The sequence below is a fragment of the bacterium genome, from assembly GCA_026708055.1.
In the GTDB taxonomy this organism is placed as follows: domain Bacteria; phylum Actinomycetota; class Acidimicrobiia; order Acidimicrobiales; family CATQHL01; genus VXNF01.
Genome location: JAPOVS010000067.1, coordinates 1 through 57,671 on the forward strand (window position 1 = coordinate 1; position 57,671 = coordinate 57,671).

The 57,671-nt window shown below is 71.8% G+C and carries 52 protein-coding genes (1 of these 52 running past the window's edge); 42 read left to right on the forward strand and 10 right to left on the reverse strand.

All coding sequences use genetic code 11. From position 1 onward, the window contains the following. The first annotated feature begins 157 nt into the window (after positions 1-157). The 9 genes from OXG55_14330 to OXG55_14370 all read left to right on the forward strand — a co-directional run bounded on the left by OXG55_14330 (position 158) and on the right by OXG55_14370 (position 12,559). On the forward strand, positions 158-2,404 hold the full coding sequence (locus tag OXG55_14330; GenBank protein MCY4104416.1) for a PASTA domain-containing protein: 2,247 nt from the start codon (positions 158-160) through the stop codon (positions 2,402-2,404). 219 nt (positions 2,405-2,623) lie between these two features. Next, positions 2,624-6,004: an FAD-dependent monooxygenase gene (locus OXG55_14335; protein ID MCY4104417.1), complete on the forward strand. Its 3,381-nt coding sequence runs from the start codon at positions 2,624-2,626 to the stop codon at positions 6,002-6,004. Between the two features lie 25 nt (positions 6,005-6,029). Then, positions 6,030-7,184, forward strand: coding sequence for a tRNA epoxyqueuosine(34) reductase QueG (gene queG / locus OXG55_14340; GenBank protein MCY4104418.1), 1,155 nt, complete (start codon positions 6,030-6,032; stop codon positions 7,182-7,184). Then, positions 7,181-8,335: a glycosyltransferase family 4 protein gene (locus OXG55_14345; protein ID MCY4104419.1), complete on the forward strand. Its 1,155-nt coding sequence runs from the start codon at positions 7,181-7,183 to the stop codon at positions 8,333-8,335. The genes queG and OXG55_14345 overlap by 4 nt, the downstream gene beginning before the upstream one ends. Further along, positions 8,317-8,805 (forward strand): hypothetical protein, encoded by a 489-nt coding sequence (locus tag OXG55_14350; GenBank protein MCY4104420.1) that lies wholly within the window; start codon positions 8,317-8,319, stop codon positions 8,803-8,805. The genes OXG55_14345 and OXG55_14350 overlap by 19 nt, the downstream gene beginning before the upstream one ends. Further along, on the forward strand, positions 8,798-9,271 hold the full coding sequence (locus tag OXG55_14355) for an SRPBCC family protein (GenBank protein MCY4104421.1): 474 nt from the start codon (positions 8,798-8,800) through the stop codon (positions 9,269-9,271). Before OXG55_14350 ends, OXG55_14355 begins: the two co-directional genes overlap by 8 nt. A gap of 73 nt (positions 9,272-9,344) precedes the next feature. Continuing rightward, the gene (locus OXG55_14360; GenBank protein ID MCY4104422.1) at positions 9,345-10,334 is read left to right on the forward strand and encodes an ROK family protein; all 990 of its coding nucleotides are present in this window, start codon (positions 9,345-9,347) and stop codon (positions 10,332-10,334) included. Between the two features lie 11 nt (positions 10,335-10,345). Then, the gene (locus OXG55_14365; GenBank protein ID MCY4104423.1) at positions 10,346-11,521 is read left to right on the forward strand and encodes an aminotransferase class I/II-fold pyridoxal phosphate-dependent enzyme; all 1,176 of its coding nucleotides are present in this window, start codon (positions 10,346-10,348) and stop codon (positions 11,519-11,521) included. Positions 11,522-11,527: 6 nt separating this feature from the next. Next, positions 11,528-12,559 (forward strand): ATP-dependent 6-phosphofructokinase, encoded by a 1,032-nt coding sequence (locus OXG55_14370; GenBank protein ID MCY4104424.1) that lies wholly within the window; start codon positions 11,528-11,530, stop codon positions 12,557-12,559. On the opposite strand, the gene OXG55_14375 is transcribed toward OXG55_14370, so the two are convergent. The 4 genes from OXG55_14375 to OXG55_14390 all read right to left on the reverse strand — a co-directional run bounded on the left by OXG55_14375 (position 12,556) and on the right by OXG55_14390 (position 15,711). Beyond that, positions 12,556-13,212: a GerMN domain-containing protein gene (locus tag OXG55_14375; GenBank protein ID MCY4104425.1), complete on the reverse strand. Its 657-nt coding sequence runs from the start codon at positions 13,210-13,212 to the stop codon at positions 12,556-12,558. The genes OXG55_14370 and OXG55_14375 overlap by 4 nt on opposite strands. Further along, positions 13,209-14,588: a HAMP domain-containing sensor histidine kinase gene (locus tag OXG55_14380; GenBank protein ID MCY4104426.1), complete on the reverse strand. Its 1,380-nt coding sequence runs from the start codon at positions 14,586-14,588 to the stop codon at positions 13,209-13,211. Before OXG55_14380 ends, OXG55_14375 begins: the two co-directional genes overlap by 4 nt. Before the next feature lie 5 nt (positions 14,589-14,593). Continuing rightward, positions 14,594-15,274 (reverse strand): response regulator transcription factor, encoded by a 681-nt coding sequence (locus OXG55_14385; protein ID MCY4104427.1) that lies wholly within the window; start codon positions 15,272-15,274, stop codon positions 14,594-14,596. A gap of 116 nt (positions 15,275-15,390) precedes the next feature. Next, entirely contained in the window at positions 15,391-15,711 is a 321-nt protein-coding gene (locus OXG55_14390) for a hypothetical protein (GenBank protein MCY4104428.1), read from the reverse strand. A 55-nt stretch (positions 15,712-15,766) separates the two neighbouring features. On the opposite strand from OXG55_14390, the gene dinB reads away from it, so the two are divergent. Further along, positions 15,767-16,996: a DNA polymerase IV gene (gene dinB, locus OXG55_14395; protein ID MCY4104429.1), complete on the forward strand. Its 1,230-nt coding sequence runs from the start codon at positions 15,767-15,769 to the stop codon at positions 16,994-16,996. A 106-nt stretch (positions 16,997-17,102) separates the two neighbouring features. Beyond that, positions 17,103-17,486: a DUF3040 domain-containing protein gene (locus OXG55_14400; protein MCY4104430.1), complete on the forward strand. Its 384-nt coding sequence runs from the start codon at positions 17,103-17,105 to the stop codon at positions 17,484-17,486. A gap of 47 nt (positions 17,487-17,533) precedes the next feature. Here OXG55_14400 and OXG55_14405 read toward each other — a convergent pair whose 3' ends face one another. The 3 genes from OXG55_14405 to OXG55_14415 are packed head-to-tail and all read right to left on the reverse strand — an operon-like array spanning position 17,534 to position 21,972. After that, positions 17,534-19,837, reverse strand: a complete 2,304-nt coding sequence (locus tag OXG55_14405) for a transglutaminaseTgpA domain-containing protein (GenBank protein MCY4104431.1) — start codon at positions 19,835-19,837, stop codon at positions 17,534-17,536. Continuing rightward, positions 19,834-20,970: a DUF58 domain-containing protein gene (locus tag OXG55_14410; protein ID MCY4104432.1), complete on the reverse strand. Its 1,137-nt coding sequence runs from the start codon at positions 20,968-20,970 to the stop codon at positions 19,834-19,836. The genes OXG55_14405 and OXG55_14410 overlap by 4 nt, the downstream gene beginning before the upstream one ends. A 12-nt stretch (positions 20,971-20,982) precedes the next feature. Further along, a complete protein-coding gene (locus tag OXG55_14415; protein MCY4104433.1) occupies positions 20,983-21,972 on the reverse strand; it encodes a MoxR family ATPase in 990 nt (329 codons plus the stop codon). Positions 21,973-22,065: 93 nt separating this feature from the next. Between OXG55_14415 and OXG55_14420 the strand changes: the two genes are divergently transcribed. The 21 genes from OXG55_14420 (at position 22,066) to OXG55_14520 (ending at position 40,965) form a co-directional block, all read left to right on the forward strand. Then, on the forward strand, positions 22,066-22,326 hold the full coding sequence (locus OXG55_14420; protein MCY4104434.1) for a hypothetical protein: 261 nt from the start codon (positions 22,066-22,068) through the stop codon (positions 22,324-22,326). A 34-nt stretch (positions 22,327-22,360) separates the two neighbouring features. Continuing rightward, positions 22,361-22,870: an HNH endonuclease gene (locus tag OXG55_14425; protein MCY4104435.1), complete on the forward strand. Its 510-nt coding sequence runs from the start codon at positions 22,361-22,363 to the stop codon at positions 22,868-22,870. After that, complete coding sequence (locus tag OXG55_14430; GenBank protein ID MCY4104436.1) at positions 22,867-23,583, forward strand: hypothetical protein; 717 nt, start codon at positions 22,867-22,869, stop codon at positions 23,581-23,583. The genes OXG55_14425 and OXG55_14430 overlap by 4 nt, the downstream gene beginning before the upstream one ends. Positions 23,584-23,792: 209 nt before the next feature. Next, positions 23,793-24,263, forward strand: a complete 471-nt coding sequence (locus tag OXG55_14435; GenBank protein ID MCY4104437.1) for a hypothetical protein — start codon at positions 23,793-23,795, stop codon at positions 24,261-24,263. A gap of 165 nt (positions 24,264-24,428) precedes the next feature. Beyond that, positions 24,429-25,376 (forward strand): 16S rRNA (cytosine(1402)-N(4))-methyltransferase RsmH, encoded by a 948-nt coding sequence (rsmH, locus tag OXG55_14440; GenBank protein ID MCY4104438.1) that lies wholly within the window; start codon positions 24,429-24,431, stop codon positions 25,374-25,376. After that, positions 25,373-25,744 carry a hypothetical protein gene (locus OXG55_14445; protein MCY4104439.1) on the forward strand — a complete coding sequence of 124 codons (372 nt, stop codon included), beginning with the start codon at positions 25,373-25,375 and terminating at the stop codon, positions 25,742-25,744. The genes rsmH and OXG55_14445 overlap by 4 nt, the downstream gene beginning before the upstream one ends. Then, positions 25,741-27,531: a penicillin-binding protein 2 gene (locus OXG55_14450; GenBank protein MCY4104440.1), complete on the forward strand. Its 1,791-nt coding sequence runs from the start codon at positions 25,741-25,743 to the stop codon at positions 27,529-27,531. Before OXG55_14445 ends, OXG55_14450 begins: the two co-directional genes overlap by 4 nt. Continuing rightward, positions 27,528-28,964 (forward strand): UDP-N-acetylmuramoyl-L-alanyl-D-glutamate--2,6-diaminopimelate ligase, encoded by a 1,437-nt coding sequence (locus OXG55_14455; GenBank protein MCY4104441.1) that lies wholly within the window; start codon positions 27,528-27,530, stop codon positions 28,962-28,964. The genes OXG55_14450 and OXG55_14455 overlap by 4 nt, the downstream gene beginning before the upstream one ends. Continuing rightward, positions 28,961-30,019, forward strand: a complete 1,059-nt coding sequence (gene mraY, locus OXG55_14460; protein ID MCY4104442.1) for a phospho-N-acetylmuramoyl-pentapeptide-transferase — start codon at positions 28,961-28,963, stop codon at positions 30,017-30,019. Before OXG55_14455 ends, mraY begins: the two co-directional genes overlap by 4 nt. Beyond that, the gene (murD, locus tag OXG55_14465) at positions 30,016-31,347 is read left to right on the forward strand and encodes a UDP-N-acetylmuramoyl-L-alanine--D-glutamate ligase (protein MCY4104443.1); all 1,332 of its coding nucleotides are present in this window, start codon (positions 30,016-30,018) and stop codon (positions 31,345-31,347) included. Before mraY ends, murD begins: the two co-directional genes overlap by 4 nt. Next, positions 31,344-32,537, forward strand: a complete 1,194-nt coding sequence (locus OXG55_14470; GenBank protein ID MCY4104444.1) for a putative peptidoglycan glycosyltransferase FtsW — start codon at positions 31,344-31,346, stop codon at positions 32,535-32,537. The genes murD and OXG55_14470 overlap by 4 nt, the downstream gene beginning before the upstream one ends. Next, complete coding sequence (locus tag OXG55_14475; protein MCY4104445.1) at positions 32,534-33,697, forward strand: UDP-N-acetylglucosamine--N-acetylmuramyl-(pentapeptide) pyrophosphoryl-undecaprenol N-acetylglucosamine transferase; 1,164 nt, start codon at positions 32,534-32,536, stop codon at positions 33,695-33,697. The genes OXG55_14470 and OXG55_14475 overlap by 4 nt, the downstream gene beginning before the upstream one ends. After that, positions 33,694-35,106, forward strand: a complete 1,413-nt coding sequence (murC, locus tag OXG55_14480; protein MCY4104446.1) for a UDP-N-acetylmuramate--L-alanine ligase — start codon at positions 33,694-33,696, stop codon at positions 35,104-35,106. The genes OXG55_14475 and murC overlap by 4 nt, the downstream gene beginning before the upstream one ends. Continuing rightward, positions 35,103-36,065 carry a UDP-N-acetylmuramate dehydrogenase gene (gene murB, locus OXG55_14485; GenBank protein ID MCY4104447.1) on the forward strand — a complete coding sequence of 321 codons (963 nt, stop codon included), beginning with the start codon at positions 35,103-35,105 and terminating at the stop codon, positions 36,063-36,065. The genes murC and murB overlap by 4 nt, the downstream gene beginning before the upstream one ends. A gap of 53 nt (positions 36,066-36,118) precedes the next feature. Continuing rightward, positions 36,119-36,853, forward strand: coding sequence for an FtsQ-type POTRA domain-containing protein (locus OXG55_14490; GenBank protein ID MCY4104448.1), 735 nt, complete (start codon positions 36,119-36,121; stop codon positions 36,851-36,853). Positions 36,854-37,007: 154 nt separating this feature from the next. Continuing rightward, the gene (ftsZ, locus tag OXG55_14495; GenBank protein MCY4104449.1) at positions 37,008-38,090 is read left to right on the forward strand and encodes a cell division protein FtsZ; all 1,083 of its coding nucleotides are present in this window, start codon (positions 37,008-37,010) and stop codon (positions 38,088-38,090) included. 13 nt (positions 38,091-38,103) lie between these two features. Next, the gene (locus OXG55_14500; GenBank protein MCY4104450.1) at positions 38,104-38,775 is read left to right on the forward strand and encodes a laccase domain-containing protein; all 672 of its coding nucleotides are present in this window, start codon (positions 38,104-38,106) and stop codon (positions 38,773-38,775) included. After that, entirely contained in the window at positions 38,772-39,428 is a 657-nt protein-coding gene (locus tag OXG55_14505; GenBank protein ID MCY4104451.1) for an alanine racemase, read from the forward strand. The genes OXG55_14500 and OXG55_14505 overlap by 4 nt, the downstream gene beginning before the upstream one ends. 189 nt (positions 39,429-39,617) lie before the next feature. Further along, positions 39,618-40,145: a cell division protein SepF gene (locus tag OXG55_14510; protein MCY4104452.1), complete on the forward strand. Its 528-nt coding sequence runs from the start codon at positions 39,618-39,620 to the stop codon at positions 40,143-40,145. Between the two features lie 18 nt (positions 40,146-40,163). Continuing rightward, positions 40,164-40,415, forward strand: coding sequence for a YggT family protein (locus OXG55_14515; protein ID MCY4104453.1), 252 nt, complete (start codon positions 40,164-40,166; stop codon positions 40,413-40,415). Between the two features lie 37 nt (positions 40,416-40,452). Then, the gene (locus tag OXG55_14520; GenBank protein ID MCY4104454.1) at positions 40,453-40,965 is read left to right on the forward strand and encodes a DivIVA domain-containing protein; all 513 of its coding nucleotides are present in this window, start codon (positions 40,453-40,455) and stop codon (positions 40,963-40,965) included. Here the strand turns inward: OXG55_14520 and ileS are convergent. After that, a complete protein-coding gene (gene ileS, locus OXG55_14525) occupies positions 40,962-44,144 on the reverse strand; it encodes an isoleucine--tRNA ligase (protein ID MCY4104455.1) in 3,183 nt (1,060 codons plus the stop codon). The two genes, OXG55_14520 and ileS, sit on opposite strands and share 4 nt — an antisense overlap. A 184-nt stretch (positions 44,145-44,328) precedes the next feature. Here ileS and OXG55_14530 point away from each other — a divergent pair, with 184 nt between their 5' ends. From OXG55_14530 to OXG55_14540, 3 genes are read left to right on the forward strand one after another with little or no spacing between them, the layout of a single operon-like run. Next, positions 44,329-44,757 carry a hypothetical protein gene (locus tag OXG55_14530; GenBank protein MCY4104456.1) on the forward strand — a complete coding sequence of 143 codons (429 nt, stop codon included), beginning with the start codon at positions 44,329-44,331 and terminating at the stop codon, positions 44,755-44,757. Continuing rightward, a complete protein-coding gene (lspA, locus tag OXG55_14535) occupies positions 44,738-45,259 on the forward strand; it encodes a signal peptidase II (GenBank protein MCY4104457.1) in 522 nt (173 codons plus the stop codon). The genes OXG55_14530 and lspA overlap by 20 nt, the downstream gene beginning before the upstream one ends. Then, the gene (locus OXG55_14540) at positions 45,256-46,200 is read left to right on the forward strand and encodes an RluA family pseudouridine synthase (GenBank protein ID MCY4104458.1); all 945 of its coding nucleotides are present in this window, start codon (positions 45,256-45,258) and stop codon (positions 46,198-46,200) included. The genes lspA and OXG55_14540 overlap by 4 nt, the downstream gene beginning before the upstream one ends. On the opposite strand, the gene OXG55_14545 is transcribed toward OXG55_14540, so the two are convergent. Next, a complete protein-coding gene (locus OXG55_14545) occupies positions 46,197-46,664 on the reverse strand; it encodes an Rrf2 family transcriptional regulator (GenBank protein MCY4104459.1) in 468 nt (155 codons plus the stop codon). The two genes, OXG55_14540 and OXG55_14545, sit on opposite strands and share 4 nt — an antisense overlap. A gap of 131 nt (positions 46,665-46,795) precedes the next feature. Between OXG55_14545 and OXG55_14550 the strand changes: the two genes are divergently transcribed. The 6 genes from OXG55_14550 to OXG55_14575 all read left to right on the forward strand — a co-directional run bounded on the left by OXG55_14550 (position 46,796) and on the right by OXG55_14575 (position 54,348). Then, positions 46,796-47,293 carry a DUF2587 domain-containing protein gene (locus tag OXG55_14550; protein MCY4104460.1) on the forward strand — a complete coding sequence of 166 codons (498 nt, stop codon included), beginning with the start codon at positions 46,796-46,798 and terminating at the stop codon, positions 47,291-47,293. A 403-nt stretch (positions 47,294-47,696) separates the two neighbouring features. Next, positions 47,697-51,224 carry a DNA polymerase III subunit alpha gene (gene dnaE, locus OXG55_14555; GenBank protein MCY4104461.1) on the forward strand — a complete coding sequence of 1,176 codons (3,528 nt, stop codon included), beginning with the start codon at positions 47,697-47,699 and terminating at the stop codon, positions 51,222-51,224. A 100-nt stretch (positions 51,225-51,324) separates the two neighbouring features. Further along, positions 51,325-51,996, forward strand: a complete 672-nt coding sequence (locus OXG55_14560; GenBank protein ID MCY4104462.1) for a hypothetical protein — start codon at positions 51,325-51,327, stop codon at positions 51,994-51,996. 43 nt (positions 51,997-52,039) lie between these two features. After that, positions 52,040-52,663 carry a nitroreductase family protein gene (locus OXG55_14565; protein MCY4104463.1) on the forward strand — a complete coding sequence of 208 codons (624 nt, stop codon included), beginning with the start codon at positions 52,040-52,042 and terminating at the stop codon, positions 52,661-52,663. Between the two features lie 35 nt (positions 52,664-52,698). Beyond that, positions 52,699-53,103, forward strand: a complete 405-nt coding sequence (locus OXG55_14570; protein MCY4104464.1) for an OB-fold domain-containing protein — start codon at positions 52,699-52,701, stop codon at positions 53,101-53,103. 39 nt (positions 53,104-53,142) lie between these two features. After that, on the forward strand, positions 53,143-54,348 hold the full coding sequence (locus tag OXG55_14575; protein ID MCY4104465.1) for a thiolase family protein: 1,206 nt from the start codon (positions 53,143-53,145) through the stop codon (positions 54,346-54,348). A 223-nt stretch (positions 54,349-54,571) separates the two neighbouring features. Here OXG55_14575 and OXG55_14580 read toward each other — a convergent pair whose 3' ends face one another. Further along, positions 54,572-56,590, reverse strand: a complete 2,019-nt coding sequence (locus OXG55_14580) for a thioredoxin domain-containing protein (protein MCY4104466.1) — start codon at positions 56,588-56,590, stop codon at positions 54,572-54,574. Positions 56,591-56,887: 297 nt separating this feature from the next. Between OXG55_14580 and OXG55_14585 the strand changes: the two genes are divergently transcribed. After that, a protein-coding gene (locus OXG55_14585) for a 1,4-dihydroxy-2-naphthoate polyprenyltransferase (GenBank protein ID MCY4104467.1) crosses the window boundary here: on the forward strand, positions 56,888-57,671 show its 5' portion. It continues 116 nt past the right edge of the window; 784 of the gene's 900 nt are visible here — the first part of the coding sequence; its start codon is at positions 56,888-56,890; its stop codon lies off the right edge, out of view.

Below are 57,671 nucleotides of genomic sequence, written 5' to 3' on the forward strand. Positions count from 1 at the left end.
AGGCCGACCGCGACGGCGAGGTGTGGACCTGGGTGGTGCGGAACCGTGCCGCCGTCACCTCGAGTTCGCAGTCCATCGAGACGGCCCGCGAGCGTCGAGCCGAGCAGCGGGAGGCCGCCGAACGCCAGGGGACCCTGTTCGACCGGAGGTTGGGGGCATGAGCAGTGCGCCGCCGACTCCGTGGTGGGAGACCGTCCAGCTACGCGACGAGATCGTCGACGGGAGGGGCCGTATCGACGATGTGCAGGCGTCGCTGCACGATGCGGTGTTCGGACGGGCCGACGGCGCGACCGGCCTCTACGGTGACGCCGACCTCTACGGGCAGATCACCCACCCGACCGGCTCTCTGGTGGCGTTAATGGCGCAGGTGGCGGTGCGGCTCGGCTCGGGCGGGGCGGCGTCCACGAGGGCGCGTGCCGTTTGGCGGCTCGATCAGGCGATGGGGGGCGGGAAGTCCCACGGCCTCATCGGGCTATGGCATCTCGCCGCCCACACCGACCGGCTGGCGGCGACAGATCTGGGCACAGAGGTGTTCCGCGAGGTCGGGCAGTTTGTCGGGCCGGGCATCGTGGCCGGTGACCTGGGCGGCCCGCGCTGCGTTGTCCTGGACTGCGACAACCCCGAGCCCCGCGAGAAGGTCGACGGCCCGGCGGCGACGCTGGGGGAGCGGTTCCTGTGGCGGCTCTTCGAGGGCGCCTACAAGAAGTGGGAGACCTACAAGGACCACGTCGCCAACAAGGAGTCCCTCGCCGAGGCCCTGCACGATGCGGGCCGCCCGGTGCTGATCCTCATCGACGAGATCATGGACTACATCCGCTGGGCGTCCAACAAGGACGAGCAGCTGGCGCTGGCCGACATGGCGTTCCTGCGGGCGCTGCTGGATGTGGTCAACGACGTCGACAACTGCGTCCTTGTCGTGGTGATGATCGCCTCGGACCGGGACCGGATCGCCCTCAACGAGACCGGCCAGCGCTGCCGGGGCGAGCTGGAGGACCTGCTGGTGCGCAACGGCGAGGCCACGACCGTCTCCGGCGGCGGCGACTTCGCTGAGATCATCCGCCGCCGCCTCTTCGCCGGCCGCCCGCCCGCCGAGGTCGTCGCGGCCACCGCAGGGTGGTTCGCGGCGCACATGGGCGGGCGTTGGGGCGCCGACGTGTTCGCCCAACTCGGCCCCGACGGCGAGCGGGTGGCCGAGCGGGTGGCGCGCTGCTACCCGTTCCACCCGTCGCTGATCCGCCTGGCCGAGGAGGAGTGGTCCCAGCACGCCGGGTTCCAGCGGGTGCGCTCCACGATCCAGGTGTTCGCCGCGACCGTCTACGAGTTGGCCGAGCGCGGCGGCCGCGGGGACTGGGGGCCGCAGCTGATCGGGCCCGGTGACCTGCCGCTGTCGGCCCGGTCGGTGCGGGACTCCTTGTTGGACTCGGGGCTCGTCACCGATCACCGCACCGGGGCGAGCCTGCGCGAGATCGCCGCCGCGGAGATCGCCGACCCCGACCATCCCGAAAGGGGCACAGCCCGCCGCCTCGACCTGCACCGCGAACCCGTCGGCTGGAACAGCAACAACCCGAGAGCCGCAGAGCGCGCCGCCACCGCGCTGTTCGTCTACTCGGTCTGCCCACGCCCCGGCGGCCGCCGCGGTGCCACGCTGAGCGAACTGGCCGCCGCTGCTTTCGTTCCGTCCACGGCGTTCGGGCCGGGGGACGCCGAGGTGGTGTGGACCGAACTGTCCGACCCCAACGCCGGGCTCACCGCCATCGACATGATCCCCGGCCGCGGCGGTCGCCCCGCCCGCTGGACCTTCGAGACGCGCCAGCTGCTCCCCGCCGGCGAGCGGGATCTCCGCCGCGCCCTGTTCGCGGCCATCACCGCCGGCGACATCGAGATCGTCGACAGCGCCGGGGGGACCCGCACCGTCACGACCGCTGCCGACATCAACCTCAGCTCCAACGAACTACGCATCCAGCGACCGGCAAAGGGCCAGGTCGAAGTCCCCGACGTGACCGGCCAGAGCGCGGCAGACGCCCGTGCCGCCCTCCAGCAGGCCGGCCTGACAGTCGCCGCCGCAGGCGCCGGAGCCGCCGGGGTCGTCACCGAACAAGGCACAGCTCCCGGCGCCCGAGTCGAGCCGGGCAGCACGATCACCCTCACGCTCCGCCCCAAGACCGACGACCCGAGGCCCACATCCACCGAGCATCAAGTCGCTATGACCGTCACAAAGTCACTGAGCGACAGCGAGGCCCGCGACGCGGTCTGGCGGCTCTTCAGCACCCTCGCCGACGCTATCGACACCGACGCCTCCCACATCCAGATGACGATCCAACTCACCACGTCCACCGCCACAAAGGACAAGATCGCCGGAGCAGCCGAAGAAGCCGGCCTATCTGCCGCCGTCCGGGACCTCTGAGCCGGTTCGACGCGCACCGGGAGGCCGCCGAGCGGTGCCCGCCGCTGGGGGCTGAGCCGTTCGGGCATCACTGCTACGGTGATGCAGGATCATCTTTCGGCCGATCGTCACCGCGAATGCGGACTGAAGGCCCGGGGAAAACGACATTCGACTCATGGGCAGCGAGACGCGGCAACGGTCCGGCGGGCCGGTGCGGGAGACGCCGGCGGGCGCAGTCCCGTGAGCGGCGCCGCCCGGAGTTACGACGTCGCCGTCGTCGGCGCCGGCCCGGTCGGCAGCTTGTGCGCGCTCGCCCACGCGCGCCGAGGCGCCTCGGTGGCTCTGCTCGAGGCGAACCCCAATACCTCCAAACGGCTCGCAGGCGAGTGGTTGCACCCCCCCGCCCTGCGCATCCTGCGTGATTTCGGGATAGGGCTCGATACCCAGCCGCGGAGCACCGCGGGCAAGGGATTCGTGGTGTTCCCCGAGGACCGGTCCGAGCCGATCGTGCTTCGCTATCCGGACGGATCGCACGGTCTGGTCTGCGAGCACGAGGCGCTGGTCTCGCTGCTGCGTGCAGCCGTCGACGACGAGCCGGGCATCGACTTCATGCTCCACGCGCGCGTGCGGGCGGTCGAGGACCAGCGTGTCACGTTCGCCCGCGACGGCGCCGATGAATCCGTGAAGGCCGCGCTGATCGTCGGCGCGGACGGCCGGGGCTCGATCGTGCGCCGATCCTTGGGTCTCTGGACGAGTCCGAGTAACTGCTCGCGGATGATGGGGATCACCCTGAGCGGGGTGGGGTTGCCGCTGGAGGGTTACGGGCACGTGGTCTGCGGCGGACCGGGGCCGATTCTCATATATCGCTTGGGAGACGATTCCGTCCGGGTGATTGTCGACGTCCCCTTGGGGCACTCAGCGAGGGACCTGGTCGCCATGATGTCGGACTCGTACGCCAGCTGGATGCCCGAAGCGCTCCGGGCGGCGTTCGTCGAAGCGCTGCGGGAGCGGAGATTTCTCGCCGCGGCCAACGCGCTGAGGCCACGCGCCACCTACGGGAGCCCGCGGCGGGTCCTCATCGGGGATGCGGCCGGGCATTACCATCCGCTGACGGCGGTGGGGATGACCCTCGGTTTCGGCGACGCGCTGACACTGGCCGAAGGAAGGAACTTCCGCGACTTCACCAACAGGCGTTTCCGGGCGACCCGCGCCCCGGAGCTCCTCGCCATGGGGCTGTATGAGATCCTCGCGGACCATCGGGTCGAATCGGTGGCGCTCAGGCACGCGATCTACCGGCGTTGGCGGGAGAGTCCCGCGGTCCGCGACCGGACCGTCGGCCTTCTCGCCTGTGAGGACACCTCGATCGCCAGTCTGGGTCTGGCGTGCGGCGCGATGGGGGCCCGGGCGGTCGTCGGGGAGATCCCGAGATCCTGTGAGCGGGCCGCCTGGCGTCGGACCCGCGACATCGTCCGTGCGCTGGCGGTTCGTCTCGGGTGGGTTCTCCGCGGGGTTCGCCAACTCCGCAAGGCGCGCAACGCCGGTGGGCGCAGGGACGCGCGGGCCCGGGAGACCCTGGCCCGCGCGTTCCTGGTCTCCATGCCTTCGAGAGCCGGGGACCTCCGGGCCAGCCCCCCCGAAGCGGTCGCGGCGCCCGACGCCGGCCCGGCGCTGAGGAGCGCGAGCACGCGCCTGTTGAGCCTCCAGGGCGCCGACGGCTCCTGGGAGGGCGAGGTGGTGTGGTGTCCCATGCTCACCGCGCAGTACGTGCTGCTGCACCACATCGTGGGGCGGCCGCTCGACCCCGGCCGACGTCGCCGCGTGCTGCGCCACTTCGAGCGATCGCGCCTCGAGGGAGGCTCCTGGGGTCTGCACGAGCACGCACCGCCCCACCTGTTCGTCACGACCCTGGTCTACGCGGCGGCGAGACTGCTCGGCATCGAGCCGGACGACCCGCTGATCGAGCGGGCCCGGCGATTCCTGCGGGCGGAGGGGGTGCTCGGCATCCCGAGCTGGGGGAAGTTCTGGCTGGCGCTCGTCGGCCTCTACGACTGGCGCGGGGTGAACGCCGTCCTGCCGGAACTGTGGAGACTGCCGCGCTGGATGCCGTTGCATCCTTCGAAGTGGTACTGCCATACCCGGCTCATCTACATGGCGATGGCGGTGATCTACCCGCTCCGGTACCGGGCACCCGTCACGTCGGTGATCGCCGCGGTGCGGGAGGAGTTGTTCCCCGAGGGGTTCGCCGACGTCGACTTCCGCTCGGGCCGGAATCGCCTGCGGGAGGGCGACCTCTTCGCCCGGCCCGGTGTGTGGCTCCGAGCCGGCTACCGGTTCGCGCAGCTGTACGAACGGTTCGCAGGCAAGCGACGGCGCGCCCGATGCATCGAGGAGATGATCCGGCACATCAGGTGGGAACTGCGAACCACTGCCCACAGGAGCATCTCCCCGGTCAGCGGACTCCTCAACATTCTCGCCCTGTGGCTGCGGGATCCGGACGACAGCGACGGCCAGCGGGCTCTCGCGCAGCTGGACGGCTGGATCTGGGAGGACGCCGAGGGCGGCGCACGCGTCGCCGGAGCGAGAAGCGCCTTGTGGGACACCGGGTTCTCCCTGCAGGCGCTGGCGACCGTGCCGGAGTCCGACGGCGTTGCGAGCGCACTGCGCCGCGGCGCCGATTTCGTGCGCCGGCAACAGATCGATGTCAGCTTCGAGGGATTCGGCGACGCCTACCGGACCGATCCCAGAGGCGGCTGGTGTTTCGCCGGGAAATCGCACGGCTGGCCGGTGACTGACTGCACCGCGGAAGCCGTGCTCGGACTGATCGCCGCCGATCGCGGCGCCACGAGCACGACGGCGCTCGGCGAGGCGGTTCGTTTCATGTTGCGCGGCCAGAGCCGCAACGGCGGGTTCGGCAGCTACGAGGCACGGCGCTCGGCGATCGGCCTCGAGTGGCTGAATCCGGCCGAGATGTTCGGCGAGTCGATGACGGAGCGCTCCTACGTCGAGTGCACCGCTTCCTGCCTCACCGCGTTGACCGCTTGCCGGGAGCACTTCCCGGAGGTCGCGGATCCGGCGGTGATGAGCGCGGTCCGCAGGGCCGAGGCCTGGCTTCGCCGGACCCAGCGCTGCGACGGGTCGTGGCGCGGCTCCTGGGGTGTCCAGTTCATCTACGGCACCTTCTTCGGGATCAGGGGTCTGCTTGCCGCCGGCGCCGGCCCCGGCGATCCGGCGCTGCGGCTGGCGTGCCGGTGGCTGCTGGACCGCCAGCGGCCCGACGGGGGGTGGGGCGAGCACCACAGCGGCTGCCTGACCGGCCGCTACGTCGCGCACACCGAGAGTCAGGTCATCCAGACCGCGTGGGCGATGCTCGCCCTCCTCGAGGCGGGCGACTCGGACTGGGCGGCGATCGCGCAGGGCGCCCGATTCCTGCTCGACAGCCAGGACGCGGACGGCCAGTGGCCCCGCCAGGACGGCGCCGGGGTGTTCTTCCGGACGGCCGTGCTGGACTACGGCCTGTACCGGCAGTACTTCCCCCTCCAGGCGCTCGGTCTCTACGAGCAGCGGCGTCGAGCCCGGCTGGGACTGACACCCGCGGCGGGGCTCTCCGGGCTCGTTGCCTGACGCTTCCAGCACCTACGCTCGGAGGGTGACAGCGGGACGCCTCGAGGGAGACGACGCCCCCCCGCGGCCGGCGCCGGTGCGAGTCGTGCGCCGCCCGGCAGGGCGCGGACCGGCGCGGGAGGCGCCGCCCGAGGACCTGCGGCGCGACGTTCTGGAGGTGGGGCGGCGGGCCGGGCTGGCCGCGGTCGGCGTGGCCCCGGTGGAGGTCTTCGAGAGCACGCGCCGGGCGCTGTCGGAGCGCCGGGCCGCGGGCCTCCACGGCGGCATGCAGTTCACGTACCGCAATCCCGAGCGCTCCACCGACCCGGGGCGGATCCTCCCGGGGGCGGCTTCCCTGGTGGTGGGGGCGCTGGACTACGCCCGTCCCGCCGCCCCGGGACCCGCCGCGGGGCGACCGACGGCCCGGGTGGCCCGCTACGCCAGCAGTGACGTGTACGGCGAGCTGCGTGCGGCCCTGGGCGCGGTGGCCCGGGTTCTCGTCGAGGCGGGCCATCGGGCGGTGGTCGTGGCCGACGACAACGCGCTCGTGGACCGCGAGGCCGCCCGCCGGGCCGGTCTGGGCTACTACGGCAAGAACAGCAACCTGCTGCTGGCGGACTCGGGAAGCTGGTTCGTGCTGGGAACGGTGGTCAGCGATGCGGTCCTGGCGCCGGCCGTCGAGCGGGTGCCCGACGGCTGCGGCCCCTGCCGGCGGTGCCTCGACGGCTGCCCGACGGGCGCCATCGTCGCCCCCGGAGTCGTCGACAGCCGCCGCTGCCTGGCGTGGCTGCTGCAGGCCACCGGTGACTTTCCCGTCGAGTTCCGGGAAGCGCTCGGGGACCGGCTGTACGGGTGCGACGACTGCCAGGAGGTCTGCCCGCCCAACCGGCCCCTGCCGGAGGCCACCGATCCCGGCGAGGAGGCCTCGGTGGACGTCCTGGACCTCTTAGCGGCCGGCGACGAGGAACTCATGGAACGCCACGGGCGCTGGTACATCCCCGCCCGCGACCCTCGCTACCTGCGGCGCAACGCGCTCGTCGTGCTGGGCAACATCGCCGACGGCAGCGATCCCGAGGTAGCGGGGGCCCTGCGGCGCTACCAGCGGCACGCGGACCCCATGCTGGCCCGCCACGCGGCCTGGGCGGCGAGGCGGCTGGGGCTGGAACCGGAGTCGGCGACCGCCCCGGCGGGCGGCTCGTGAGCGAGCCCCGCACGACAACCGGCGGCGAACCCCGGCCGCGCCGCCACCTGCTGGTCACCAACGACTACCCGCCGAAGGTCGGCGGGATCCAGAACTACCTCTGGGAGCTCTGGCGGCGGCTGCCACCCGATCGGTTCTGCGTCCTGACCCGGCCGCATCCCGATGCCGCCGCCTTCGACGCCGCCGAGGCGTACCCCATCGTGCGCAGCGCGGCCTCCTTCCTGCTGCCCAGGCCGGTGGTGCTGGCGGAGATCCGCGATCTGCTGGCCTCCACCGGCGCCGAGCTGGTCGTGTTCGACCCCGCTGTTCCCGTGGGGGCCCTGGGGCCGCGCCTGGGGGTGCCCTACGGGGTCGTCCTGCACGGCGCCGAGGTGACCGTGCCGGCGCGGCTGCCGCTCGCCGCCGGAGCACTCCGGCGCACCCTGGCGGGTGCCGAGTTGGTGATCTCCGCCAGCCGCTACGCGGCCGGCGAAGCGCGGCGGCTGTGCCCCGACATGGCGCCGGACCACTACGTGCCGCCGGGGGTCGACGTCGGGCGCTTCGTGCCGCTGTCCGGCGAACGTCGGCGGGCGGCGCGCCGCTGCCTCGGCGTGGATGACGGCGAGACCCTGGTGCTCTGCGTCAGCCGGCTGGTGCCGCGCAAGGGCATGGACAGGCTGATCGAGGCGGTCGCCCGCCTGGCACCCGGCCGGCCGGGTCTGCGCCTGTGCATCGCCGGAGCGGGCAGGGACCGCGGGAGACTGGAGCGGCTCGTGCGCCGCACCGGCGCGCCGGCTCGCCTGCTCGGGCGGGTCCCCGAGGGGGAGTTGGCCGGCCTGTACGGCGCCGCGGACCTGTTCGCCATGCTGTGCCGCAGGCGCTGGGCAGGCCTCGAGCAGGAAGGATTCGGGATCGTCTTCCTGGAGGCGGCGGCCGCCGGGGTGGCGCAGGTGGCCGGCGAGAGCGGGGGAGCAGCCGAAGCCGTCGAGCACGGGATCAGCGGGCTGGTGGTCGGAGATCCCAACGATGCCACCGCAGTGGCCGACAGCCTGGCGACCCTGCTCGACGATCCCGCCTGCCGCCGCCGCATGGGCGCCGCCGCGCGCCGGCGCGCCGAGGCGCGGTTCAGCTACGACCGCCTGGCCGGGGACCTGTGCCGCGCCCTGAGTTGAGTTCCCCGGCGCCTGCTGCCGACGGTGCTCCGCCACCGCAGTGGTTGCTCGTGGCCTCCCGCGCCGGCACAGCGGTGCTGTGCGTTGCGATCGTGCTGGGCGCGGTGTGGCCCCATCGAGCCGGCGCGGCCGCCCAGGTCGTGGCGCTGGTGCTGTTCGGTGCCGGGAGTCTCGCCCTTCTCCGGGCGTACGCCGTGGCGGTGCGCCGGAGCCGACTCGAGCAGGTGTCGACGATGGCTGCCTTCGTGGGAATGCCGGGAGCGCCCCGCTCGGTGCGCGTCGAATTGCGGCTCGCTGCCGGGTTGCAGTTCGCCGCCGGGCTCACCGGTGCGGCGGTTCGCCCCTTTGGCCCGCTCGCGTTCGGTATTCTTGCGGGTGTGTACGGCTTGGGTGTGATTGCTCTCTGGGGTGCGGGGCACGGCGAGTTCCCCAGCCGGTCCCCGCGCGCCGCGCGGAGGCGGGATGGTTGAGTTCTCGACGCGCCGGATGCTGGTGAACGCCTCGCCCTCGGACTGTTTCGACGTCGTCGTGGACTTCGAGCAGTACCCGCAGTGGGCGCCGGACATCAAGGAGGCCCGTGTCCTTCGACGGGACGACAGCGGTGCCGGCGGTCTCGTGGCGTTCCGGGCCGCGGCGATGGGCCGCAGTGTGACCTACACGCTCAAGTACTTCTACGGCTCCAACCCGCTGCGGGTGGCCTGGCGGCTTACCGAGGGCGACCAGGTCCGCCACCTGGACGGTGAGTACGAGCTGGCGCCGTCGGCCGACGACGAGGGCAAGACCCTCATCACCTACTCGCTCGCGGCCGAACTGGCGGTGGCGGTGCCCGGGTTCGTGAAGCGCCGGGCGGAGTCGCGCATCATGCAGGCGGCGCTCGACCAGTTGCGGCGCCGCATCGAGTCGGTCAGCGCGGAGCGGGCGCAGCGGCGCGGGTGAGACCCGCGGCGAGCGACAGCCGGCCCGGGCCGCCCTCGCACATCGGGCCGCCCTCGCGGCTGCCGGTGCCGTGATGGCCGGACGCCTGGCGGGCTTCGACATCGGCGGGACGAACATCCGGGCCGAGGTGCTCGGTCCGGGCGGCGCCACAGGGCACGCGGCCCGGCGCGGCGACCGCCCCGACAGCATGGCCGGCATCGTCGACGCGATCTGCGACATGGTGCGCGGGATGGAGCAGGAGTTGGCCGAGCCGGTCGCCGCGCTCGGCGTGGGGTGCGCCGGGATCGTGGACCGGTCGGGTGTGGTGGCAACATCCCCGAACATTCCCGCCATTGCGGACTTCCCGCTGCGTTCGATGCTGACCGGGCGCCTGCGCCGCCCGGTGGTGGTGGACAACGACGCCACCGCGGCCCTGCGCGGCGAGATGGAGGGTGGGGCCGCTGCCGGTGTCGCCGACGCCCTGCTGGTGACCTTCGGGACCGGGATCGGCGCGGCGCTGCTGCTCGACGGCGAGATCCGGCGCGGCGCGCACGGCCTGGCCGGCGAGGCGGGGCACATGATCGTGGCCCCGGACGGGCCCGAGTGCCTGTGCGGTCGCCGGGGCTGCTGGGAGCGACTGGCCTCCGGCGAGGCGCTCGGGCGAGCCGCCCGGGAAGCCGTCCGTGCCGGGAAGGCGCCGGCGCTGAGCGACCGGGCGGCCGGTCGCGCCGAAGCGCTCCGGGGTGAGCACGTGGGAGAGTTGGCGACCGCCGGCGACCCGGTGGCACGCGGGCTGCTGCGCGATCTCTCCTTCTGGGTGGCGCTGGGGCTCAACAACCTGATCCTGGTGCTGTCGCCGGAGGTGGTCGTGCTCGGCGGGGGATTGTCCGAACTGGGCGAGGTGTTCCTGGCGCCGGTGCGCGACGCCCTGTCGGAGATCCTCGTGGAACAGGGCAGGAGGCCCACCGTGGAAGTGCGCCAGGCCCGCCACGGCGACCGGGCGGGTGTCGTCGGTGCGGCCCACTTGGCGCTGGACGCCCTCGGCGGGCCGGATCTCCACGGAGCGGGCGGGCGCGCTCGCTAGTCTCGGAAGCGATGGAGTTCCGCCGCATCACCAACCTCCCGCCGTACGTCTTCTCGGTGATCGACCGCCTCAAGGTGGAGGGCCGGCGCCGCGGCGAGGACATCATCGACCTGGGTTTCGGCAATCCCGACATCCCCTCGCCCGACATCGCCGTCGAGAAACTGGCCGAGGCCGCCCGCAACCCGCGCAACCATCGCTACTCCCTCAGCCGGGGGATTCCCAAGCTCCGCAGCGCCGTGGCGGACCTGTACCTCCGCCGGTTCGGCGTCGAACTCGACCCCGAGACGCAGATCATCAACACCATCGGCGCCAAGGAGGGACTCTCGCACCTGATGTGGGTGGTGTTGCAGCCGGGCGACGCTGTGCTGGTGCCGGCGCCCTCGTATCCGATCCACCTCTTCGCGCCGCTCTTCGCCGGCGCGGAGATCCGCAACATCCCCCTCTCGGTGGGCGACGACCTCGACGAGGCGCTCCAGCAGCGCTGGGAGTACTCGTGGCCCAAGCCGCGGGTCATCCTGCTCTCGTTCCCGCACAATCCGACGACCACCTGCGTGGATCTGGACTTCATGCAGCGGGTCGTGGACTTCGCCCGCCAGCACGAGGTCCTGGTGGTCCACGACTTCGCCTACGCCGACGTCGCCTTCGACGGCTACCGGCCGCCGTCGATCCTGGAGGCCGACGGCGCAACCGACGTGGCGGTGGAGTTCTACTCGCTCACCAAGTCCTTCTCGATGGCCGGCTGGCGGGTTGCCTTCATGGCGGGCAACGCCGAAGCGGTGGCCGCGCTCGCCAAGCTCAAGTCATACCTGGACTACGGCACGTTCCAGCCGGTCCAGATCGCCGCCACCGTGACTCTCAACGAGGCGGCCGACTACCCGAAGCTGGTGAGCGACACCTACCAGAGTCGCCGCGACAGCCTGTGCGAGGGTCTGGCGCGCATCGGCTGGCCGGTGGATCCACCGAAGGGAACGATGTTCGTCTGGGCGCCGATCCCGGAGGGCTACCGCCACATGGACTCGGTCGGCTTCGCCTCCTTCCTCGTCACCGAGGCGAATGTGGCCACCTCGCCCGGCGGCGGGTTCGGGCCCGGCGGGGAGGGCTACGTGCGCTTCGCGCTCATCGAGAACGAGCAGCGCATCGGCCAGGCGGTACGGAACCTGCGCAAGGCGCTGCCCGCGCTCGGCTGACTTCCCGTGCGACTCGGCATCCTGACCGGCGGTGGCGACTGTCCGGGGTTGAACGCCGTGATCCGGGCCGTGGTGCTGCACGGTGCCCGGCGCTGGGGAGACGAGGTGCTGGGTTTCCGGGACGGATGGCGGGGAGTCGTCGAGGACGACGCGGTCCCGGTGACTCCCGAGCGCGCCGCGCGGATCCTGGCCCGGGGCGGCACGATCCTCGGTACCTCGCGCATCCAGCCCTACAGGACCGCGGACGGTCCGGCCAGAGTGGCCGACGTGCTGGCCGGCCGGGATGTGGCGGCGCTGATCGTCGTCGGCGGTGAGGGGACTCTGAGCGTGGCGCACAGGCTGTACCGCGATCTCGGCGTGCCGCTCGTGGGCGTGCCCAAGACAATCGACAACGACGTCGGCGGCACCCAGCTGACCTTCGGCTTCGAGACCGCGGTGCAGACCGCCACCGACGCAATCGATCGGTTGCACACCACCGCCGAGTCGCATCACAGGGTCATGGTCGTGGAGGTGATGGGCCGCCACGCCGGCCACGTGGCGCTGTGGGCGGGCATCGCCGGCGGTGCGGCCGCCACCCTGGTGCCGGAGCGGCCCTTCGACATCGCTGCGATCGCCGCGGAGTTGCGCAGCCTCCACGACGACGGCGCCCAGTCCTCGGTGGTCGTCGTGGCCGAGGGCGCCCGACCGGTGCCGGGCACCCTGGAGGTGCCCGAGCCCGGCGTCGACGAGTACGGGCATATCCGCCTCGGCGGGATCGGGGCCATCGTGGCGTCCGAGATCGAGCGGCGCACCGGCCTGGAGACCCGGATCACTGTGCTGGGCCACACCCAGCGTGGCGGCACCCCGACGGCTTTCGATCGCGTGCTGTGCAGCTCCTTCGGGGTGGCGGCGGTGGACGCCGCCCACGCAGGCGCGTTCGGCCGGATGGTGGCGGTGGAGGCCGGCAGGATCGCGCTGGTGCCGCTGGAGGATGCCACCGCGGCGGCCAAGCCGATCCCCGACGGGCTCTGGGAGGTGGCGGAGGCCTGCCGCTCCTAGCCGCCCCCGCCGGGCCCGGGCGGTGGTCCGGGCGGTCGCAACGAGGCATAGTGCACCCGCCCCACCGGCGCCTCCACGTCGCCCTCATCGGTGGGCAGGGCGCGGGGCTCGCCCTCGATCAGCACCCAGAGCCAATCCACACCGGGGAGTTCGGTGGCGGTGTAGACCAGTTGGGCGATCGCCAGGCTCTGGAGCGCGCCCTCGATCTGCTCCAGCGTCCCCTCGGCGAGATTCACCTGCAGCACGCCGTTGGTGAGATCGCTGCCGAGGACGACCGTCCCGGCGGGAATGACCGAGGTGAGCCCCGCGGAGGCCTCCTCCTCGGTCGGCCCCTCGATGAGTGCGTCGAGGGCGGCCACCAGGCCTGCGGGTGTGGCCAACTCGCGCTCGACGGGCTGGCTCAGGACCTCACCGTCCACGAAGTAGAGGTAGACGCTCTGGCGTGGCACCGGCGCCTCGGTGGAGGTCGTGGTCGTGGCCGGGATCGCCAACTCCTCCGGGAGGTCCGAGGGGTCCAGGACACGCGGCGCCGGATCCTGGGGCACGCCGCACGCCGCGGCTGTGACCAGCACCGCCAGGGTTGCCAGCAGTGCGGGAAGGGACCGCCGGGCGGGAACGGACCGCCGGAGTGGGGGCCGGCGCGAGGCGCTCACAGCTCGTTCACCGGGAGTGTGACGACGAAGCGGGCGCCGGATGCGCCGTCGGCGCGCTCGGTCACGCGGACCGAGCCGCCGTGCAGGCGAACATGTTCGGCCACCAGCGCCAGCCCCAGCCCGGTACCGCTGAAACGTCCCCCCGAGGTCCGCCGGCTGCCGCGGGAGAAGCGGTCGAAGATGACGTCGCGGTCCTCGGGGCTCACACCCGGCCCGGCGTCGATCACCGAGATCTCCACCGAGGTGTCGAAGCGCTCGACGTGGATCCGGGTGGCGCCGCCGGCGTGGTTCTGCGCGTTCTCCAGCAGGTTCGCCATGACCTGTGCCAGGCGCCGCCGGTCGGCCCGCAGCACCAGACCCTCGGTGTCGGGATCGCGAGTGACCCGGGGGGTGTGACCGGCGGCGCGAGCCGCCTGCTGGACGAACTCGATGATCTCGAATTCCTCCAGTTCCAGGGCGGCGGCTCCCACGTCGTAGCGGGAGATCTCCAGCAGGTCGGCGACGAGTTGCTTGAAGTGCTCGAGGTCGGCGGTGAGCAGGTTGAGTGCGGTCTGGGACCGCACCGGCAACTCCCCCTGGCGCCTGCGCAGGACCTCCAGGGACGCCGTGAGCGTCATGAGGGGCGAGCGCAGCTCGTGGCTCACGTTCGAGGCGAAGCGGGCGTCGCGCTCGATGCGGTCCTGCAGGGCGGTGGCCATCTGGTTGAACGAGCGCGACAGCCGCTCCAGATCGGGGTCGGCGCCCTCGAGGCGCGTGTTGAGATCGCCGGCGGCGATGGCCTCGGCCGCCTCGCCGATGTCGGTGAGGGGTTGCACCGCGCGCTGCGACGCCCAGATGCCGATGCCGATGCCGGCGAGCACCGTGATGGCGCTCCCGGTGAGGAGTGCGATCAGCAGCGAGCTGAGCGTGTCGGCGATGTCGTCCAGCGGCACCGCCTCGTAGTAGGCGGCGTCGATGTCGAAGTAGGGAATGCCGATGACGGCGAAGGGGGATTCCCCCACGACGTAGCGCATCTGCGCGGCGCGGCCTCCCGCCACGGTGTCCTTGAGGAGCGGATCGATCTGCGGCTCGCTGAACTCCACGGGATTGGCCGAGAGCCAGAGATCGCCGAAGCGGATGACCGGGCGGGCCCCGAGCGGTGTGTAGAGGTTCTGCAGCAGGTCGCGTAGCTGTTGCTCGGTCGACTCGGCGTCGATGAGCCGGCTCACCTGGGTGGCGTTGAACAGGACGCGCGCCAGGGAGGTGTCCTCCCGGCGGGTCAGCAGGTTGTCCCGTGTCAGCTCGTAGGTGATGAGCGAGAGCCCGGCGGCGAGCACGAGCGCCCCGAGGCCGAAGACCAGGCTGACGCGCAGCCGCAGGGAGACGCGCGCGGCCACGGTTGCTAGGGCTGCAGCTTGTACCCCTCGCCGCGGACGGTCACGACGTGGCGGGGATTGGCAGGGTCGGTTTCGATCTTGGTCCGGAGGCGGCGGATGTGCACATCCACGAGCCGGCTGTCGCCGAAGTAGCCGTAGCCCCAGATCCGCTCCAGCAGCACCTCCCGGCTGAGGGTGCGCCCGGGGCTGGAGGCCAGCTCGACGAGCAGGCGGAGTTCGGTCTTGGTGAGGTTGATCTCCTGTCTGCCCCGGCGCACGACGCCCTCCTCGGCGAAGACCTCCAGGTCGGCGAAGATGAAGTTGGTGAGCGGTCCCTCGGCGGTGCGGGCCCGCCGCAGCAGCGCCCGGATGCGCGCCGAGAGCTCCTTGGGTGCGAACGGCTTGGTGAGGTAGTCGTCCGCGCCGGCCTCCAGCCCGGCCACGATGTCATGGGTGTCCTCCCGGGCGGTGACCATGACGATCGGAACGTTGCTGATCCGCCGCAGCGAGCGGCACACCTCGAACCCGTCCACGCCCGGCAGCATGATGTCGATCAGCACCACGTCGGCGGGTTGGCGCCGGAAGATGCTCAGCGCGGCCTCGCCGTTGGAGGATTCCTCCACCTCCCAGCCTTCGTCCTCGAGGGCCAGCCGCAGGGAGGTACGAATGCGCTCGTCGTCCTCCACGGTCAGGATCCGCGTCGCCATGGTCACCATGCTGCCCCAATTCGCAGGTCGCTGCCGTGCTCAGGGCCTGTCGGCGGCCTCGGCGGCCAACTCGACGGCGAGTTGCCGGAGGGCTTCGAGGTCGGTGTCGCCGGAAGTCACCGGGCGCGCCGGCGGCCGAGCCGAAAGGCGGCCCCCGAGGCGGCCCGCGGGCCACTCCGCCACTCGTGCATGGCCCGCAGCGTCAAGGAGGCCACGACCGCCACGCCCGAGGCGCCGGCCACGGCACCCACGAGGACGCCCACTCCGAGTTGCCAGCCGCAGTCGCCGGTGCAACTCACGTCCACCAGGGCATAGCCGATGAGCCCGCCGCAGACCCCTGCCAGGAGGATCGCCAGGGTGGCCACGGCTCGTGCGCGGCGTCCCGGCAGGGCCGACCGGGAGGGAGTGCCGGCCTCGGTGCCAATCACCCGGACCATGCTAGGACTCCGCGCCGCCATCGCAGCGGTGCCGGGCCCGCCCTAGCGTGGCCGTATGCCGCAACTCGGTGCGGCCAACGTGCTGCACGTGGACATGGATGCCTTCTTCGCCGCGGCGGAGGTGCTGCGGCGCCCTGAGTTGGCCGGCCGGGCGGTGATCGTCGGGGGAACGGGCGACCGGGGCGTCGTGGCGGCGGCCTCCTACGAGGCCCGGCGGTTCGGCGTTCACTCGGCCATGCCCACGCGGCGGGCGCGCTCGCTGTGCCCCGGAGGCGTGTTCCTGCCCGCTGATCACGATTACTACCGCGAGCTCAGCGGCAGGATCATGGAGCTGTTCGGCCGCTTCACGCCCCTGGTGGAGGCGCTCTCGCTGGACGAGGCCTTCCTGGACGTGACCGGAGCGATGCGCCTGTTCGGCGCGCCGGCCGAGATCGCCCGGCGGATCCGCTCCGAGTTGGCGGCTGCCGAAGGACTCACCTGCTCGGTGGGGGTCGCGCCGAACAAGCTGCTGGCCAAGCTGGCCTCCGAGCAAGCCAAACCCCAGGTAGCCCCCGGCGGGGTGCATTCCGGCCGGGGAGTGGTCACCGTGGAGCCGTCCGAGGCGCTGGCGTTCCTGCACCGGTTGCCGGTGCGGTCGCTGCCGGGGGTCGGCCCGGCCACGCGGCGCCGGCTGCGGGAGTTGGGTGCGGGGACCGTCGGCGAGCTGGCGGCGCTGCCGACCGAGACCCTCGTGGACGCCTTCGGCACGGCGCACGGGCGCCGCCTGGCCGAACTCGCCGCGGCGCGCGACCCCCGCCCCGTCGTTGCCCGGCGGGCGCCGAAGTCGCTCAGCAGCGAGGTGACATTCCCGCGGGACGTCTCGGACCGGGCCGCCCTGCAGGCCGAGGTGGTACGGCAGGCCGACGCTCTGGGAACGCGCCTGCGGGAGGCCGGCTGCACCGCCGGAACCATCGTGTTGAAGCTGCGGTTCGGTGACTTCCGGACGGTCACCCGGTCGCGCAGCTTGTCGCGAGCCACCGCGCACGCCCCGTACATCGCCCGGGCGGGACGGAGCCTGCTGGAGGGCTTGGAGGTCGACGCCGGGGTGCGGCTCCTGGGGCTCGGCGCCGGCACGTTGACGGTCGGCGGCGGGGAGCAACTCACCCTGGACGAGGCCGCCGGGGGACCGGCGGCGGCGCTGGACGAGGCGCTCGACGAACTCAGGGCCCGGTTCGGCTCGGAGGTCATCGCCCCGGCGGGGGCTCGCTCGCCGGCCAGGCCGGAGGGAGCTGAACGCGGGCGGTGAGCACTTATGCGTTGTGGCGGAGCGCGGAGTGTGCGAGACTTGGCAGCGATCGCGGGCCGTCCATCGGTCTGCGGAACCGCTGTCGAGCGTGAAGGGAGCGAGGCCTGTGGCGCTGTCGGAGGACGAGCAACGGATTCTCAGCGAGATCGAGGCGAACCTCTACGAGACAGACCCGGAGTTGGCCGAAGAGGTTCGCTCCACCACGGTGTTCCGTCACGGGTTCCGGAACCTGAGGCGGTCGGTTCTGGGATTCATCGCCGGCATCGTCTTCATGATCTTCACGCTGTCGACGTCGTTCTGGCTGTCGTTCGTGGGCTTCTTGATCATGCTGGCCTCGGCGATGTTCTTCGAGCGGAATGCCCGCTTGGTGGGGAAGGCCGGCCTGCAGCAGATCTCGCGCAATCCCCTCAGCGGCGCCTGGCGCGACGACAGCGGCACGCCCGGCCAGCGGATGCGCGATCGTTTCAACCGCGACCAGCGAGGCGACTGAGGGCGCTCACCCCGGGCGCGCCGGCGGTTCGCACCGGCGCAGAGCGTCTAGCCGGCTGCTCCCCTGCGGCGCACGGCGCGCATGAGCACCCCCCACGGGCGCGGGTCGAGGATGCCCCGCAGCCGCTGCGCCGCGGTCCGGGACGCCCGCAGCTCCTCGCTGATCGATGAGGACGCCGTGGCGACCTGCCGCTGGAGCTCGGCGGGCATCGGACCGCCGGCGAACGCCGCCACGGACACGCAGAAGGCGAGCCGCCGCCACGGCTCCGGCGCCGAGCCGAGCAGCCGGGCGGCTCGCTGGGCCACCTCGAGAGGTGTCTCGGAGCGATGCGGCCTGATGCGGCGCGGGCGCAATAGGTCGATGATCTCCTCCCACGCCGCGATCGCACCGCGGCCGGCGTCCGCGCCGACCCAGCGGCGCCGGCGCCGGCGCTGCAGTGAGCGGAGGCCGGCGGTGGCGGCGCCGTAGAGGCCGCTCGCGGCGACGGCCGCGGCCAGCGCCAGCCCGGCCAGCGCCAGAATCCGCGCCGCGCTCGTACCGTCACCCTCGGTGGCGAGCTCGCCGTCGCTCGGCGGGGTCGGAGGGGCCGGCGCCGGCGGGTCGTCGCTCGGCCCGGGCGCCGGCTGGTCGGGCACCGTCGGAGCCGGGGACTCCAGCGGCGAGTCCTGCTGTTCGGGAACGAAGGTGTACGACTCGGCTCCGGGCGCCCCGCGCCCCGGAGTGGGTTCGAACGCCACCCAGCCGGCGCCGCTGATGTAGACCTCCGGCCAGGCATGGGCGTGCTGCCCGCGCACGCTGTAGAGGGTCCTGCCGGTGGCGTCGGTCTCGAGGGCCACGCCCGGGGTGAACCCCACCGCCACCCGCGTCGGCAGGCCGAGGGTTCTGGCCAGCGTGGCGAAGGCGCCGGCGAACTGCTCGCAGTATCCCCGGCGCTCGCTGAACAGGAAGTCCTCCAGCCGGTCACCCGAATGGCCCGGCGCCACCTCGAGGTCGTAGTCGAATCCGTCCCGTAGCCAGTCCTGCAGCGCCAGTGCCTGCTCGTACGGGCCGTCCCGCCCGGCCGTGACCTCGAGGGCGAGCTCGGCGAGCGACGGGTTCAAGTCCGCCGGCAGATCCACGAAGCCGGCCGGTACGTCGGCGGGATCGTTCCGCAGCGACCTGAGGAACGCCCCCTCGAAGCGCGGCGCCGCCGACTGCACGGTGTAGGAGAGGCCGTCGGAGTCGGTGCGTCCCGCCCCCACCAGCAGCGTTGAGGAGAGCGGTTCGAAGCTTGCCTCGAACGGCGTGCCGAGCGGTTCGAACGCCACGGGCTGGTACGCCGCCGGCAGCCAGACCGCGGCAAGCGCCCTGATCCTGTAGCTCTGGGTGAACTCGCTCACCGGTCCCGAGGTTGCCGCGAGGTTGGGCAGCGACTCGCCGGCCGCGCCGGTGCTCTCGTCGAGGGACCAGACCCCCCCGTCGAAGTCGCCGAGCGCGGTCAGGCGCCAGTAGGACCGCCCGGAACTCCGGACGACGAAGAGCTCCAGATCGGGATTCTGCAAGAGCCGGCCCGGGACGGCCACGAGAGGGCTGAGAACAACCTTCCGCCCGCTGTCCGCTGGAGCGGTCGACGGGTCCAGCAGCCTCCTCAGCGGTCCGTCGTCGAGTGAGGGCAGCAACGCGGTGGTGAGCAGCGCGGCGGCGCCGACCGCCAGTGCCCCCGTCATGATTCCCCGAGGCAGGCGCACCCGGGGCTTCGGGGCGGCGCCGACGGCGGGCCGGGCCGCCGAACGCGCCGTGGCGTGCGCCAGGGCGAAGGCGACGGCGCACGCCACGCTGATCGTGGGGTAGAGGATCGTGCCGTCGGCGGTCCCGAAGGTCGCCACCAGGGCCAGCAGGATCGCCGCCGGGGCCAGCGCCTCGCCGCGGGCTCCGACACGGAAGGCCGCCCAGTCGCTCAGCAGGGCGAGCAACCAGGCCACCGCAGCAGCCGCGACGAGCAGCCCGGTGTCCTCGCCCAGTGGCACCTGCGAGGACTGCAGCAACTGCCAGATATCGCCGAGATCCGCCCCTATTGCCTCGAACGTGGCGCGCCGCGGCAGCCCGTAGCCGGTCGTCTGCGGGTAGTGCACCCACACCTGGAGTGCCGCCACGCCGACCAGCGAGACGAGCGCGCTGAGCGCCACGCCACGGCCGGCGCGGCGCATCAGGGCGACGAGCAGGTGCGCCAGGAGCGCCGCGCCGAGCACCGGCGCCAGGAACGAGGTGCCGTCGAAGAGGCGGACGCCTCCCGCCAGGGTTGCCAGCGTGACCGCCGTCGCCAGCAGTTCCCCCGCCGGCGCGCGGCCGGCCGGGCTCGCCGGGCGTCTCATCGGGCCGGCGAGCCGCCGCGCAGCATCCGGAACTCGTCCCAGCGTTCGGAGATCGATTCGCCGGGACCGATGGCCAGAACGTCACGGTGCTCGTCGGGGGGCTCGTCCTGCCAGAAGCTGCAGATGATCCGTCGAGGGCCGAATCGATCCAGCGGCAACGAGGACTCGCCGACCGCGCCGCCCATGACCGCCAGCAGGATCATCCGGGCGGCGCCGACCGGGAGCCGCGCGGCAGGTCGACGGCCGGCGGGGATCTGCTCGACGAGAGCCAAGGCATCGAGCACACCGGTCGGGGCGCCCGTGGCGCGCACCTCGGCACCGCCGCTCGTGAGCAGCCGGACCGATCCTGACTCGGCGGCGGCCATCACGGCCAGCCCGGCGGCGGCGGAGACCATCCGCTCGAAGATCTCCGGCGTGGCGGCCCCCTCCTCGGCGTCCAGGAACAGCAGGGTCTCCGGGCGCTGGACGGTCTCGAATCGGCGCACCAGCAGTTCCTGGTAGCGGGTACTGGACGGCCAATGAATCCGACGGGGATCGTCACCGGGTTCGAATCTGCGGAGGCTGTGAAGGTCCGTGGCGGATCCCGACACGAGTTGGGCGTGCCGGCGCCGTTCGGTGGCGTGCTCGATGGTCTCCGTCAGGGGCTGGAGGTCGGCGATCTCGGGCCACACGAGCACCCGGCGGCGCGGTACCAGGCGGTGGCGACGGCGCGCCAGCCCGAAGGCATCCTCCGTCTCGAGCCAGAGCGGGCCCACGTCACGCCAGCCGCGCCTGTGCGTGGGCAGGTGGTAGTGGTCCTCGACGACCGCTCCCGACCGCATGCGCCCCACCCGCAGCACGGGTCCCGGGTGGTCGCTCGCATCGTCGAGGACGTCGGCGGGCGGGGCGGCACGTCGCCGGGCCGGGTTGCTGAGGCGGAGCTGGACTTGCAGCGGGGTCCCGCAGCTGACTCGCCGCCGTGGGGGATTGCAGACCGCCCGCATCGGGGGGCGCAGCAAGGTCGTGAGGCCGGCGAGCAGCACCAGCCCGGCGCACACCGTCGCCGCGAGGAACAGTTCCGGCAGCCCGAACAGCAGGGCGGCCGCCCCGAACACCAGGGCGGCGAGCAGCGCCAGGACGCCGGCCCGGGTCACCTGGCCGTCCGATCAGCGAACGCTGACCGGCGGGCTGGGCGTGTCGGTCAGGATCTCCTCGATCACGGCGGCGGGCGTCGTCCCGTTGAACTGGGCGCTCTGGTGCAGGGTGATGCGGTGGAGCAGGATCGGCCGGGCGACGTCCTTCACGTCGTCGGGCAGGACGAAGTTGCGGCCGGCGGCGGCGGCCCTCGCCTGTGCCACACGCTGCAGGCCCAGCACGGCGCGCGGCGACATCCCACCGGCGATGGCGCCGTGGGCGCGGCTGTTGAAGGCCAGGTCCACGAGGTAGTCGCGCACGGCCGGAGCCACGTGCACCGCTCGGACAGCCTCGATCATGGCTTGGACCGAGGCTGTGTCGGTGACGGCGGGCAGGTCCTCCAGCGGATCCCTGGCGAGTTGCGAGTCCAGGATCTCCGCCTCGGCGGCGCGATCCGGGAAACCGGCGCTGAGACTCATGAGGAAGCGGTCGAGCTGGCTGGTGGGCAGCGGGAAGGTGCCCTCGATCTCCTCGGAGTTCTCCGTGGCGATCACCAGGAAGGGCGAGGCAAGACGATGGGTGGTGCCGTCCACCGTGACCTGACGCTCGGCCATCGCCTCGAGCAGTGCGGACTGGGTCCGGGGCGAGGTCCGGTTGATCTCGTCGGCCAGCAGGAGGCCGGCGAACACCGGCCCCGGCCTGAACTCGAAGCCGTTTCGCACCGGATTCCACAGCGACACCCCGACGACGTCGCTGGGCAGCAGGTCGGGCGTGAACTGCACGCGGCCGAACTCCAGGCCGAGTGTGCGCGCCACCGTCTTGGCGAGCATGGTCTTGCCCGCCCCGGGAGGGTCGCGCAGGAGCGCGTGCCCCTCGGCGAACAGGCAGAGCAGCAGGAGCCTGACGAGGCGGCGCTTGCCCTTGACGACCCGCTCGACGTTGGCGGCGACGGCCTCGAAGGTCGCCGCGAAACCGCCTTGGGCCGGGGCGGTGGATGGCGACTCGGGGTTGGCGTTGCTCACTCTGGCAGATCCGGTGTGTACTCGTCTGCAGTCCTGCGAGGGCCCCGACGGTCGTCCGCCATCAGGACCTCCGCGCCCCATTAGGGTACGCCGGTGGTGGGCCCGACAAGTCGCATTCAGTGGCGGTACCGCGCCGGCGGCCTGTTGCTGGCGGTGGGCTGGGAGCTTCTTCGCCGGCCGCGCCTGTGGCCGGAGGCGTTCCGGCAGTTGCCGACCGTCGCCTCGGGGCGGTACCGGGGGTTCCGCTCGGTGACCGCCTACGGTGATCCTCAGCGGCAGCCGGCGCCGGCCGACGTCCTGGCCTGGCTGCGGTGGGCGCGGTCCTTCAGACGGGCCTGCACCCGGCACGGGTGAGGCATCGCGCGCTGTCGGGCTAGCTTGTTGGGCCATGACCCAGGCCCTGGTGCTCAACGCCACGAACGAGCCGCTGAGTGTGGTGCCCGCTCGCCGCGCCGCCGTGCTGGTGCTCGACGGGAAGGCCGACGCCGTGCACCTCAGCGGTGTGGAGTTGCGGTCGGAGAGCCTCAGCCTCCCGATCCCCTCGGTCGTTCGCCTGCAGTACTACGTCCGAGTGCCGTACCTGCGGCGAGGCTCGCTGAGCCGGAGGGGCGTGCTGGCGCGGGACGATCACAGTTGCCAGTACTGCGGTCACCGTGCCGACAGCATCGACCACGTCCGCCCGCGCAGCCGCGGCGGGGGACACACCTGGGACAACGTGGTGGCGGCCTGCCGGCGTTGCAACACGCGCAAGCGTGATCGACTCCCCAGCGAGATCGGCATGCGGCTCCGGCGCACGCCTCGGCCGCCGACGTGGACCACCGTCATCCGCCTCAGCGCCGGCGAGGTTCCCGACCACTGGGGCGCCTACCTGCACGACGACAGAGCCCTGTCGGCGTGAGCCGCGGCGGGGCCGCGGCATCGGGCGGCTCCCCCGGACCCTGGAGCATCATCGAGCGCCGCGGCTCGGTGCGGAGCCTGCACGGGATTGTGGCCGGCCCGGTCCGGTCGCGGGAGATCTGGGTCATGCGGCCCGCCGCGGGAGCCGTCGTCCTCGGCAGCAGCCAGCGCCCCGGCACGGTGGACGCCACAGCGGCGCGCCGGCGCGGCCTGACGGTGCTGCGGCGCCGCTCGGGCGGGGGAGTGGTGCTGGTGTCGCCCGCCGATCTGCTCTGGGTGGACGTGGTGGTGCCCCGGGGTGATCCGCTGTGGCATCCCGACACCGGACGCTCCTTCCTGTGGCTCGGGGACCTGTGGCGGCGCGCCCTGGGCCGCAGTGGGGTCGCCGCCGAGGCTCACGAAGGCCGCTACGAGCCGGGCGCGTGGGGATCGTTGGTCTGCTTCGCCGGACGCGGCCCCGGCGAGGTCTTCGTGGCGGGTCGGAAGGTGATCGGCCTGTCCCAGCGGCGCACCGCTTCGGCGGCGCGGTTCCAGTGTGGCGTGCTGCTGCGCTGGGATCCCGCGACACTGGCCGACCTGCTCGTGCTGCCAGCGGAACAGCGCGAGACGCTGGAGCGCGATCTCGCCGCCTGCGCCGCGGGCGTCGACCTCTCCGAGCACCGGATTCTGGATGCTCTCCTTGCCGCCCTGCAGGCGGCCGGGAGCAACCGCTAGGACATCCCTCCCAGCCGCGGAACTCGACCACCGCCGCGAGGTTCTCCGGCGGCTCCTGAGACCCCTCCTGGTGGCTTGATTGTCTTGCTCAGTGGGGAGAGGTGGTCTATTGTGGTGAAAAAAGGGGAACAGTCCCTATACTGAACTCCGTTCAGAACAGCCGCGCCGAGCGCAATGCACGGCGCAGAGTCAGTGAGACACGACACACCATGGATAGAACATTCTCCGGCAGTCACGAGCGCTCCATCGACGGTAAGTGGCGCGTCTCGCTCCCGCCGGAGTTCCGCGGCGGGCTGGATGCCGAGGACCGCTGTGTCCTGGGCCGTGTTCCCGGCAGCCCTTGCCTGGGGCTGTGGCGTCAGAAGGGTTTCGACGCCGCCTACCGGCGCCTCGAGGAGGAGGTTCGCACCCGGGGTTCCGGACAGAATCTGCTCCGCTGGTTCTCCGGCAACGGCTATCCCGTTCGGCCCGACGCGCAGGGCCGCATCGTGGTGCCCGAGCCGCTGCGCGAGGTGCTCAGCATCGACACCGCCGAGAGCGAGGCGCGCGTCTTCGTCGCGGGCGTCGGCGAGCGGATCGAGCTGTGGAACAGCGAGGTCTGGCTGGCGACGGTCGGTGGGGCCGACGCCTACACCGATGAGACGGGCCTGGATCCCTGGTCCGAGAGCAGTTGGCTGTGAACGACCGGCCCGCGCTGGTCCGCCGCTCAGCAATCTCCCGGCTGGCAGGAGGACAGCCAATCCCTACTCCGCCCGCTTGCCACTTTCCTTGCGACGGCAACAATCGCCGCGAGGTCCTGGCAGTCGGGAGATTGCTGAGCGGCGGACCGCGGGTGCGACGGCACCGTGGCCGTCCATGAGGGCCCCGGGATCGGAGGGCACGACTCCGTCATGGTCCGCGAGGTCACCGAGGTGCTGGAGCCGATCCCGGCGGGCGTCCTCGTGGATGCCACGGTCGGGGCAGGCGGTCACACCGCCGCCCTCCTGGAGCTTCGCCCCGATCTGAGATTCGTCGGGCTGGATCGAGATCCTGCGGCACTCTCCGCCGCCGCCCGGCGTCTTCCCGACGATGTCCGGCTGCTCCGCTGCAGCTACGCGGAGCTCGGCGCGGTGCTCGCCGAGTTGGGGGTCGGCTCGCTCTCGGGCGTGATCTTCGATCTCGGGGTCAGCTCCATGCAGCTCGACACCGCCGCCCGCGGGTTCAGCTACCGGGCTGCCGGGCCGATCGACATGCGCATGGATCCCACCGCTGAGCTCAGCGCTGCGCAGATCGTCAACGAATGGCCGGTCGAACGCCTGGCGAGCCTGCTGAGGCGCGACGGCGACGAACCGCATGCACAGCGGATCGCCCGGGCCATCGTGGCCCGCCGCCCGCTGCCCGACACCGTCGTTCTGGCCGAGGTCGTGCGCTCCGCCATACCTGCCCGCGACCGCCGGCGCGGCGGGCATCCGGCCAAGCGCAGCTTCCAGGCGCTGCGCATCGCGGTCAACAATGAGATCGCCCAGATCGCCCCTGCGCTCACGCAGGCCATCGACCGACTGGTGCCTGACGGCAGGGGAGTGGTGCTCAGCTACCACTCCGGGGAGGACCGTGTCGTGAAGGACACCCTGGCGGCTGCCGCCTCCGGCGGCTGTGCCTGCCCGCCGAGGCTTCCCTGCGTCTGCGGTGCCGTCCCCAGCATCCGGCTGCTCTCCCGGCGCCCGGCGCGGCCCGCAGCCGAGGAGACACGACGCAACCCGCGCGCCTCGAGCGCCCGCCTACGGTCCTTCCAGAAGCTCCAGGTGGCGGCATGAGCAAGGCTCTCCCCACGCCGCAGCCGGCCGCCACACAGGCAGGCACGCAGTCCCGGCTCCGCGTCGTGGCGCGAGAGCGGCCCAGGTCGAGTCAGGTTCGCCGCCTCGTCGTGTGTGTGGTGGTCGTGCTGCTGGGCGGGCTGTTCGCCATCGGCGTCCTCCAGGCAGTGGTCACGCAGGCTCAGGGACGCATCGACCAGTTGGACCGCCGGATCGACGAGGCGGTCAACCTCGACCGCGAGCTGCGACTGCGGCGTGCCGAATTGCTGTCGCCGGCGCGCCTGGCCACCGAGGCACGGGATCGCCTCGGGATGGTGCCGCCGGAGACGATCAACTACCTGGACCCGGCCGTCCCTCCGGCTCCGTGAGCAGATCCGACCGTGGCCGGCAGCACGTCCCGGGCCAGGCCGGCACCGCCGGGCCGCGGGGCTACCGGTCGGGTGGCCGCCGGGCTGTGCTCGTGATGGCGATGCTGGCGATGGCCGCCGGGCTCGTCTCGCGAACCTTCGACCTGCAGTTCGGCGACAACGACGACATCCTGGCCTGGGCCAGGGAGCATCGCTTGCAGGAGAGCCCGGTGATGGGTGTGCGCGGCGACATCCTGGACCGCTCCGGGGAGCCTCTCGCCACCTCGGTGGAGTGGTCGGCGGTCTACGCGGATCCCTCCCGGATCGCCGACCCGCTCACCGTGGCGGGCGCCCTGGCGCCCACTCTCGGCGCCGACGTGGAGCCGTTGGCCCGGAAGATGTCGGTGCCGGGCCAGTTCGTCTACCTGCAGCGGCAGGTGCCCCCCGAGCAGGCCGCGGCGGTGCACGATCTGGCGTTGGATGGGATTGGCACGGTTCCCGAACTGCACCGGACGTACCCGCTGGGCGACTTCGCCGTGGAGATCGTGGGTTCGGTGAGCACCGACCACGCAGGCATCTCCGGCATCGAACTGCTCCACGACGACCTGCTGGCCGCCAGCGACGGCTCAGAGCTGCGCGAGATGTATCCGGGAGGCCGCAGCGTGCCCGGCGGGGTCAGCGAGTCGGTACTTGCGGTCGACGGCGCCGATCTGCGGCTCACCATCGACGGGATGCTGCAGTTCGAAGCAGCCCGCATCCTGGCCGCCCAGGTGCGCGAGACCGAAGCGGCCGGCGGGGTGATCATCCTCGGCCGCCCGGCAACCGGCGAGATCCTGGCCATGTCCACCGCAACCCGCGACGACTCCGGCGAGGTGGTCACCGGCGCGGAGAACAAAGCCATCACCTGGGCCTTCGAGCCCGGATCGGCGATCAAGGGACTCACCTTCTCCGCCGTGCTGGACGCCGGGCTGGCCGGCCCGGCCACGACCAGGGCCGTACCCGACCGCCTGGTCGTGCACGATTCACAGTTCAGCGACTACTCCCCGCACCCCGTGCTGGACTATTCGGTGCGCGACATCGTCGTGGAATCCTCCAACATCGGGACGATCCTCTGGGGACAGCGGCTCGGCGCCGCCGAACTCGACAACTACCTGCGTCGTTTCGGTCTCGGGGCGCGCAGCGGGCTCGGGCTCTACGGCGAGTCCGCCGGTCTGCTGCCGAACGTGTCGGACTGGTCGGGAACCTCCCTGGCCACGATCGCCATCGGCCAAGGCGTCTCGTTGACGCCGCTGCAGTTGCTGCAGGCGTTCAACACCATCGCCAACGACGGCGTCTACGTCCCGGCGAGAATCGTGGCAGACGTGACCGTGCCCGGCGGGGAGCCCGCGAGCCCGCAACCCGTGCTCGAACCGCGGCGGGTCGTGTCCGCAGCGGCGGCCGTCCACATGCGCCGCATCCTGGGCGAGGTCGTGGCTGCCGGGACGGGCCGGCGGGCGGCGGTGGAGGGCTACGAAGTGGCAGGCAAGACCGGCACCGCCCGCAAGCCTCACCCCGACGGCGGCTATGAGGACGCGGCCGGGAACTATCGCTACGTCGCCACGTTCGTGGGCTTCCTCCCGGCCTCCGACCCGGAACTCTCGCTGATCGTGGTGATCGACGAACCCACGACCACCATCTACGGCGGGAGCGCGGCTGCGCCGGCGTTCGCCGAGTTGGCCCAGATCGCCCTGCGTCGCCTCAAGGTGCCCCCGCCGTCCGGCGACGGGCAGCACCTGATCCTGGCGGCCGGCGGCGGGAGACTCCCGTGAGTGAGCGAGCGACCCTCCGGTCGCTGCAGCAGCGCAGCGGGATCGCCGCTCGGCTGCATCTCCCGACCGGGGTGCGGTCGGTGGACCCGCCGATCACGGTGGTCTGCGAGGACTCCCGCGAGGTGCGAGCCGGAGCCCTCTTCTGCTGCATGCCGGGAAGATCCAACGACGGCCATGACTTCGCGGCCGGGGCTGCCGAGGCCGGTGCCGCCGCGCTGGTCGTGGAGCGTGCCCTGCCGGTGAACCTGCCACAGCTGGTGGTTCCCGAGGTGCGCGCCGCCGTCGGTCCCCTGGCACTGGCCGGCGCGGGGTCGCCGCAGGAGCACCTGCAGCTGGCCGGAATAACGGGCACCAACGGCAAGACCACCGTCACCCATCTGCTGAGCAGCATCCTGGAGGGGTCCGGTCGGCGCTGCGTCGCCATCGGCACCCTGAGCAGCACGCTCACGACGCCGAGGGCAACCGAGTTGGCCGGCCGGCTGGCCTCGGCGCGGGCGGGCGGTGCCGGCGCCGCGGTGCTGGAGGTCAGCTCGCACGGTCTCGCCCAGAAGCGCGTCGAGGGGCTGCGCTTCGCCGCCGCAGCCTTCACCAACCTCTCCCCGGAGCACCTCGACTACCACGGGGACATGGAGGACTACTACCGGGCCAAGCTCAGCCTGTTCAGCGACGCCAGAACCTCCCTCTCGGTGGTCTGCACCGACGACCGCTGGGGCCGGCGCCTTGCCGCCGAGTTGACGGGCGAGGTGCGACGCTGCTCGCGAGACGACGCCGAGGTGCTGGAGGTCGCGGCGCGCTACAGCCGCTTCCGCTGGCGCGGGGTCGAGGTCTCGCTGCCCCTGGGAGGTGCGCACAACATCTCGAATGCGGTGGTGGCGGCCACAGTCGCCGAGGCGCTCGGCGCCCGGGCGGCCCAGATCGCAGAGGGGCTCCGGCGGGCGCCGCGCCTTCCGGGCCGGTTCGAAGTGGTGACCGAATCGCCTGCGGTGGTGATCGTGGATTTCGCGCATTCTCCGGCGGCATTGGAGCAGCTGCTGCGCGCGGGCCGGAACCTGGTGCCCGCGCCGTCTCGCCTGACCGTGGTCTTCGGCTGCGGCGGCGAGCGGGATGAAGGCAAGCGGGAGGCGATGGGAGCCATCGCCTCCCGGCTTGCCGACAGGATCATCGTCACGTCCGACAATCCGCGGGGCGAGGATCCGGCGGACATCGCCCGGTCGGTCATGGCCGGTGTGCCCGACGGCGCCGCGGAGCTGGAGCTGGATCGCCGGCGTGCCATCGCGGCGGCGCTGGCCGGTGCGCGGCGGGACGACGTCGTGATCGTGGCCGGCAAGGGGCACGAGACCCGACAGATCATCGGCGGGAGGTCGCTTCCCTTCGACGACGTCGCGGTGGTGCGGGAAGTCTTGAACTCCGCGCGGGAGGTGTCGGCGACGTGATCCGCCTTCTGCTCGCCGCCGCCATCGCCACCGTCGTTTCCCTGGCGGGCACGCGCCTGCTGATCGCCTTCTTCCGGGCCCGGAACCTCACCCAGCCCATCCGCAGCGACGGGCCCGAGACCCACGCCAACAAGGAGGGCACGCCCACGATGGGCGGACTGGCCATCGTCGGGGGCGGCTGCGTCGGCTACGCGGGGAGCCACTTCATCCACGGCGGCATCTTCACCCGGACGGGGCTGTTCGTGATGCTCGCCATCGTGGGGGCGACCGCCGTGGGGGCCCTGGACGATTGGCTCAAGGTCTCCCGTGCGCACAGCAAGGGGCTCAGCAAGCGCGCCAAGATGCTCGGCCTGTGCGCCGTGGGCGGCGGGTTCGCGGCGCTGACCGTCCTGGCGACCGACATCAGTACCGAGTTGTCCTTCACGCGTGCGGGGGGCATCGGCTTGGACATGGGCCCGGTGGGTTGGAGTCTCTGGGCGGTCCTGATCATCGTGGGGGCCTCCAACGGGGTCAACTTCACCGACGGGTTGGACGGTCTGGCCGCGGGGTCCAGCATCTTCAACTTCGCCGCCTTCACCATCATCGGGTACTGGGCGTTCCGGCACGTGGAGCTGTACAACCTGCCCCACGCCCTGGACCTGGCCGTGGTGGGAGCCGCCATGCTGGGCGGCTGCGTCGGGTTCCTGTGGTGGAACGCCGCCCCGGCCCAGATCATCATGGGCGACGCCGGGGCGCTGGCCATCGGCACCGCGCTGGCCTGTCTGGCGCTCGCGACCAATACCCACCTGCTGCTGCCGATCATGTGCGCCCTGTTCGTGGTGGAGGCCCTGTCGGTGATCCTGCAGATCGGCGTGTTCAAGTCGATGGGCGGGCGGCGCCTGTTCGCGATGGCGCCGATCCACCATCACTTCGAGCAGCGCGGCTGGCACGAGACGTGGGTCATCGTGCGGTTCTGGCTGCTGGCCGGGTTCGCCACCGCGGTGGCTCTCGGACTGTTCTACGCGGACTATTTCCCGCTCCTCGACGCCGGCTCCGCTGCGGGGGGATCGCCATGAACGGCCTCGGAGACGCTCCGTTGCTGCTCTGGGGCCTGGGTGCCACCAACCGGGCGGTGGCGGCGGCGCTGGGTCGGCGGGGCCACCGGTTCGTCGCCACCGACGACGCGCCGGGGCCCGGCATGCGACGGGCGGTGGCCGAGGCGGGCGGGATCCTGCAGCCCCCGCCGGCCGACGACGAGCTGGCGGGACTCATGAGCCGCTGCGGCGCTTTCCTGCCCACGCCCGGCCTGGCGGACCGCCACCGGGCGATGCGGGTCGCCCTCGGCGCGGGCAGCCTCGTCCTCAGCGAGTTCGACCTGGCGGGCGCCTGGGACGACCGCCCCGTCGTCGCCGTGACCGGCACCAACGGCAAGACGACGGTCACGACCCTGGTGGCCGCGGCACTGGCTCCGAGCACCGGGGCGGTGGCCGCGGGGAACAACGAGCTGCCGCTGGTGAGCGCCATCGAGGACGCAGCTCCGACCGTCTTCGTGGTCGAGGCCTCGTCGTTCCGCCTGGGTCGCAGCCGGTCGTTCCGGCCGAAGGTCGCGGCCTGGCTGAACTTCGCTCCTGACCATCTGGACGTGCACGCCTCCCTGAGGGCCTACGAGGAGGCCAAGGCGGGTATCTGGCGACACCTGGGCGCCGGTGACGTGGCCGTGGTCAACGAAGCCGACCCGGTGGTGGCGGCCCGGCGCCCGGCCGCGGGCAGGGTGCTCACCTTCGGCCGGCCGGCGAGTGACGTCGCCGTGTGCGGTGAGTCGCTGAGGGTCGGCGGCGAGCCGCTGGTCGAGACCGCCCGGCTGCCGAGACGGTTCCCTCACGATCTGCGCAACGCCGAGGCCGCCGCCGCGTGTGCCCTCGCCGCCGGCGCGCCCGCAGCGGACGTGCGCGCCGCCCTTGAGTCTTTCCGCGGACTCCCGCACCGGCTGGAACTGGTGGTCGAGACCGGTACCAACCGCTGGTACGACGACTCGAAGGCCACGACCCCCGAGGCGGTACTCGCCGCCAGCGGCGCGTTCGAGTCGCTCGTCCTCATCGCCGGCGGGCGCAACAAGGGACTCGACCTCGCCGGTCTGGCCGGTGCCTCCTCGGTACGGGCCGTGGTGGCCATCGGCGAGGCCGCCGGAGAGGTGGGCGCCGCTTTCGCCGGCTCCCGGCCCGTGCAGCGAGCCACGGACATGGCGGGGGCCGTGGCTGTGGCCGGGGAGATGGCCCTGCCCGGGGAGGCGATCGTGCTGTCGCCGGGCTGCACCTCCTTCGACTGGTACGAGTCGTACCGCCAGCGGGGTGAGCACTTCGCCACGCTCGTGCGCGCCGCGGTAGGCGAAGGAGAGCCGCAATGACCGCGGTGACGGCGGGCCACTCGCGTGCAGGCGGTCGCCCGCACCGGACGGCGACGCTGCAGGCCTTGCGGAACCCGCCGGTGGGGCGGAACACCCGCACCTTCGGTGCCCTCGCTGTCGTGCTGGTGCTCGTGAGCCTGCTGGGACTCGTGATGGTGGTGCTGTCCTCGACGGTGACCTCCATCGAGGCCACGGGGGATCCCTTCTTCCATGCCAAGCGCCATGCCTTGTGGCTGGCACTCGGCATCGCCGCCGGCGTCGTGACGCTCCGGGTTGACTACCACCGCTGGCGAGCACCGCTGGTGACCACCGGTGCGCTCGTGGTGACCCTGGCAGCACTCGCCTGCCTGCGTATCCCGTCGCCGCTCGTGCAGGTCGGCAACGGCTCGGCGCGCTGGATTCGCGTCGGCGGCCTGGTGATCCAGCCCTCAGAGGCGGCGAAGCTTGCACTGGTGCTGTCCGCCGCCTCGCTGCTGTCCCGCCGGCTGGACCGCGTGGCGAGCGTTCGCCAGACGCTGCTGCCACTGCTGGTGGTGTTCGGGGTGATGGCGGGACTGATCCTGGCGCAGCCCAGCCTGGGCACGGTCGTGCTTCTCGGGGGGATCCTGCTGGCGATGCTGTTCCTGGCGGGGCTGCCGGCCCGGCACGTGGCGGCGCTCGTGGCGCTGGGGACCGGGGCGGTCGTGCTGTTCACGATGCTTATCGGCTACCGGCGCCAGCGCCTCACCTCCTACCTCGATCCCTGGTCGGATCCCTACGGCGCCGGCTACCAGGCCGTGCAGGCGCAGGTTGGGATCGCCTCGGGCGGGTTGACGGGAGTCGGACCCGGAGGGGCGCGCTCCAATCTGGCGTACGTGCCCTACGCCCACACCGACTTCATCTTCGTGACCATCGCCGAGAACCTGGGACTGATCGGCGCGCTCGTGGTGGTGCTGCTGTTCCTGTGCCTGGGAGTCCTGGGGATCCGCGTGGTACGCGACGCTCCGGACCCCTACGGGGCGTTCCTGGCGGCGGGGATCAGCGGCTGGTTCGTGTTGCAGGCCTTCATCAACATCGCGGTGGCCCAGAGCCTGCTTCCGACGATGGGTGTGACGCTCCCGTTCGTCTCCTACGGGGGTTCGAGCCTGATCGTGAACCTGGCGGCCGCCGGCATCCTCATGAACGTTGCGCGCCAGGGGCGGACCGCATGAGCGGTCGCCGGCAGCACGTCTGGGCGGTGATCGCGGGCGGCGGCACCGGCGGGCACGTCTACCCCGGGCTGGCGGTGGCGGAGGCCCTCGGCGCCGGCCCGGATCCCCGGCACAGCCGGGTCCACTTCGTCGTGAGCCGGCGCCCGCTCGACTCCGAGATCGTCGTCTCGGCCGGCTTCGAGGCCACGGCGATCAGCGCTCGCGGCTTCCGCCGGCGTCCGGCCGCGGCGAACCTGGCTGCGGCCTGGGCACTGGCACGAGGCGTCTGGCAGTGCTGGCGGCTGCTCGGCCGCACCTCGCCCCGCGTGGTGCTGGCCCAGGGCGGCTATGTCAGCGCGGCGTGTGCCATGGCCGCCCGCCTGCGGAGGATTCCCGTCGTCGTGCTGGAGGCCAACGCCGCACCCGGTGCCGCCAACCGCTTGACGGCACGCTGGGCGGTGGCCTGCGCGGTGGCGTACGAAGAGGCGCGTCTCCGTGGGGCGGTGCGTACGGGACTCCCGGTGCGCGCCGCCATCGCCGGATTGCATCCGGGGACCGGGAGCGAGGCCGCGGCGGGCAACGGCCGCCATGGCGCGCGCGCTGCCCTGGATGTCGGCGAGGGGCGGCGGCTCGTGCTGGTGATCGGCGGCTCCCAGGGTTCGAGCCGTCTCAACGCGGCCGTCGAGGCGGCTTGCGAACTTCTGGCCGGGCGCGCTGACCTGGCGGTGCGCCACGTCACCGGACCCGCGAGGGTGGGTCTCGGCGGACGTTCCACCGGCGGAGCCTCCGGTGCAGGACTCCACTACGAGACCGTGCCCTACGAGCACGACATGCCGACGGCGTTGGCGGCCGCCGATCTGGTCGTCAGCCGCGCCGGCGGCAGTGCCACCGCCGAGTTGGCGATTGCGGGGCGCGCCTCGCTGCTCGTGCCCCTGCCCGGGGCCACGAGCGACCACCAGAACGCCAACGCTGCGGTGCTGGCGGCGGCCGGTGCGTCGCTGGTGATCCCGGAATCCGAACTCGACGGCCCGCGCCTGGCGACGGCGATATCCGACGTCCTCGCCGACCCGGTGCGACTCGGGAGCATGCAGCAGGCTGCGGCCCGGTTCGGCCGGCCCGACGCCGCCGGCCGGGTGGCCGACCTGCTGCTCGCCGCCGCCGGTGAGGGTGCGGGCCCGTGAGCATCGCTCTGGACGGGGTGCGCCACGTGCACGTGGTGGGTGTGGGCGGTGCTGGGATGAGCGCCATCGCCACAGTGCTCGCCGACGCCGGACACGTGGTGACCGGGTCGGACCTGAAGGCCTCGGTGGCCTTCGAACGGCTCCGGGCCCGTGGCCTGGGGGTCGCCGTGGGGCACCGGGCCGAGCACGTCCTCGAACCCGCCACGACCGGCGCCGAATTGCCGGCCGGTCGCCTGCCCGATCTGGTCGCCCGCTCGAGCGCCGTGGGCGACGGCAACGTGGAGGTCACCGCCGCGCGCCGCGCCGGGATCCCGGTGTGCACCCGTGCCGACATCCTGGCCGCCGTCTGCCGGTTGCGGCGAACACTGGCGGTGGGTGGCACGCACGGCAAGACGACGACCTCCTCCATGCTGGCTCTGATTCTCGGCGAGGCCGGCTGCCGCCCTTCGTTCATCGTCGGCGGCGACGTCAACGAGACCGGCAGCGGGGCGGTGTGGGGCACGGGCGAATGGCTCGTGGTGGAGGCCGACGAGAGCGACGGCACGTTCTTGCAACTCGACCCCGAGGCGGCGGTAGTCACCAGTGTCGAGCCCGATCACCTGGAGCGGTACGGGAGCCTCGAGAGCCTGCACGAAGCCTTCGAGCAGTTCCTGGCCGGCGCCGCTGGCTTCCGGTTGGTGTGCATGGACGATCCCCGGGCTCGCCGTCTTGCCGGCAGGCATCCGGACGCGCGCAGCTACGGCGTCGCCGACGACGCGGACTACCGACTGACCGATCTCGCCACGGCGAGAACAGGCGTCGAATTCGCGCTGCATCATCGTGGCGGTGACAGCGCGCGGGTGAACCTGCCGGTGCCCGGATTGCACAACGCGCGCAATGCCGCCGCGGCGATGGCCTGCGCCGAACACCTGGGAGTGCCGCTGGCTCGCGGCGCCGAGATTCTGGCTCACTACGGCGGCGTGTCCCGCAGGTATGAGTTCAGAGGCAGCGTCGGCGGCGTCACCTTCATCGACGACTACGCACACCTGCCCGGCGAGGTGGCTGCAGTCCTGGCGACGGCCCGCGCCGGCGGCTGGCGGCGCATTGTCTGCGTCTACCAGCCGCATCGCTACACCCGGACCGCGGCCCTCTGGCGCGACTTCGGACCGGCGTTCACCGACGCCGACCTGGTCGTGTTCACCGACGTCTATGCCGCCGGTGAGCCGCCCCGGCCAGGGATCAGCGGGAAGCTGCTCGTGGACGCGCTGCTCGACGTCGAGCCGTACAAGCGGGTGGGGTGGTTCCCCCATCGGCGCGACCTTCAGTGCTACCTGGCCCGCGAGCTGCGGCCGGGGGACCTCTGCCTCACGCTGAACGCCGGTGATCTCACCACCTTGCCGGCCGAACTGATCGGCGAACTCGCATCATGAGCGCGGATCGCCCTCGAGCGGCCGGTCACGACTGGTCCGCCGCGGCCGGGCGCCTGGCGGTGGAGTTGGCGGAGAGCCGGGTCGTGGCCGGCGCGCCACTCGGCACGCTGAGCACCTACCGCGTCGGTGGCGCGGCCGGCCTGCTCGTGGAGGTCGGATCCCTGAACGACCTGCGGCGCCTGGCTCAGGCCGCGGCGCAGGAGGGCTGGAACGTTCTCGTGGTCGGGTTGGGGTCGAACCTGCTCGTCTCCGATGCCGGGTTCGACGGTGTGGCGCTGCGCCTCGGCGCGACCTTCGCAGTCACTCGGATCGATGCCCCGGTGGTCACCGCCGGCGGGGCCACGCCGTTGCCGGTTGTGGCGCGGCAGTGCGCTGCCGCCGGACTCGGAGGCTTCGGTTGGGCCGTCGGGGTGCCCGGCAGCGTCGGAGGTGCGGTGCGCATGAATGCCGGCGGACACGGCTCGGACATCAGCGAGGTGCTGCAGAGTGCCGAGATCGTGGACCTTGCGACCGGAGAGGAGTGGCGCGCGGTTCGCGAGGACCTGGCGCTGGGGTATCGGCGGTCAGCGCTGGCGAACTCTCACGTTGTAGCTGAGGTTCAGATTCTTCTGCGACGCAGCCGGCGCGACCGGGAGGAAGCGCTCATCCGCGAGGTGGTGGCATGGCGACGCCAGAATCAGCCCGGCGGCGCCAACACGGGCTCGGTATTCATGAACCCGCCGGGTGATTCCGCCGGTCGGCTCGTCGAGGCCGCCGGCTGCAAGGGCCTCCGGATCGGCTCGGCGAGAGTGTCCGGACTTCACGCCAACTTCATTCAGGCGGATGCCGGCGGGTCGGCGGACGATGTGATGTCACTCATGGTGGAGGTGGCGCAGCGCGTCGAGGCGCACAGCGGCGTTCGACTCCACCCCGAGACCCACTTCGTGGGTTTCGAGACACCCTTCGGGAGCCAATCATGACAGTGCACGCACCTGGCATTCCACACCCCCGTATCGCACGGCGGCGTGCAGTCGTGGATGCGGCCGCACGAGCGAAGGAGGTGCGGCGACGGCGCCTGCTGTGGTTGGCTCTGGCGGTCGCTCTCCTGGTGCTGTCGGGCTACCTGGCCACGCAGAGCGAAGTTCTGGACGTCGACCGTTTGGAGGTGAACGGAGCGGTCAACACGTCCGACGAGGAGATCATCGCGGCGGCTGGGATCCGCGCCGGTGCGCCCCTCGTCGGACTTGATCTGGCCGACGCCCGATTGCGGATCGCGCGCCTGCCATGGGTGAAGGATGTGTACTCCAGGAGGTCCTGGGGCGGTGTCGTGAGTTTCACCGTCACCGAGCGCTCACCGCTGGCGGCTCTGGCGACAGCCGGCGGCTGGGCGTTCGTGGAGGAGAACGGTCGGGTGCTCTCCGTCGAGCCGCAACTCTCCGGGGCCGCCGTGCCGATCGTCGGGCTGAACATCGCACAGGCCGCGCCGGGGGACTGGTTGGAACCGGCCCAACGCGGCGCCGTGCTTGTCGCGGCCGAACTGTATGAACCTGTCCGCGGGAGGGTTCGATCGATCCAGGCAGGGCCCGAGGGGTACGTGCTGGATTTGCACAACACCGGTCGGGTGCTGCTCGGCGACGCCGACGAGATGGCTGCCAAAGTCCTGGCCGTGCACACCTTCATCGAGCGCGTCAACCTTCATTGCATGGACACGCTGGACGTTCGCTCACCCGGCAATCCGGTGTTGACGCGGCGGATACCTTGTCAGTAGACTGTTTCTTATACAAGAGACTGATATAAGGCTCAAGTAAAGCTTTAGATCAGACCCCCGTTCGCCTGGGGACCGGAGAGCAACAGCCGGAAACCACCAGGCAGAACCGGACAGACACATGCGGCTCGCACCGCAGGAATCCCGGGAGGATCCCGTGAGCACCCCACACCAGTACCTGGCCGTCATCAAGGTCGTCGGCGTCGGCGGCGGCGGCGTGAACGCCGTGAACAGAATGATCGAAGCGGGCCTTCGCGGTGTCGAGTTCGTGGCGGTCAACACCGATGCGCAGACGTTGCTCATGAGCGACGCCGACATCAAGATCGACATCGGGCGCGACCTGACGCGGGGCCTGGGAGCGGGCAGTGATCCCGATGTCGGGGAGAACGCCGCAGAGGCGGCGTCCGAGCAGCTGCGGGAGTCCCTCGACGGCGCGGACATGGTCTTCATCACCGCCGGTGAAGGCGGCGGGACCGGCACCGGTGGCGCACCGGTGATCGCCGAGATCGCGCGGGACCTCGGCGCCCTGACGATCGCGGTGGTGACGCGGCCGTTCCGGTTCGAAGGCCGGAAGCGGGCGCTGCAGGCCGAGCAGGGCATCCAGCGGCTCAAGGAGAAGGTGGACACGCAGATCGTGATCCCCAACGATCGTCTCCTCAACGAGGTGTCGGAGAACACAAGCCTGCTGAACGCCTTCCAGATGGCCGACGACGTGTTGCTGCAGGGCGTGCAGGGGATCACCGATCTCATCACGACCCCCGGGCTCATCAACACGGACTTCGCCGACGTACGGGCAGTTCTGTCCGACGCCGGCTCCGCCCTCATGGGCGTCGGCACCTCCTCGGGCGAGGATCGGGCTGCCAGCGCGGCTCGGAAGGCCATCGCCAGCCCGCTGCTGGAATCCTCCATCGAGGGCGCCCGGGGCCTGCTGCTCACGATCGCCGGCAACGCCGACATGGGCCTGCTCGAGGTGACCCAGGCCGCCGAGGTCATCGGCGGGGTCTCCCACGAGGACGCCAACATCATCTTCGGCACTGTCATCGACGAGTCGCTCGGCGAGTCGATGCGGGTCACGGTGATCGCTGCCGGCTTCGATCGCTGGGACGACTCCTCGCCGCGGCGGGAGGAGAGCAGCGCCTCGGCACACCGCAGCCTGCCTGATCCGTTCGCCGAGACCGAGGAGGCCGACGGCGAGTCCACCGGCGAGTTGGAGTTGGACATCCCGTCGTTCCTCCGGTGATCCGGGGCCGCCGGTGCTGGCGCTGACCCTGGAGTTGAAGGGCTCGCGCCGCGCCGAGATCAGATTCAGCGACCGTCGCCAGGGCGACTTCGGTGAGGGATCGCCCGCGCAGCGGGCCTCGCTGGCGGGCGGGCGCTGGACCCGGCTGCGCCAGCAGCACGGGGCGCACGTCGTGACCGTCACTGAGCCCGGTGATGCTGACGGTGCGGCGGCGGACGCTGCGGTCACCGCGACGAGCGATGCTGTGCTGACCGTCCGGACCGCCGACTGCGCACCACTGGCCCTGGTCGCCACAGAGGGCGTGGTGGCGGCTGTGCATGCCGGCTGGCGGGGGTTGGCCGCCGGTGTGGTCGAGGAGGCGACGGCCGCGGTCCGGCGGCTGGGCGGTCTTCACATTCGCGCTTTCGTCGGTCCCTGCATCGGCCCCGAGTGCTACGAGTTCGGGCGCCAACCCCTGGATCACCTGGCCGCGCGGTTCGGTCGTGAGGTCGTCTCACGAACCGCGTGGGGCACCGCAGCACTCGACATCCCGGCTGCGGTTCGTGCCGCGCTGCGGCGTGCCGGCATCACCGACGTCATCGAGGCCGATCGTTGCACGGCCTGCGAGGCCGAATCCTGGTATTCCCATCGAGCCCGTGCCGAGACCGCTCGCCACGTCCTGGCCACGTGGATCAGCCAGAGTTGAACCGGCGCGCCGCGGAGATCCGGCGGCGGCTGGCGCAGATCCGCGAGCAGGTGGCCGATGCCGGCGGTGATCCCGACCGCATCGAGATCGTGGCGGTGACCAAGGGGCGGGATCAACTGACGGCCGCGACAGTCGTCGCTGCGGGGCTCTGCGACCTCGGTGAGAACTACGCGCAGGAATTGCTGGAGAAGGCTCCGGGGCTGGCAGGTGCCCGCTGGCACTTCATCGGCAACCTCCAGTCCAACAAGGTCCGGCGCCTGGCGCCCCACGTCGAGCTCTGGCAGAGCGTCGACCGCCCGCGCCTGCTGCGCGAGATCGCTCGCCACAGCCCGGGGGCGCGGATCCTGGTGCAGATTGCGGCGCGGGCGGTTCCCGGGCGGGGAGGCTGCGATCCGGCGACGGCCCGGCGGCTCGTGGCCGAGGCCGGGGACCTGGGACTGCACCCGGCCGGCCTCATGTCGATGGCGCTGCCCGGCCCGCCCGAGGCGGTGCGCCGGCAGTTCCGCCAGGTGCGCAGCCTGGCCGACGAACTGGAACTCCCGGTACGCAGCATGGGAACCAGCGGCGACTTCACCCTGGCGGTGACCGAGGGCGCCAACCTGTTGCGGCTCGGGCGGGTGCTGCTCGGCGATCCCGCGGCCGCACTCGGATAAGGGCGTCGCGGTGCCGCGCGGCCTACACTTGTGCAAACAACGAGGTGCGATGCACATGCCCGCAACGTCGCCGCTCCGCCACGGCGCGCCGGCACCGAGCGTTGTGGACAAGTCGCAGATCTGCTACCGGTCGAGGCTCGGCACAGGGCGGATCACCCGCACGACTCGCACATCCTTGGAGGAACGCCCATGTCGGCCTTGAAATCCTTCGTGAACTGGTTGGGCCTGGGGCCCGACGAGGGAGAACCGTACGCCGGCCACCTCGGCGGACCCCAGCGGGCACACACCGGGGGCGATCCCTACGGCGGTCCGCCTCCGGAGCGCTACCCAGCAACCGTCGAACCGACGGCGCTTGCCGAGCCGGTGGGTCTGGCGGCGGTGACCGCCACGCCCGAGCCCGTCACCGCCGAACCCGTCGCCCGGCCGGCCATTGCACGCCCGCGCTCATCGGCGACCGCCGTGCGCCCGATCGTGGTCTCGCCGGCGCACTTCGACGAGGCGCAGGAGGTCGGCGACCACTTCAAGCAGCGCCAGCCGGTGATCGTGAACCTGCAGGACGCCAACAGCGACCTGCGCCGCAGGCTGGTGGACTTCGCCGCGGGGCTCTGCTACGCCCTCGACGGTCAGGTGGAACGGGTGACCCCCGGCGTCTACCTGCTCACGCCCAGTGACGTGCGGGTCGCTCTCGAGGAACGAAAGCTCCCCGACGAGTCCTGAACCCTCGGCTGCTGTCCCGTGGTCGTACTCTGCTGGCTGCTGCTGATCTACGCATTGGCCTTCTTGGCGCGCGCTCTGCTGAGTTGGTTCCCCATCCGACCCGACGGTGTGGCGGCCACCCTTGCCGGGGGGCTCATCATGGTCACCGACCCGATCCTGCGCCCGTTGCGCCGCCTGCTGCGGCCGCTGCGCGTGGGCGCCGTGGCTCTCGACTTCGCGCCGACGATCGTCATGGTGGTGCTGTTCGCCGTGCAAGCGCGCATCTGCTGAGCCTCCCGGTGAGGCGGGATTCCGGCTCCCGGGGCCGGTGAGCACTACGGTTGGGCTCGTGGAACTCTCCCCCGAGGCGCTGCGCGACGTCCGCTTCACCGAGCGTTTCCGGGGATACGACGCCGCCGAGGTCGACGCCTTCCTGAGCGAGGCGGCGGAGGCCCTCGAGGTACTCGTCACCGAGCGCAGCGCGCCGATGGCGGCGCTGGCCGCCGAACGGGCCCGCCTGGCGATCGAGGATGTCCGGCGGCAGACACTCGAGGAGGTCTCGGAGCTGCAAACTCGCCGTGACGAGTTGGCGCAGACGGTTGCGGACCTTCAGCTGATGCTGGCGGACCGGCGCCGCGGGCTCGTCGAGGCATTGGCCCTGATCGACGCCACCGGCGGGCAGGCACCGGATTCCGGCGACGGTGCCGAGCCTGCCGGCAGCCCGCAGGACGAGGCCGCCGAGGACGGCGATCCGGAGGCCGCGCCCGAGGGGGCTCCCGAAGGGGACAGTTTCCTGGCGCGGCTCGAGCGAGCGGCCGAGGGCGGGGACTCCTCCGGCTAGTCCGAACCCGCCGCGCCGCGGGTGATGGCGAAACGGATCTCCTGACCGTCGATGCTGGCGGTGCCGGCGTCGTCGACGGCCTGCAGGTCGGCGTGGCGCACCTCGGTGGCGAGGACCTGGTCCGCCACGTACCGCGCGTGGGGCGCCAACGCCGCGGCGAGTTCGGCAGGCAGGTCGAGGGTCAGTTCGATGCGGTCGGAGACGTGCAGCCCGGAATCACGCCGGCCCTGCTGCAGCACCCGCACCAGGTGGCGCGCCGCACCCTCGGAGCGCAACTCATCGTCCAGAGCGACATCGAGCGTCACGACCAGGTCAGCCGTGCGCAGCGCCGCGCTGGGGCGGCCCTCGGGGGTCTCCAGGACCAACTCGTACTGGTCCTCGGCGAGGCTCTGTCCGGCGACGGTGACCGTGCCGTCGGCCGCACGGGTCCACTCGCCGGCGCGGGCCGCGGCCATGACCGCCTGTGTTGCAGGCCCCAGCAGCGGCCCGAGTACCTCGCCGCGCGGGCGCAGCACGAAACGCGTCCCCTCGTCGAGCTCGGTGGTCAGCACCACGGACTTCACGTTGATCTCGGCGGCGATGAGATCGCTGAACGGTTCCAGGGTCGTGGCATCGCGGCCGGCGACGCGCGCCGACCGCAGCGGCTGGCGCGCCGGCAGCCCGTGCGTCACCCGCACCCCCAGCGCCGCCGAGCAGACCTCCCGCGCCCGGTCCATCACGGTCGCCAGCTCGTCGTCGCCGGGTAGCGCCGCAGCCTCGGGCCAGTCGCAGAGGTGCACGCTGTCACCGCCCCCGAGGCCGCGATGGATCGATTCGCAGATCAGCGGGAGTAGCGGAGCCGCCACCTGCACCAGCGTCACGAGGACGGTGTGGAGCGTGTCGTAGGCGGCCTGCTTGTCGCCGGGGTCGGCCTCGGTCGCCGGTGCCCAGAAGCGGTCGCGGCTGCGGCGGATGTACCAGTTGTTCACCGTGTGAAGGAAGGTCTCGATCTCGCCGCAGGCGCCGGGCAGGTCGTAGGCGTCGAGCCGGTCGCCCACCTCCAGCACGAGCCGGCGTGTCTTGGCCAACACGTAGCGGTCCAGCACGTCGGTGGAGGAGACGTTCCAGCCGGCCCGGGAGCGGTCGGCGTTGGCGTACATGCAGAAGAACACGTAGGCGTTCCAGAGCGGCCGCAGCACGCCCCGCACGACGGCGTCGATGCCCTCGTCGCTCATCCGCAGGTCGCCGCCGCGCAGCACCGGTGAGGACATCAGGTACCAGCGCAAGGCGTCGGCCCCCTGCCGGGTGAAGATGACCTCGGGGTCGGTGTAGTTCCGCAACCGCTTCGAGAGCTTCGCCCCGTCGGCGGCCAGCACCACGCCGTGGCACACGGCGTTGCGGAACGGTGGGCGGTCGAACAGGGCGGTCGCCAGCACGTGCAGCGTGTAGAACCAGCCGCGCGTCTGGTTCACGTACTCCACGATGAAGTCGGCGGGGAAGTGGTCCTCGAACCACTCCTTGTTCTCGAAGGGGTAGTGCACCTGGGCGTAGGGCATGGAGCCCGACTCGAACCAGCAGTCCAGGACCTCCGGGACCCGGCGCATGACCGAGCGGCCCGTCGGATCGTCGGGATTGGGCCTCGTCAGGGAGTCCACGAACGGCCGGTGCAGGTCGTCGGGGCGCACTCCGAAGTCCCGCTGGATCTCGTCGAGGCTCCCGTAGACGTCGGTGCGCGGCCAGGCCGGATCGTCCGAGCGCCACACCGGCACCGGCGAACCCCAGAAGCGGTTGCGGCTGATCGACCAGTCGCGTGCGCCTTCCAGCCAGTTGCCGAAACGCCCGTCGCGCACGTGCGCCGGGACCCAGTTGATCTGCTGGTTCAACTCCACCATCCGGTCGCGGACGGCGGTCACGCGCACGTACCAGGAGTTGACGGCGCGGTAGATCACCGGTGTGTCGGTGCGCCAGCAGTGCGGGTAATTGTGTACGTGGCTGTCGTGGCGGACGATGAGCCCTCGTTGCTTCAGCGCGGCGATGATCCCCGGGTTGGCGTCGAACACGTTCTGGCCGGCCCAGTCGCGGACCTCTGCCGTGAAGCGTCCCTGGTCGTCGACGGGCACCACGACGTCGATCCCCACCTCGGTGCAGAGGCGCTGATCGTCCTCGCCGAAGCCGGGCGCCACGTGCACGATTCCGGTGCCCTCGTCGGTGTCCACGAAATCGGCGCCGAGCACGGCGAAGCCGCCGGGAACGTCGGCGAAGAAGTCGAACAGCGGCTCGTAGCGCCTGCCCATGAGGTCGCGGCCGCGCACGCTGCCGGCGAGTCTGGTGTCGCTGAGCCGGCGGGTGTAGCGCTCGACGGCTTCGGCGGCCAGCACGTGGCGCCGCGGACCGTCGTCGCCGGACTCCTCCAGAACCGCGTAGGTCGTCTCGGGGTCGACCGCCAGCGCCAGGTTCGAGGGCAGGGTCCAGGGCGTCGTCGTCCAGGCCCACAGGTACAGCGGAGCCGGATCGCCCGGAGCACCCACGAGGCGGAAGGCCACGGTGATGGCCGGGTCGGTGCGCGGCCGGGTGGCGTCGTCCATGCGGATCTCGAAGTTGGACAGCGGCGTCTCGGCGCCCCACGAGTAGGGCAGTACCCGGTGGGCCTCGTAGACGAGATCCTTCTCCCAGAGCCGCTTGAAGGCCCACAGCACGCTCTCCATGAACGGGAGGTCCATGGTCTTGTAGTCGTTCTCGAAGTCGACCCAGCGCGCCTGGCGGTTCACATAGCGCTGCCACTCGTCGGTGTACCGCATGACCGAGCGGCGGCAGTGCCCGTTGAACCGCTCGATCCCGTAGTCGGTGATGGCCCGCCGTCCCGACACTCCCAGCTCTTTCTCGGCCTCCATCTCCGGCGGCAGACCGTGGCAGTCCCAACCGAAGCGGCGTTCGACCCTCTGGCCGCGCATCGTGCGGTAACGGGGGATCACGTCCTTCACGTATCCCGTGAGCAGGTTGCCGGTGTGGGGGAGCCCGTTGGCGAAGGGCGGCCCGTCGTAGAACACGTACTCGTTGGAGCCTCCCGCGCCGGGCGGACGATTCTCGACCGAGGCCCGGAAGGTGCCCTCGGAATCCCAGCGTCGCAGCACCTCGGACTCGATCGCCGCGAAGTCGGGTTGCGGGTCCACATCGGGGTACGGCGCCGGCTGGTGGTTCATGGCGCAAGAAAATACCGCCGAAGTGTCCGACCCGGCACCGGGGGCATCGGGAGGCACCTCGGTTGCCTCGCCAACAGCGGTCCCGCCTGGCGGTGCAGCAGGTGCCGGCGGCTAGAGTTGGCCCGCCCGCCGTCGAGTCGTGCGGCCGGACCGGCGGCTCGCAGGATCTACTCAGGAGGGTCAGGTGGCCCCACCCGGAAGTACTCCGGACAGCGACGAGGAGGTCTCCTCCCCACGGCGCCTCGATGACGCCTTCCTCGAGGAGCAGCGCAAGAAGCTGCTCGCCGAGCGGGCCAGGTACGTCCGGTCGGCGGAGACGATGGCGGCCGAGGCGGCGGCGCTGCTCGACGACCGCGAACCGGGCGACCTGCAGTTCGACGAGGAGTCCGGCGAGGGCGACAGTTGGGCGGTGGAGCGTGAGCGGGATCTGGCGCTCAGCGCCGCGGCCCGCGCCGCGGTGGAACTGATCGACGAAGCCCTGAAGCGAATCGAGGAGGGCACCTACGGAACCTGCGTCGTCTCCGGGAAGCCCATCCAGAAGGAGCGTCTCCGTGCCATTCCTTGGGCGGCCGAGCGGGTCGAGTACAAGGCCGGTGGCCTCAGACGGCGCTGAGAGCCGCAGTCCCGGCCGTCCGCGGGCCAACCGCCTCCTGCTGCTGTCGGTCGCCGCAGCGGTTCTGCTGGCGGACCAGTTGACCAAGCTCTGGGCGCTGCGGGAACTGGCCGACGGCAGCATCCATCTCTTCTGGACGATCCGGCTGCGGCTGGTCTTCAACCAGGGCACCGCCTTCGGGTTGGGCAGTTCACTGGCCCCGGTCATCACCGTGGCCGCGGTCGTGGTGTCGCTGCTGCTGCTCCGCCTCACCTGGTCGACGACCCGCCGGTCCGTGGCGTTTCTGGCGGGACTCGTGTTCGGGGGCGCCCTCGGCAACCTCGGTGATCGGGCCTTCCGGGGCGACGGATTCTTCGGCGGCAGCGTTGTGGACTTCGTGGACCCGCAGTGGTGGCCGGTGTTCAACGTGGCCGACGCGGCCATCTCGGTCGGCGTGGTGCTCTTCGCGGTGCTGGGCCTCCGTGCGGGCCTGCGCGGCGATCCGCTGCTGGAGGAGGCGTGACCGAACCCCTCCCGCCGGCACTGGCCGGCGAGCGGTTGGACAGGGCGGTGGCGTTGCTCACCCGGACGAGCCGTTCCACCGCCGCCGCCCTGGTGGCCGCCGGTGCCGTGCAGGTGAACGGCAGCGTGCGCACCGACCGTGCGGCACGGCTGTCGGAGGGTGATGAACTGGTCGTGGCGGCCGCCGCGCTCGCCGATCAGCGCGGCCGCGGCAAGCCGCGTGCCGAACCGGACGTGGAGCTGGCGGTCGTCCACGAGGATCGGTACCTCGTGGTCGTGGACAAGCCGGCCGGGCTCGTTGTCCACCCGGGCGCCGGCCGCACGGAGGGCACCCTCTGCGGCGCCCTACTGGCGCGCTACCCGGAGATGGCCGGCGTCGGAGAGGCGACCCGGCCGGGGATCGTCCATCGCCTCGATGCCGGTACGAGCGGGCTACTGGTCGCCGCCCGCAGCGCCCTGGCCTACGACTCGCTGGTGGCACAGCTCGCCGGGCGGACCGTGCGCCGCCGCTACGAGGCCATCTGCTGGGGCACTGTCGGCGACGACCGGGGCCTGATCGACGCCCCCGTCGGCCGCTCGGGTCGCCGGCCTGCGCAGATGGCGGTGACCGAGCGGGGACGCCCGGCCCGGACGGGCTACGAGGTGCGCCGCCGCTACAGTTCGCCGGCTCCGGTGACCCACCTGAGCTGCCGGCTGGAGACCGGGAGAACCCACCAGATCCGGGTGCACCTGGCGGCGATCGGACATCCCCTGCTCGGTGACGAGGTCTACGGGACCGCCACGGTGACACCGGACCGGGCTGCGACGGCGGCGCTGCGGCTCGACCGTCCGGCCCTGCATGCCGCCCTGCTGGGATTCGCGCACCCCTCCGACGACCGGGAGATGCTCTTCGAGTCGACCCTGCCGTCAGACCTCGGAGCCGTTCTGGCCGCCCTGTCCTAGCGCGGCTCGCCGGCCGGCGCGGCGGGGGCCGCGTCGGGCCAGGGCGCGGTGCCGCCGGCAATGGCGGCGATGTCGGCAAGGCTGAAGGAGGACAGCAGTCGCCGCATCTCGGTTCCCACGGCGGCCCACACCGCCAGCAGCACGCACTGCCCCTCGTGGTCGCAGGCTCCGTCCTTGTGCGGCTCGCCGAAGTCGTCGGCCACGATGGGGGCCTCCACCGCGCTCACGATCTCGCTCAGGTAGATCTGTCCGGCGGGGCGCGCCAGCCGGTAGCCGCCGCCGACGCCGCGCTTGGACAGGACCAGGCCGGCGCCCTTGAGTGCCAGCAGGATCTGCTCCAGGTAGGGCTGGGGGAGTCCGGTGCGGTCGGCGATGTCCCGAGCCGACTGCGGTGCGCCGGCCTCGTGCAGGGTGAGCGACAGCAGCGCCCGGCTGGCGTAGTCCGCCCGCGTCGAGACCTTCACGTCGAGACCTTCACGCCTGCGAGCGTAACGGCTCGGTCAACATGGATCGGGAGGGTGGTCCCGACGCCGGGGGCGTCGCCGGGCCGCTAGCGTCACAGCACCTGACCTGTCCCGATCCGGAGCCGGCGAGCATGACCCCCGACAGCGAGCACAGTCCGACCGAGCCGGAGCGCGCGGAGATCGTGGCGCCCGAGGATGCCGCCGAACCGCAGGGCGACGCCATCGAGCAACCGGCCAAGGTGATGCGCGTCGGGGCCATGCTGCGCGGCCTGCTCGAGGAGGTTCGCGAGGCGCCTCTCGACGAGCGCAGCCGCGACCGGCTGCGGGAGATCTACGAGATCTCGCTGCAGGAGCTGGGATCGGCCGTCTCGGCGGACCTGCGTGAGGAGCTGGAGCGCCTGGCACGGCCCTTCCCCGACGCCGAGGTGCCCACCGAAGCGGAACTGCGCATCGCCAAGGCGCAGCTGGTGGGCTGGATGGAGGGACTCATCCAGGGCATCCAGGCGACGCTGTACGCCCAGCAGGTGCTCGCCCGGAGGCAGTTGGCGGACATGCGCGGCCAGCTGCCGCCCTTCCGGGGGGCCGACGAGCAACGGCCCGACGACGAGCGACCCGGCCCCTATCTCTAGTGTCCTGAGTTCCAAGTTCATGAGGATATGGCGTGGCCTCAACCGTTCGCCTTGGCGCGAAACCGCTGTTGAGAGGCTTGCTAACCTCACCAGATACCTCCGACGAACTTCCGGCTCAGGACACTAGGACGCTGCGGAACAATGCGGCATGTCCAGTATGAGTGTCATTCCGGCGGAGGCCGGAATCCAGGACTTCCGCCACCGGACCGACTTTGCCCGTGGATTACGCAGCCCACTCCCAGGACGCGGGCCCGCGTCCGGCTCCCCGGCCGCGCCTCGCGGCCTCCGGACGGTCGTCGTACGCGCTCGCTCCGCCGCCGACTATGGTCGGCGCTGAAACGACATCACTGTGATTTGTCCACAGGACGTGGGGACGTAATGGGGACAGTCTGGGGAGCCGACGATGCCCGACAGCTTCGTTCACCTGCACACCCACACCGAGTACTCGATGCTCGACGGCGCCTCGCGCGTCGATGCGCTCGTGGCGGCGGCCGCGGCCGACGGCCAGCCGGCGCTCGGGATCACCGATCACGGGAATCTCTACGGGATCGTCCCGTTCTACAAGGCCTGCCGTGCCGGCGGCGTGAAGCCCATCCTGGGCATCGAGGCCTACATGGCCCACGAGAGCCGCCACGAGCGGCCCGCCCGGCAGGGCAAGGTGGATGACAGCGGCGGCGAGACGGCCACCGGCCACAAGCTCTACTACCACCTGACCCTGCTGGCGGAGAACGAGGCCGGCTACCGCAACCTCATCCAGATCGCCAGCCGCGCCTTCCTGGAGGGTTACTACTACAAGCCGAAGGTGGACTGGGAGGTGCTGGCTGAGCACTCCGAGGGGATCCTGGCGAGCACGGGCTGCCTCGGGAGCCACGTCTGCCAGGCGCTGCTGCGGGACGATTTCGACAGGGCGCTGGGCCATGCGGGGCGCCTGCGCGACATCTTCGGGCCCGGCAGCGCCTACGTCGAGCTCCAGGATCACGGCATCGACGCCCAGCAGCGCATCATGCCGCACCTGCTGGAGATCGCGCAACGCCTGGATCTCCCCCTGCTGGCCACCAACGACAGCCACTACACGCACCGCGGCGACGCGGTGGCGCACGACGCCCTGCTCTGCGTGCAGACCGGGAGCGTCCGCAGCGACCCGAACAGGCTCAAGTTCGACGGCGACGAGCACTACCTGAAGTCGGCGGCGGAGATGCGCCGGCTCTTCGCCGAGTCGCCGGCGGCCTGCGACAGCACGCTGGACATCGCCGAGCGCTGCAACATCGAGATCGGCTTCGGCGACATCAAGCTGCCGCCGTTCCCCGTACCGGAGGGCTTCGGCGACGCCGACGAGTACCTGGCGCATCTCACCCTCGAGGGGGCGCGCTCCCGCTGGGGCCACGAGCTGCCCGAGGCCACCTCGGACCGCCTGGCCTACGAGCTGCAGGTGATCACCACGATGGGCTTCGCCTCGTACTTCCTGATCGTCTGGGACCTCATCCGCTACGCCCGGTCCGCCGGGATCCGGGTGGGTCCCGGCCGGGGCAGCGCCGCGGGCTGCGCCGTCTCCTACTGCCTCGGCATCACCAGCCTCGACCCGCTGCGCTACGACCTGCTGTTCGAGCGGTTCCTGAACCCCGGCCGGCGCCAGATGCCCGACATCGACATGGACTTCGACTCCCGCTACCGCGACGACCTGATCCGCTACGCGGCGGAACGCTACGGGCGGGACCACGTGGCACAGATCATCACCTTCTCCACCATCAAGGGGCGTGCCGCGGTGCGCGACGCGGCCCGAGTGCTGGACCACCCCTACGCCGTCGGCGACAAGATCGCCAAGGCGGTCCCCGAACCCATCATGGGCCGGACGACGCCGCTGCGCGCCTGCCTCGAGCGTGAGACCGCCTACGGCGCCGGCTATGACCTGGCCGGGGATCTGCGCAACATGTACGCCGAGGATTCCCAGGTGCGCGAGGTCGTGGACGTGGCGCTGGGTCTGGAGGGGCTGCGGCGCCAGGACGGCATCCACGCGGCCGCGGTCGTGATCTCACCCGACCCCCTGACGACGAACGTGCCCATCCAGCGCAAGCCGGCCGAGAAGCAGGCCGCCGCGGACGCCCCCATCGTCACCCAGTACGACATGGACGCGGTCGAGGAGCTGGGTCTCCTCAAGATGGACTTCCTCGGACTGCGCACGCTCGACGTCATCACCGACACCGTCGCCCACGTGGCGCGCCTGCGCGGCGCCGAACTGGACATCGACGAGCTGCCGCTGGACGACGAGCGCACCTACGAGATGCTCCAGCGCGGCGACACCACCGGCGTCTTCCAGCTGGAGAGCCCCCCGGTGCGCGCCCTGCTGCGCTCCATGCTGCCGGGCGACATCAACGACGTGGCCGCCGTGGTGGCGCTGTACAGGCCGGGCCCGATGAAGGAGAACGTGCACACGGCGTATGCGGAGCGCAGGACGGGGCGTGCCCCCGTGGAGGTGCTGCACCCCGACGCCGCGGAGATTCTGGCCGACACCTACGGACTCATGATCTACCAGGAGTCCATGATGCGGATCGCCCAGGTGTTCGCCGGCTACAGCCCGGAGGAGGCCGACAACCTGCGCAAGGCCTGCGGCAAGAAGATCCGCGAGAAGATGGCCGAGGAGCGCCAGAAGTTCATCGACGGCTGCGAGGCCACCGGCTACGGCCGGCGGGTGGGGGAGCAGTGGTGGAGCCGCATCGAGCCCTTCGCCGACTACGCCTTCAACAAGAGCCACTCCTACGCCTACGGCCTGCTGGCCTACCAGACCGCCTACCTGAAGGCGAACTACCCCATCGAGTACATGGCGGCCCTGCTGACGAGCGTGCGCACCAAGATCGAGCGCCTCACCCCCTACCTCCTGGAATGCCGCCAGCGGGAGGTCGCCGTGCTGGTGCCCGACGTGAACGAGTCGCTCTCGGACTTCACGCCGGTCCCGCGCCCGGAGGCGCCGGACCGCGGACGCATCCTTTTCGGTCTGGCGGCCATCCGCAACGTGGGCGCCGGCGATGCCGCCCACATCATCGAGGCGCGTGCGGGCGGCGGGCCGTTCCGGGACTTCGACGACTTCTGCGACCGGGTGGACCCCTCGGTGCTCAACAAGCAGACGGTCCAGTCGCTGATCAGGGCCGGCGCCTTCGACTCCCTGGGACAGCCGCGGCAGGGGCTGCTGAACGTGCACAGCCGAACCGTCGACGCCGCCCTCGCCGAGCGGCGCGAGCGCGAGGCCGGGGTCCTGAGTCTCTTCGGTGACACCGACGTGGCCACCGGCTACAGCCACAAGCCCGCCGTGCCCGACACCCACGCACCGCGGTCGGTCATGCTGGCCGAGGAGAAGGAGATGCTCGGGCTCTACATCAGCGACCATCCCCTGGCGGGCATCGAGCAACTGCTGGCGGCCAAGCGGGAGCACGGCATCACCGAACTCGAGGTGTTGCCCGACGGCGAGGTCGTGACGGTGGCGGGCGCCGTCACCTCGCTGAAGCGCCGCCGGACGCGCAACGGCGCGCGCATGGCCACCTTCACCCTGGACGATCGCACCGGGATGATCCCGGTCACGGTCTTTCCCCGAGCCATGGAAGCCCAGGAGGCCCTGCTCGCCGACGAGGTGGTGGTGATCCTCAAGGCGCGCCTGGACCGGCGCGACGACGAGCCGAAGCTCATCTGCATGGAGATGCAGGAGTTCTCCGCCGAGACCCGCGGGGCGCTGCGCCTGCACATCCCCGCCGTCGGCGTGGACAGCGATCAGCTGGCGGCGCTCAAGCGGCTCCTCGGTGAGCACGGCGGCCACTCGCCCGTGGAGATCCTGGTCGGCAAGGGGCATCTGTTGCAGCTTCCCCAGGAGTACCACGTCGACATCGAGGGGGGACTGGTGCCCGAGCTGCGGCAACTGCTGGGAGTCAGCGCCGTGCAGGTCTGATCGCTCACCAGGTCGGTTTGCACGCGGCCGTCCGGCACACTGGACTATTGGGCGATCCACCCTGTGATCGGTGTGGCCCGAGAGTGACAAGGCGGCGACAATGGCAGTTGAGGTCGAGAGCAGGGACTGCACCGCGGTCAGCGACGCCGAACTCGAGGCGATGGCCGATCTCTGCGCGGAAGGTCCGAACCCCTTCACGGTCGGGTTCCTCTCCAAGCAGACGGAGCTCTGGGTACTGCTGACCGAGGCACGCGAGGGCAGCCGCCTGCGAGGCTTCGTGTTCTCCACGCTGGAACGGATCGGCGGGACCCCGGTCGTGGTCCTCGGTGCGGGATCGGTGGCCCGCACCTCCCGGCGCAGCACGGTCCTGCAGGCGCTGGTGGCCGAGCAGTTGCACCGAGCAGTCATGGCCTTCCCCGACGAGGACGTGCTGATGGGGGTGCGCATGAACGACCCCTCCACTTTCGAGGTGTTCAAGGTGCTGAGCAACGTGATCCCCCGGCCCGACCACGGCGCCAACGGTGAGGAGCGGGCATGGGGACGGCGGCTGGCCAAGCGCTACCGGATCGGCAACAGCGTCTACGACCCGCGCACCTTCCTGGCGACCGGCGACGGCGGGCAGCCGGCCGTGCTCGACTACGAGACCCTGCGGCCCGAGCGGACCGATCCGGCCCTCAGCGACGTGTTCGCGCCGCTGCAGCGCGACCGGGGCGATTCGCTGGTGGCCGTGGCCTGGGCCACGGCAGGGCGTTTGCAGCGCTACGGCGACTGATTCCCCCCGGCGCTGAGCCCGCAGCGGGGAGGCGCAGCCGGACGTGAACCTCAGCGAGGTGCTCGCGGCGCGCCGCATGACGCGGAACTTCGAGTCTCGGCGCCTGGAGCGGGCCCTGCTCGAGGAACTGTGCCTGATGGCCCGGCGGGCGCCGTCGGCGGGATTCGCCCAGGGTGCCGAACTCATAATCCTGGATACCGCCGAGGCGCGCGAATCGTTCTGGGACCTCACCCTGCCCGCCACCCAGCGCGCCGACTTCGCCTGGCCCGGACTTCTGCAGGCGCCCGCTCTGGTCCTGCCGGCGGCCGACAGCCGCCGCTACCTCGCCCGCTACCGCGAGGCGGACAAGGCGTCGGGCGCAGCCGGCGGCCTCGGCGAGTCACCGGAGGCCTGGCCCATGCCGTACTGGCTGATCGATTGCGCCTTCGTCGTGCAGAACCTGCTGCTGGCGGCCGCCGAACGGGGTCTGGGAGCCCTGTTCTTCGGCCTGTTCGACGGGGAGGCCGAGGTACGTGCCGCGCTGCAGGTTCCCGAGGGGGTCGAAGTGTTGGGGGTCGTGGCGTTGGGTTGGCCGGCTCCCGACCACCCCAGCAGGTCGCTGGCGCGCGGCTGGCGGGATCCCCGGGAGATCCTGCACTGGGGCTGCTGGGGCGGCCCCCGGCGCTAGGGTTCCTCGCACCGGCTCGAGTCCCGGAGGCCCCGATGGCAACCGAACGGATCCCACTGGTGGCCTATCTGGCGCTCGAGCCCGAGGCGCACCTGGTGGCGGAGGAGTGCGACGCTTGCGGCGCCCGCTTCTTCGATCGTCGCAATGCCTGCGGGGCCTGCGGCGGCCGCAGCTTCGAGCCTGCGCCGGTGGCTGTGACCGGTCATCTGCGGGCGTTCTCGATCGTGCACCGGGCGGACCCGGGCGTCGCGGTGCCGTTCGTCTCAGCGATCGTGGAGGCCTGCGACGGCACCACGGTCCGCGCCAACCTGCTGGAGGTGACGCCGGACCCCGCCGAGATCCGACTCGGCATGCCGGTGCGGCTGGTGACCTACCCGGCCGGCACGGACAGCGAAGGCACCGAATGCGTCGCGTTCGGTTTCGCGCCGGCGAGCGCCTGAAGCGGATCAGGCGACAGCAACCCCACAGAGGAGCCACCCATGAGTGACAGCGTCTGGATACTCGGTACCTCCATGACACGATTCGCCCGCCACGGTGACCGCGACCTGCTCGACCTGGCCAGCGAGGCGGCACTGGGCGCGCTGGACGACGGCGGGGTGACCGTGCAGGACCTCGACGTGCTGGCGTGTGGCAGTCTGTTCTCGGCCCACGCCGGGGTCGGTCAGCAACTGCTGGGCCAGATCGGCCAGACGGGCATCAGCGTCTACAACGTGGCCAACGCCTGTGCCACGGGGGCCACAGCCGTACGGGTCGGTCTCATGGCCATTCGTTCGGGGGAGGCCTCCATGGCGATGGCCGTCGGGGTTGAGAAGATGGGGAAGATGGGGTTGCTCACGAGCACCCCCAAGGGCTCGAAGGGAGCCAAGGTGTTCGAGCCGTCGGGACGTTTCGGGTCGGTCCGCTCGGTCGACGGCATCCTCGGCACCAAGACCATGCCCGGAGTCTTCGGCCAGGCCGGCATGCGCTACGCCCACGACCACCCCGGTGTGGGTTTCGACCAGTTCGCCAGGATCGCCCACAAGAACCACCTGCACTCGACCCTGAACCCGCTGGCGCAGTACCGGAAGCGCTTCAGCGTCGAGGAAATCAAGGCCTCGCCGATGATGGCGTACCCCAACACGCTGCTGATGTGCTGCCCCACCGGCGACGGTGCCGCCGCGGCGATCCTCGTCAGCGGGGAGCGCCTGAGGACACTGTCGCCGTCCCAGCGCAGCCGGGCGGTCAAGATCGCCGCCTCGGTGCTCACGAGCGATCCGTATGTCGAGGGCGGCCAGATGCAGCCCGACGTGAACACCTTGACCCGCAACGCCGCCGACGCGGCCTACGAGCAGGCGGGAGTGGGACCCGAGGACCTCGACATGGTGGAGTTGCACGACTGCTTCGCCTCGGCGGAGCTCATCCACTACGACAACCTGCGGCTGTGCGAGCCGGGCGGGGCGGGTGACTTCATCGACTCGGGTGCGCCCTACCGCGACGGGACAACGCCCGTCAACGTCTCCGGCGGTCTCATCTCCAAGGGCCATCCCATCGGTGCGACCGGCGTGGCGAACATCTACGAGATCGCCACCCATCTGCGCGGCGAGGCGGGCGATCGCCAGATTCCCGACGCCCGGGTCGGCCTGGCGCACGTGATCGGGCTGGGCTCCTCCTGCGGCGTGCACATCCTGGAGCGCTCCGCCGCCTGAGGTGAAGTCGCCCGGTCGCCGGGACGCCGCCGGGCTGGCTGCCCGGCCCTTGCCCTGCCTGGGCCCTTCGCCATAGCAACCCCCGCCCCACGCCGCGTGTCATTCCGGCGCAGGCCGGAATCCAGAACCCACGCCTCCGGCGACCCCCGCCACACACCGCGAGTGTCATTCCGGCGCAGGCCCGAACCCGGAACCCCCGCTCCCCGCGGCGGTCGCCGATGCCTCAGGGGCGACCGGCCCTCCCGGCGTCGATCGCCAGCTGCCGACGCAGGGTGGCAGGGTCGTCTGCGGGCGCCGCGCAGGTGTAGCGCCGGCACACGTAGGCGGCACCGTCGCGACGCTGGGCCCACAGCGGCGAGTCGTACGGCTCGCCCCAGGCCAGCACGGCGTTCGGCAGCCAGGCCCCGTGCACGACATCCACGAGGTCTCGGCGGTCGCCGGTGATGACGACCTCGGTGGCGCCGCCGGCGTGCAGATCCAGGGCGCACAGCAGGTTGCCGAAGCCGCTGGGGTGCTCGCCGGCGAGCGGGCCCAGCAGCGCCAGGATCTCAGCGGCCCGCTCGTGGTAGGCGCCGGTACCCACGAGCGCGCCCAGGCGCATCAGGCCCAGCGCGGCGGCGCTGCTGGCCGAGGGGGTGGCGTTGTCGAAGAGATCCCGGGGCGTGGCAACCAACGGCTCGGCGTCGCGCCCGCAGGTGAGCAGGCCGCTGCCGTCGGGATCCCAGAACAACTCCACCAGGTCGTCGGCGGTCCGTCGGGCCTCGGCGATCCAGTGCGCTCTGCCGGTGGTCTCGGCAAGGCGGCAGAAGGCGTTCAGGAGCGCGGCGTAATCGGCCGCGCAGGCCAGGTGCCGCGCCCCGGGGGGGCGGTCGGCGTCGCCCGCCTGCCAGGAACGCAGCCAGCGCCCGTCGGCACGCCGCAGGTTCTGCAGCAGGAACTCGCCGCAGTCCTCCGCGACAGCCAGCCAGGCGGTGTTCCCGGTCGCGGTGGCCGCAGCGGCCAGAGCGGCTATCAGCAGCCCGTTCCATTCGGTCAGCACCTTGTCGTCGAGGCCGGGGCGGACCCGCCCGGAGCGGGCCTCGAGCAGCGCCCGGCGCGCCTGCTCCACCTCGGGCGAGCGCAGCAGGTCGCCGCGCACCGGCCGCCACAGGATGTTGGCCCCCTCGAAGTTGCCTTCGCCGGTGGCGCCGTACCACTCGATGGCGGCGTCGGCTGCCTCTCCGGCGGCACTGCGGATCTCTTCGAGGCGCCACACGTAGAACTTCCCCTCCACGCCTTCGGAGTCGGCGTCCTCGGCTGAGGCGAAGCCGCCGCCGGGCAGGCGCAGATCGCGCAGCAGGTAGCCGACGGTCTCGGTGACCACCTGGCGGTAGCGGGCCTTGCCGGTGACCTGCCAGGCGGCGGTGTACAGCCCCAGCAGCAGGGCATTGTCGTAGAGCATCTTCTCGAAGTGCGGTACCAACCAGCGCTGGTCGGTGGCGTAGCGCGAGAAGCCGCCGCCGAGGTGGTCGTAGATGCCGCCGGAGGCCATGCAGTCCAGGCTGTTGACGACCATCGCCAGCACGTCGTCGTCACCGGAGTTCCGCCAGTGCCGCAGCAACGCCTCCAGCGTCATGGCCTGGGGGAACTTGGGAGCATGGCCGAATCCTCCCCAGGCGGCGTCGTACTGGCGGCGCAGCGCTCCGGCGGCGGCGGCGAGCACCTCGTGGCCGTCGGGGACGCCGCCCGACGCCGGCGGCAGGCGAGCGGCCCGATCCAGGGCCGCCGTGATGCGCTGTGCCTGATCCCGGACATCGCCGCGGCGCTCGCCCCACGCGTCGCTGACCCGCTGGAGGACGTCGCCGAACGAGGGCATCCCGTGGCGCGCCGTGGGCGGGAAGTAGGTGCCGGCGAAGAACGGCTCCCCCTCGGGTGTCAGGAAGACGGTCATGGGCCAGCCCCCGTGGCCGGTGAGCGAGGTGACCGCCTCCATGTACAGCGAGTCCACGTCGGGCCGTTCCTCGCGGTCCACCTTCACGTTCACGAACCAGCGGTTCATCAGCTCCGCCGTGGCCGGGTCCTCGAACGATTCGTGGGCCATCACATGGCACCAGTGGCAGGAGGAGTAGCCCACCGACAGCAGCATCGGCTTGTCGGCTCGGCGGGCCTCGTCGAAGGCCTCCGTGCCCCAGGGGTACCAGTCCACGGGGTTGTCGGCGTGCTGGCGAAGGTAGGGGCTCCCCTCGGCCGCGAGTCGGTTCATGCGGCGAGCATAAAGGGAGCTGGAAGCGGCCCGCACCGAGAGACACAGCGCGACCGCGCCGCCTCGAGGTTCGGCACGGCGAATCCCAGTCCCACCGAGGCACGCCCGTGCCGAAAGGTGTGCCGCTGCCGCGCCGCAGCCCCTCCCCGCGCCCTGAGGGTCGCCGACGCGGCGGGCGGCGCCGGCCGGTCGCGGCACCGGTGCCGCGCCGGATCCGCCGCTGTAGGGACAGTGACCGGCCCGGTCGGCCGGGCCGCGGTCCGGCCTGTCAGGCAGGCTGCCGCTAGCGTGGCCGGTGTGACGCGGGTGCAGGACTGGGTCGCCGGGGCGAGGCCGCGAACCCTGCCGGCCTCGCTGGCACCGGTGATCGCCGGCACGGCGAGCGCGGCCAGGCCGGGCTTCGGCTGGGGCCAGGGTCTCATCTGGTGGCGTCTGGCGCTGGCCCTGGTGGTGGCGCTGGGGTTGCAGATCGGCGTCAACTACGCCAACGACTACAGCGACGGCATGCGCGGCACCGACGACGAGCGCCGGGTGGGCCCGCGGCGCCTGGTGGGTTCGGGCCTGGCGCGCCCCGGGGCCGTGCGCAACGCCGCCGCTCTTGCCGGGCTCGTGGCGGGAGGCGCCGGTCTGGCCCTCGCCGCGGCGGCCGGCTGGGAACTGGTGATCGTCGGCGCTGCGTGTCTCGCAGCCGGCTGGTTCTACTCGGGCGGACGCCGGCCCTACGGCTACCGGGGGCTGGGCGAGGTGAGTGTGTTCATCTTCTTCGGCCTCGTGGCAGCGGTCGGAGCCGCCTTCGTGCAACTGGAGGCGATCACGGCCCGCAGCATCTGGGTGGGAGTGGGCTGCGGTTGCCTGAGCTGCGCACTGCTGGTGGTCAACAACCTGCGCGACATCGAGGGTGACGCGGCCGCCGGGAAGCGCACCCTGGCGGTCCGCATGGGAACGTCCCGGACACGCCTTCTCCACGCCGCTCTGGTGGCGGGCGCCTTCGTCGCACTGATCCCGTTGGCGCTCAGCGAGCCCTGGGCCGTGCTGGGGCTGGCAGCCTTGCCGTTCGCTGCGGCCCCGCTGGCGCGGGTGC

Bases quoted from the DNA above. Each gene is read 5' to 3' on its own strand.
- OXG55_14330 (MCY4104416.1), top strand. From the start codon at position 158: ATGAGCAGTGCGCCGCCGACTCCGTGGTGGGAGACCGTCCAGCTACGC.
- OXG55_14355 (MCY4104421.1), top strand. From the start codon at position 8,798: ATGGTTGAGTTCTCGACGCGCCGGATGCTGGTGAACGCCTCGCCCTCG.
- OXG55_14360 (MCY4104422.1), top strand. From the start codon at position 9,345: ATGGCCGGACGCCTGGCGGGCTTCGACATCGGCGGGACGAACATCCGG.
- OXG55_14365 (MCY4104423.1), top strand. From the start codon at position 10,346: ATGGAGTTCCGCCGCATCACCAACCTCCCGCCGTACGTCTTCTCGGTG.
- OXG55_14385 (MCY4104427.1), bottom strand. From the start codon at position 15,274: ATGGCGACGCGGATCCTGACCGTGGAGGACGACGAGCGCATTCGTACC.
- OXG55_14390 (MCY4104428.1), bottom strand. From the start codon at position 15,711: ATGGTCCGGGTGATTGGCACCGAGGCCGGCACTCCCTCCCGGTCGGCC.
- dinB (MCY4104429.1), top strand. From the start codon at position 15,767: ATGCCGCAACTCGGTGCGGCCAACGTGCTGCACGTGGACATGGATGCC.
- OXG55_14405 (MCY4104431.1), bottom strand. From the start codon at position 19,837: ATGAGACGCCCGGCGAGCCCGGCCGGCCGCGCGCCGGCGGGGGAACTG.
- OXG55_14425 (MCY4104435.1), top strand. From the start codon at position 22,361: ATGACCCAGGCCCTGGTGCTCAACGCCACGAACGAGCCGCTGAGTGTG.
- OXG55_14435 (MCY4104437.1), top strand. From the start codon at position 23,793: ATGGATAGAACATTCTCCGGCAGTCACGAGCGCTCCATCGACGGTAAG.
- OXG55_14445 (MCY4104439.1), top strand. From the start codon at position 25,373: ATGAGCAAGGCTCTCCCCACGCCGCAGCCGGCCGCCACACAGGCAGGC.
- murD (MCY4104443.1), top strand. From the start codon at position 30,016: ATGAACGGCCTCGGAGACGCTCCGTTGCTGCTCTGGGGCCTGGGTGCC.
- OXG55_14470 (MCY4104444.1), top strand. From the start codon at position 31,344: ATGACCGCGGTGACGGCGGGCCACTCGCGTGCAGGCGGTCGCCCGCAC.
- OXG55_14475 (MCY4104445.1), top strand. From the start codon at position 32,534: ATGAGCGGTCGCCGGCAGCACGTCTGGGCGGTGATCGCGGGCGGCGGC.
- murB (MCY4104447.1), top strand. From the start codon at position 35,103: ATGAGCGCGGATCGCCCTCGAGCGGCCGGTCACGACTGGTCCGCCGCG.
- OXG55_14510 (MCY4104452.1), top strand. From the start codon at position 39,618: ATGTCGGCCTTGAAATCCTTCGTGAACTGGTTGGGCCTGGGGCCCGAC.
- ileS (MCY4104455.1), bottom strand. From the start codon at position 44,144: ATGAACCACCAGCCGGCGCCGTACCCCGATGTGGACCCGCAACCCGAC.
- OXG55_14550 (MCY4104460.1), top strand. From the start codon at position 46,796: ATGACCCCCGACAGCGAGCACAGTCCGACCGAGCCGGAGCGCGCGGAG.
- dnaE (MCY4104461.1), top strand. From the start codon at position 47,697: ATGCCCGACAGCTTCGTTCACCTGCACACCCACACCGAGTACTCGATG.
- OXG55_14560 (MCY4104462.1), top strand. From the start codon at position 51,325: ATGGCAGTTGAGGTCGAGAGCAGGGACTGCACCGCGGTCAGCGACGCC.
- OXG55_14570 (MCY4104464.1), top strand. From the start codon at position 52,699: ATGGCAACCGAACGGATCCCACTGGTGGCCTATCTGGCGCTCGAGCCC.
- OXG55_14575 (MCY4104465.1), top strand. From the start codon at position 53,143: ATGAGTGACAGCGTCTGGATACTCGGTACCTCCATGACACGATTCGCC.
- OXG55_14580 (MCY4104466.1), bottom strand. From the start codon at position 56,590: ATGAACCGACTCGCGGCCGAGGGGAGCCCCTACCTTCGCCAGCACGCC.